The 44,165-nt window shown below is 66.7% G+C and carries 44 protein-coding genes; 25 read left to right on the top strand and 19 right to left on the bottom strand.

What is annotated here, in order from left to right; translation table 11 throughout:
- Nucleotides 1-166: 166 nt before the first annotated feature.
- The 7 genes from FZ938_RS31255 to FZ938_RS29805 form a co-directional block, all read right to left on the bottom strand.
- Nucleotides 167-349, bottom strand: coding sequence for a 3'-5' exonuclease family protein (locus FZ938_RS31255; protein ID WP_246457362.1), 183 nt, complete (start codon nucleotides 347-349; stop codon nucleotides 167-169).
- Between the two features lie 45 nt (nucleotides 350-394).
- Complete coding sequence (locus FZ938_RS31250) at nucleotides 395-817, bottom strand: 3'-5' exonuclease (protein WP_246457363.1); 423 nt, start codon at nucleotides 815-817, stop codon at nucleotides 395-397.
- Between the two features lie 50 nt (nucleotides 818-867).
- Nucleotides 868-1,392 (bottom strand): transposase, encoded by a 525-nt coding sequence (locus tag FZ938_RS29825; RefSeq protein ID WP_425492006.1) that lies wholly within the window; start codon nucleotides 1,390-1,392, stop codon nucleotides 868-870.
- Nucleotides 1,393-1,427: 35 nt separating this feature from the next.
- Complete coding sequence (locus FZ938_RS31610; RefSeq protein ID WP_174757133.1) at nucleotides 1,428-1,643, bottom strand: IS110 family transposase; 216 nt, start codon at nucleotides 1,641-1,643, stop codon at nucleotides 1,428-1,430.
- 113 nt (nucleotides 1,644-1,756) lie between these two features.
- Nucleotides 1,757-2,347, bottom strand: a complete 591-nt coding sequence (locus tag FZ938_RS29815) for a hypothetical protein (protein WP_149201790.1) — start codon at nucleotides 2,345-2,347, stop codon at nucleotides 1,757-1,759.
- Complete coding sequence (locus FZ938_RS29810) at nucleotides 2,340-2,969, bottom strand: ParA family protein (RefSeq protein ID WP_174757134.1); 630 nt, start codon at nucleotides 2,967-2,969, stop codon at nucleotides 2,340-2,342. Before FZ938_RS29810 ends, FZ938_RS29815 begins: the two co-directional genes overlap by 8 nt.
- Before the next feature lie 150 nt (nucleotides 2,970-3,119).
- A complete protein-coding gene (locus FZ938_RS29805) occupies nucleotides 3,120-4,001 on the bottom strand; it encodes an MBL fold metallo-hydrolase (RefSeq protein WP_211101200.1) in 882 nt (293 codons plus the stop codon).
- Nucleotides 4,002-4,530: 529 nt separating this feature from the next.
- On the opposite strand from FZ938_RS29805, the gene FZ938_RS31455 reads away from it, so the two are divergent.
- The 3 genes from FZ938_RS31455 to FZ938_RS29795 are packed head-to-tail and all read left to right on the top strand — an operon-like array spanning nucleotide 4,531 to nucleotide 5,374.
- The gene (locus tag FZ938_RS31455) at nucleotides 4,531-4,821 is read left to right on the top strand and encodes a M14 family metallopeptidase (RefSeq protein WP_211101199.1); all 291 of its coding nucleotides are present in this window, start codon (nucleotides 4,531-4,533) and stop codon (nucleotides 4,819-4,821) included.
- The gene (locus FZ938_RS31450; RefSeq protein ID WP_211101198.1) at nucleotides 4,821-5,090 is read left to right on the top strand and encodes a succinylglutamate desuccinylase/aspartoacylase family protein; all 270 of its coding nucleotides are present in this window, start codon (nucleotides 4,821-4,823) and stop codon (nucleotides 5,088-5,090) included. The genes FZ938_RS31455 and FZ938_RS31450 overlap by 1 nt, the downstream gene beginning before the upstream one ends.
- 41 nt (nucleotides 5,091-5,131) lie before the next feature.
- On the top strand, nucleotides 5,132-5,374 hold the full coding sequence (locus FZ938_RS29795) for a hypothetical protein (protein ID WP_149201788.1): 243 nt from the start codon (nucleotides 5,132-5,134) through the stop codon (nucleotides 5,372-5,374).
- Here the strand turns inward: FZ938_RS29795 and FZ938_RS29790 are convergent.
- On the bottom strand, nucleotides 5,338-6,204 hold the full coding sequence (locus FZ938_RS29790) for an SDR family oxidoreductase (RefSeq protein WP_149201787.1): 867 nt from the start codon (nucleotides 6,202-6,204) through the stop codon (nucleotides 5,338-5,340). The two genes, FZ938_RS29795 and FZ938_RS29790, sit on opposite strands and share 37 nt — an antisense overlap.
- Nucleotides 6,205-6,309: 105 nt before the next feature.
- On the opposite strand from FZ938_RS29790, the gene FZ938_RS29785 reads away from it, so the two are divergent.
- Nucleotides 6,310-7,203, top strand: a complete 894-nt coding sequence (locus FZ938_RS29785; RefSeq protein WP_149201786.1) for a LysR family transcriptional regulator — start codon at nucleotides 6,310-6,312, stop codon at nucleotides 7,201-7,203.
- Here the strand turns inward: FZ938_RS29785 and FZ938_RS29780 are convergent.
- A complete protein-coding gene (locus FZ938_RS29780; RefSeq protein ID WP_149201785.1) occupies nucleotides 7,188-8,120 on the bottom strand; it encodes a LysR family transcriptional regulator in 933 nt (310 codons plus the stop codon). The genes FZ938_RS29785 and FZ938_RS29780 overlap by 16 nt on opposite strands.
- Before the next feature lie 123 nt (nucleotides 8,121-8,243).
- Here FZ938_RS29780 and FZ938_RS29775 point away from each other — a divergent pair, with 123 nt between their 5' ends.
- Together FZ938_RS29775 and FZ938_RS29770 are read left to right on the top strand one after the other, a co-directional pair.
- Nucleotides 8,244-9,005, top strand: a complete 762-nt coding sequence (locus tag FZ938_RS29775; protein ID WP_174757136.1) for an SDR family NAD(P)-dependent oxidoreductase — start codon at nucleotides 8,244-8,246, stop codon at nucleotides 9,003-9,005.
- A gap of 32 nt (nucleotides 9,006-9,037) precedes the next feature.
- Complete coding sequence (locus FZ938_RS29770; protein ID WP_149201784.1) at nucleotides 9,038-9,427, top strand: SDR family NAD(P)-dependent oxidoreductase; 390 nt, start codon at nucleotides 9,038-9,040, stop codon at nucleotides 9,425-9,427.
- Here the strand turns inward: FZ938_RS29770 and FZ938_RS29765 are convergent.
- Entirely contained in the window at nucleotides 9,407-10,333 is a 927-nt protein-coding gene (locus tag FZ938_RS29765) for a LysR family transcriptional regulator (RefSeq protein ID WP_149201783.1), read from the bottom strand. The genes FZ938_RS29770 and FZ938_RS29765 overlap by 21 nt on opposite strands.
- Nucleotides 10,334-10,446: 113 nt before the next feature.
- Here FZ938_RS29765 and FZ938_RS29760 point away from each other — a divergent pair, with 113 nt between their 5' ends.
- Nucleotides 10,447-11,883 carry an MFS transporter gene (locus FZ938_RS29760; RefSeq protein ID WP_149201782.1) on the top strand — a complete coding sequence of 479 codons (1,437 nt, stop codon included), beginning with the start codon at nucleotides 10,447-10,449 and terminating at the stop codon, nucleotides 11,881-11,883.
- Here the strand turns inward: FZ938_RS29760 and FZ938_RS29755 are convergent.
- The gene (locus tag FZ938_RS29755; protein WP_149201781.1) at nucleotides 11,864-12,328 is read right to left on the bottom strand and encodes a nuclear transport factor 2 family protein; all 465 of its coding nucleotides are present in this window, start codon (nucleotides 12,326-12,328) and stop codon (nucleotides 11,864-11,866) included. The genes FZ938_RS29760 and FZ938_RS29755 overlap by 20 nt on opposite strands.
- Nucleotides 12,329-12,643: 315 nt before the next feature.
- Between FZ938_RS29755 and FZ938_RS29750 the strand changes: the two genes are divergently transcribed.
- Nucleotides 12,644-13,681: an aliphatic amidase gene (locus FZ938_RS29750; protein WP_149201780.1), complete on the top strand. Its 1,038-nt coding sequence runs from the start codon at nucleotides 12,644-12,646 to the stop codon at nucleotides 13,679-13,681.
- A 75-nt stretch (nucleotides 13,682-13,756) separates the two neighbouring features.
- Here FZ938_RS29750 and FZ938_RS29745 read toward each other — a convergent pair whose 3' ends face one another.
- On the bottom strand, nucleotides 13,757-14,695 hold the full coding sequence (locus FZ938_RS29745) for a response regulator (protein WP_149201779.1): 939 nt from the start codon (nucleotides 14,693-14,695) through the stop codon (nucleotides 13,757-13,759).
- Nucleotides 14,664-18,116 (bottom strand): hybrid sensor histidine kinase/response regulator, encoded by a 3,453-nt coding sequence (locus tag FZ938_RS29740; protein ID WP_246799133.1) that lies wholly within the window; start codon nucleotides 18,114-18,116, stop codon nucleotides 14,664-14,666. Before FZ938_RS29740 ends, FZ938_RS29745 begins: the two co-directional genes overlap by 32 nt.
- 409 nt (nucleotides 18,117-18,525) lie before the next feature.
- Here FZ938_RS29740 and urtA point away from each other — a divergent pair, with 409 nt between their 5' ends.
- From urtA to FZ938_RS29700, 8 genes are all read left to right on the top strand, one after another.
- Nucleotides 18,526-19,800, top strand: a complete 1,275-nt coding sequence (urtA, locus tag FZ938_RS29735; RefSeq protein WP_149201778.1) for an urea ABC transporter substrate-binding protein — start codon at nucleotides 18,526-18,528, stop codon at nucleotides 19,798-19,800.
- A 180-nt stretch (nucleotides 19,801-19,980) separates the two neighbouring features.
- Nucleotides 19,981-20,907 (top strand): urea ABC transporter permease subunit UrtB, encoded by a 927-nt coding sequence (gene urtB / locus FZ938_RS29730; RefSeq protein ID WP_149201777.1) that lies wholly within the window; start codon nucleotides 19,981-19,983, stop codon nucleotides 20,905-20,907.
- A gap of 13 nt (nucleotides 20,908-20,920) precedes the next feature.
- The gene (urtC, locus tag FZ938_RS29725) at nucleotides 20,921-22,087 is read left to right on the top strand and encodes an urea ABC transporter permease subunit UrtC (protein WP_149201776.1); all 1,167 of its coding nucleotides are present in this window, start codon (nucleotides 20,921-20,923) and stop codon (nucleotides 22,085-22,087) included.
- A 15-nt stretch (nucleotides 22,088-22,102) separates the two neighbouring features.
- On the top strand, nucleotides 22,103-22,849 hold the full coding sequence (gene urtD, locus FZ938_RS29720) for an urea ABC transporter ATP-binding protein UrtD (protein WP_149201775.1): 747 nt from the start codon (nucleotides 22,103-22,105) through the stop codon (nucleotides 22,847-22,849).
- A 32-nt stretch (nucleotides 22,850-22,881) separates the two neighbouring features.
- Entirely contained in the window at nucleotides 22,882-23,571 is a 690-nt protein-coding gene (gene urtE / locus FZ938_RS29715; protein ID WP_149201774.1) for an urea ABC transporter ATP-binding subunit UrtE, read from the top strand.
- Nucleotides 23,572-23,625: 54 nt separating this feature from the next.
- Complete coding sequence (gene fmdA / locus FZ938_RS29710) at nucleotides 23,626-24,858, top strand: formamidase (RefSeq protein ID WP_149201773.1); 1,233 nt, start codon at nucleotides 23,626-23,628, stop codon at nucleotides 24,856-24,858.
- Nucleotides 24,859-24,882: 24 nt separating this feature from the next.
- Nucleotides 24,883-25,233: an FmdB family zinc ribbon protein gene (locus FZ938_RS29705; RefSeq protein WP_149201772.1), complete on the top strand. Its 351-nt coding sequence runs from the start codon at nucleotides 24,883-24,885 to the stop codon at nucleotides 25,231-25,233.
- A gap of 224 nt (nucleotides 25,234-25,457) precedes the next feature.
- A complete protein-coding gene (locus FZ938_RS29700; protein WP_149201771.1) occupies nucleotides 25,458-26,402 on the top strand; it encodes a 3-hydroxyacyl-CoA dehydrogenase NAD-binding domain-containing protein in 945 nt (314 codons plus the stop codon).
- A gap of 72 nt (nucleotides 26,403-26,474) precedes the next feature.
- Here FZ938_RS29700 and uxuA read toward each other — a convergent pair whose 3' ends face one another.
- From uxuA to FZ938_RS29680, 4 genes are all read right to left on the bottom strand, one after another.
- Entirely contained in the window at nucleotides 26,475-27,665 is a 1,191-nt protein-coding gene (gene uxuA, locus FZ938_RS29695; protein ID WP_149201770.1) for a mannonate dehydratase, read from the bottom strand.
- A gap of 53 nt (nucleotides 27,666-27,718) precedes the next feature.
- Complete coding sequence (locus tag FZ938_RS29690) at nucleotides 27,719-29,242, bottom strand: mannitol dehydrogenase family protein (protein WP_149201769.1); 1,524 nt, start codon at nucleotides 29,240-29,242, stop codon at nucleotides 27,719-27,721.
- A 160-nt stretch (nucleotides 29,243-29,402) separates the two neighbouring features.
- Nucleotides 29,403-30,776 (bottom strand): MFS transporter, encoded by a 1,374-nt coding sequence (locus FZ938_RS29685; RefSeq protein WP_149201768.1) that lies wholly within the window; start codon nucleotides 30,774-30,776, stop codon nucleotides 29,403-29,405.
- Between the two features lie 317 nt (nucleotides 30,777-31,093).
- On the bottom strand, nucleotides 31,094-31,972 hold the full coding sequence (locus FZ938_RS29680) for a LysR substrate-binding domain-containing protein (RefSeq protein WP_149201767.1): 879 nt from the start codon (nucleotides 31,970-31,972) through the stop codon (nucleotides 31,094-31,096).
- Nucleotides 31,973-32,085: 113 nt separating this feature from the next.
- On the opposite strand from FZ938_RS29680, the gene FZ938_RS29675 reads away from it, so the two are divergent.
- A complete protein-coding gene (locus FZ938_RS29675; protein ID WP_149201766.1) occupies nucleotides 32,086-33,417 on the top strand; it encodes an MFS transporter in 1,332 nt (443 codons plus the stop codon).
- A 22-nt stretch (nucleotides 33,418-33,439) separates the two neighbouring features.
- On the opposite strand, the gene FZ938_RS29670 is transcribed toward FZ938_RS29675, so the two are convergent.
- Together FZ938_RS29670 and FZ938_RS29665 are read right to left on the bottom strand one after the other, a co-directional pair.
- Nucleotides 33,440-34,162 carry a 2OG-Fe dioxygenase family protein gene (locus FZ938_RS29670; protein ID WP_246457364.1) on the bottom strand — a complete coding sequence of 241 codons (723 nt, stop codon included), beginning with the start codon at nucleotides 34,160-34,162 and terminating at the stop codon, nucleotides 33,440-33,442.
- Nucleotides 34,163-34,202: 40 nt separating this feature from the next.
- Nucleotides 34,203-34,916, bottom strand: a complete 714-nt coding sequence (locus FZ938_RS29665; RefSeq protein ID WP_174757138.1) for an IclR family transcriptional regulator — start codon at nucleotides 34,914-34,916, stop codon at nucleotides 34,203-34,205.
- 225 nt (nucleotides 34,917-35,141) lie between these two features.
- Here FZ938_RS29665 and FZ938_RS29660 point away from each other — a divergent pair, with 225 nt between their 5' ends.
- The 8 genes from FZ938_RS29660 to FZ938_RS29625 are packed head-to-tail and all read left to right on the top strand — an operon-like array spanning nucleotide 35,142 to nucleotide 43,984.
- Nucleotides 35,142-36,620 carry an aldehyde dehydrogenase gene (locus FZ938_RS29660; RefSeq protein WP_149201763.1) on the top strand — a complete coding sequence of 493 codons (1,479 nt, stop codon included), beginning with the start codon at nucleotides 35,142-35,144 and terminating at the stop codon, nucleotides 36,618-36,620.
- A 38-nt stretch (nucleotides 36,621-36,658) separates the two neighbouring features.
- Nucleotides 36,659-37,498 (top strand): citryl-CoA lyase, encoded by an 840-nt coding sequence (locus FZ938_RS29655; protein ID WP_149201762.1) that lies wholly within the window; start codon nucleotides 36,659-36,661, stop codon nucleotides 37,496-37,498.
- Nucleotides 37,495-38,745, top strand: a complete 1,251-nt coding sequence (locus FZ938_RS29650; protein ID WP_149201761.1) for a CaiB/BaiF CoA transferase family protein — start codon at nucleotides 37,495-37,497, stop codon at nucleotides 38,743-38,745. Before FZ938_RS29655 ends, FZ938_RS29650 begins: the two co-directional genes overlap by 4 nt.
- Nucleotides 38,746-38,790: 45 nt before the next feature.
- Nucleotides 38,791-40,257 carry an FAD-dependent oxidoreductase gene (locus FZ938_RS29645; protein ID WP_149201760.1) on the top strand — a complete coding sequence of 489 codons (1,467 nt, stop codon included), beginning with the start codon at nucleotides 38,791-38,793 and terminating at the stop codon, nucleotides 40,255-40,257.
- 47 nt (nucleotides 40,258-40,304) lie between these two features.
- Complete coding sequence (locus FZ938_RS29640) at nucleotides 40,305-41,534, top strand: ABC transporter substrate-binding protein (RefSeq protein WP_149201759.1); 1,230 nt, start codon at nucleotides 40,305-40,307, stop codon at nucleotides 41,532-41,534.
- Nucleotides 41,535-41,580: 46 nt separating this feature from the next.
- On the top strand, nucleotides 41,581-42,348 hold the full coding sequence (locus tag FZ938_RS29635) for an ABC transporter ATP-binding protein (protein WP_149201758.1): 768 nt from the start codon (nucleotides 41,581-41,583) through the stop codon (nucleotides 42,346-42,348).
- Nucleotides 42,341-43,078, top strand: coding sequence for an ABC transporter ATP-binding protein (locus tag FZ938_RS29630; protein WP_149201757.1), 738 nt, complete (start codon nucleotides 42,341-42,343; stop codon nucleotides 43,076-43,078). Before FZ938_RS29635 ends, FZ938_RS29630 begins: the two co-directional genes overlap by 8 nt.
- 18 nt (nucleotides 43,079-43,096) lie before the next feature.
- Nucleotides 43,097-43,984 carry a branched-chain amino acid ABC transporter permease gene (locus tag FZ938_RS29625; protein ID WP_109155389.1) on the top strand — a complete coding sequence of 296 codons (888 nt, stop codon included), beginning with the start codon at nucleotides 43,097-43,099 and terminating at the stop codon, nucleotides 43,982-43,984.
- Nucleotides 43,985-44,165 lie beyond the last annotated feature (181 nt).

Genomic DNA, 44,165 nt, shown 5'->3' with positions numbered 1-44,165 from the left:
GAGTACTTGGCCCATAGTGCATCCCTCCAGTCCTGCACGTAGGATGCACCATCAAATGCCGGGACTAAACATCTAGGTTCCGTTCCAGGACGTTGGTTCTTTGATTGCGGGCAGGGCAGGCAAGCCCTCAAGGTTAACAGAGCTGCCGAATGCCCGGCGCCGTGCCTCACTCGTACACGGCACCACGCGGGCCGGTATCTCCCAACGCCATTTTGACGAAGGCGTCAGCCGTCAGATCGGCGTCGAGCAGCGCGCCATGGTGGGCGAAGCGATCGCTCCGGTCGAGCCACAGCCGATCACACAACGCACCGAGCGAACCGGAAGCGCCGGGGAAGGCCGCGTGCGACATCTCCTTGGTACAGATGAACCGGTCTGCTGAAAACGTCTCGGCCCCCTATGCAGCGCGTCCGCAGCGCGCGAATTCGTAGTTCAGGAAGTCCATCTCGTTCTCATAGGCATGCGCAACCAGAAGATCCTCGCCCAGAAAGGCGAGAAGCGCGTCGGCCACCTCAGGAAAGCGGGGCGCCGTCTTCAGGTCGGCGGGCCGGATGCCGTGCACCTTGATGGCATCGGGATGGAGAGGGGCGTCGGGGTTGACCCGGGTCTCCCAGCTGCGCGCTTTCGTCCAGGTGTCGCCCTCACGGACGATCTCAAGACACCCGATCTCGATGATGATGCCGGGCTGACGCAGGCCCTTGGGCGCCTTACAGATGTCTTGGAGGCTCGGCAGGCGCCGTCCGGTCGTCTCGATGTCGACCGCGACCAGCCGGTCACGTCCTTCCCATGGCTGCATGCTCATTGAGATCCGATCTTTCATCAATGGAGCCGCCTGTGGAAAGGATGTGAAACAAGCGACTGTGTTTTTGGTCAAGCGGTTTTCCATGGGGAGGCTGTCTTGATGATGGCGTTCAGAATGGTGAGGAGATGGCGCATGCAAGCGACGAGGGCGACCTTCTTGGGACGCCCCGCTGCCACGATCCTGGTGTAATGGGCCTTGATGACGGGGTTCCAGCGGACCGCCGAGAGCGCAGCCATGTAGAGGGCGTTGCGCACGGCAGTGCGGCCACCGGCGATGGCTCTATGCCCACGTATTTGGCCGGAATCGCGGTTGACGGGTGCGAGGCCGACCAAGGCGGCGATGCGCCGGCGGTCAAGGCGGCCGAGTTCAGGCAGATCGGCGATCAACGTGCGCGCGGTGATGCCGCCGATGCCGGGTACTGAGGTCAGCAGGTCGTCGGCAGCCCGCCAGACGGGGGAGCCGCGCACGCTGTCGTCGATGTCCTTGTCCAACCCGACCAGCTGAGCCTCCAGGGTTTTCCGGGTGGCTTCGATGGTGCGGCGGACCCGTGGGCTGCGGGCCTGACGCAGGCGGTTGGCTTCCATGCCGATCATCTCGACCACTTGCCGACGCCGCGCCACCAGCTCAGTCAGCTTTGGCTCTCGGCGTCGGCGATCGGGCGCGGTTCGGGGCGGATGCGTTCGGCGAACTGAGCGATGATCTGGGCATCGAGCGCGTCGGTTTTGGCAAGCCGCCCAGTGGCGCGGGCGAAATCGCGGGCCTGACGCGGATTAACGACGGTCGGCGGCGGCCCGCAGGTCGGACAAGGTTGGACGAGCCTTGCGATGATGCCTGTGGCGAACAACTGTAGTGCGCATGGGACCACGCTCAACGCGCGGCTGGCGTGCAGCTTCGCTAGACGCCGTCGGAGTTCACAGTTGCTTGATGCCGTTCTTCGGCAACCGGAACCGTACGGTGTCAGGTGAGGGCTGAAAGCTCCCGGTCGATGTCGGCAACCCGGGCAAGAAGTCGCTGCTTTTCCGCTTCCAGCATCGCCCGTCGGTCGTTATCGCGCTGAGCGGCGTTCGTCCGGATGCGCCGTTTGAAAGCGACGATCTCGGTGCGGCGCATGTCGGGGCGGATCACGCCCTCGGCGACGGCCTGGGCACGCTCCGTGTCCGACAGCGTTGCGGCATGATAAACCACCGAATAGCCGGCTGCTTCGACGCCCGGCGGCAACAGGCCGGAGGTCACCGCGCGGTAGGCGGTCATGATCTGGCTGCGGACTACCTTGCCGAAGCGCAGGCGCTCGATCACCTGGGCAAACTGCTCCGCCGAAAGCTTCTTCTGCGCCTCGTCCAGATAGCGCCCGATGGCAAGGAAGCTTTTCTGTGCCTCCTCCCACAAGCGGTCGATGGTCTCGACATATTCGTCCGGGGTCGTGGGTTCCGGAGGCAGGGCGTCACCATGGCCGGAAGCACGGTTCGACGGCAGGCGTTGCGCCAGCGGGGCGATGGACCGCTTGATCTCGTCCGCGTCGAACAGCTTGAGGGGGGGCCGCTTAGCCATGCTCCGCCTCCATCAGGGACGCCACGTCGGCGGCGATGGCGCCGAAGTCTTCGCGTGCCTCAGCTGCTGCGAGCGGCGCGCCATTCCAGGAGGCCTGCTGGTATGCGGTGCGGGCCGGCAGGTCGGCGCTCAGCACCGGTACGCCCATCACCTCGAGCTGGGCCCGGGTGTGTCCGGTCACCTGGGCACGCCGGTTGACTTGGGTCAGCACGGCGGCGTGGAGGATTTTGCGGCGGACCATCTTGCCGGCCGATTCGATCAGTTCCTGGGTGCGCACCGCCTCGACCACGTCCTTCCGGTCGGTCTTGCACGGAATCAGCACGAAGTCCGCGGCGCTGATGGCGTACAGCATGCCTCTCTGCAGGGCGCCGGCGACATCGATCAGCACATACTCGGAGCGTTCGACCGCGCCTGCCACACTGTCGATCACCGCTTCCTCCTCGACCGGCGTGCACGGGATGCCGTTTCGCGGATCGGACAGCCAATCGTGAAGGTTGCGGTTGGGATCGGTGTCGATGCATTCCACGCTTCGGCCCTGCCTACGGAGAAGGTCGGCAAGGCCAGCCGCCAGCGTGGTTTTCCCCGAACCACCTTTGGTGGTGGCTATTGCGATTACGGGCACGATGCCGCTCCGAGTTTGACCGGTCAAACAGAGAGCAAGGTGCGGGAAAGCGGTGCCGGGTGTCAACCGGGCCGGAGCACGATCACTGCCGGAGATCGGGCATGCCGCAGGACAGGTGGCATGGAGGCAGAAAGCCCCATTCCGCCCCCGTCATCGGAACCGCCACGCGAAACCATCTCCGTCGCTGGTCACCCGTCCGGCCGAGCTTTCGGGAAAGTGGGCGGTGAACAGGGTCGTGTCCGTGTCGGCCACGGCATTCAGCACCGCCAGCCGCGACCTCCGTGCCTCGTCCGGATTTTCGCAGAATACGGAGTTCCAGTCGGGATGGTGGACCTGGATCGGGTGGTGCATCAGGTCGCCGGTGAAGAGCGCTCCAGTGCCGCAGCAGTCGAGCGCAATGCACATGTGACCGGCGCTGTGCCCGGGGGTGGGCTGAAACCGGAAGCCACCCGCGACCTCGGCCCCTTCCGGCGCCACGAACTCGGCCTGTCCGGCGGCGAGCACCGGTTCGACGCTGTCGCGGAACAGGGCGGCGCGGTCGCTGTCGGGCGCTGCCGCCACCATGGCTTCCAGTTCCACCCGCGGCATCACGTAACGGGCGTTGGGGAAGGTCGGGATCCAGCCGCCATCGGTCAGCCGTGTGTTCCAGCCGACGTGATCGGTGTGCAGGTGGGTCAGCAGAACCATATCGATGTCCTCCGGCTCCGCCCCTGTCCCCCGCAACCGCTGCAGAAAGGGGTCGCTCCGGCGGTGGAACAGCGGCTTGCCCGGTCGCTCCTTGTCCGCGCCGGCTCCGGTGTCGACCAAGAAGCGCCGGCCGCCCGTTTCGACCAGCCAGGCATGGACGCTGATCACCACGCGGTCCTGGGCCTCGTTCAGGCTGCCGGGCACCATCCAACGGGCGTGCCGGCGGCCCACCGCTGGGTCCCAGTCGGGCAGCAGGCGCTCCGGCGCGAAGGCGTCACTGGCGAATTCCTCGATGCGGGTGATACGGACATCACCGAGAATGTGGGGCGTTGAAGGGCTCAGCATGACGGTTCCTGGATTCTTGCGCTGGCGGACCAGGGTGCGCCGGCTGGCGGAGCGCGTCCAATGCCGATGCGGGGGGCGGCCGATGCCCCAGAGGCATCATAGCGGGCGCTTCCCAAAACGGGCCGATGCGTGTCATGGCTGGAACCGGGCCGGAAATGGGGCCGGCCCTTCATCACCTTCCCGCGCCACACCTATCCGGCCTATTGCGACCGCCTCATCGGCGCCTGCCATTGGCCTTCGCCTGCCTGGATGCTGCGGACAACCCGGCGCTTGCCCGTTTCCTTTGCGTGATCGACACCGCGCGCTGACGCTACAACGCGGGTCCGCCACAAAGCGGGTCCGCCACCCAGGGGCAGCGGGTGGACCTTTGCCATCGGCGATGCCTGTTGGGCATCAGTATGGCCACAAATCGGTATTCTCCAGCATTTCAACAATCCGTCACACTTCCAGACATGCGCCGCCCCGGGTGACCTCCCGAACGACTGTCGCGGCGCTGCGAAATTCCCATTTCCCGACAGGCGAGATCCGCATGACCACCGCGACCTCCCGCATCACGACCGACGTCGACTTTGAACGCGACGGCTTCCAGACCGGCACGCTGCGTGTTCCCCATTCCCATGATCGCTCCGCCTACGGACACATCGCCATTCCGCTGGCCGTGCTGAAGAACGGAGACGGCCCGACGCTGCTGCTGACCGGCGGCAACCATGGCGACGAATATGAGGGGCCGGTGGCCCTGATGAAGCTAATCAACCGGATGCCGGCGCTGTCGATCGCCGGTCGGCTGATCGTGATTTCGGGTTTGAATTTCCCCGCCTAATGAACGGGATCCGCACGTTCCCCATCGACAAGGGCAACCTGAACCGGATGTTTCCGGGTGCGCGCGACGGCACGCCGACCCAGAGGATCGCGCATTACATCGAAACGGTGCTGATCGCCGGGCGCCTGTATGACCCGCACGCACCCTGGCGCGAGCCGGTGGAACTGCGTTTCCGCAGGGCGGGCGTCGTCGTTTGCGTCCGCAGCTTCGCCCATGTCCAGCCCGGCGACTGTCTTGTCCATCTCGCATCCGATACCGCCCGGACCTGATCCCGTCCGTCAGCGACCGTCATCCAGACCGGAGCCCCGCCATGTCGACCGTCCACCGCCCATCCCCGCTCAGGCGCGCGATCCTTGGCGCCTTCGCCGCACTTCCGTTGCTCACCACCGGCGCGTTTGCCGCCGGCGCGCTTCCGACCACCTTGCGCATGGTGCCGCAGGCGGACCTGAAGATAACGGGTGGCCTGCCATCTCGCATCGTGAACCGCGTCGGCATCGGCGGCGGTCGCGTGGATCCTCAGCCGGCGGCGATCGCGGCCGCGAAGCTGCGATAGCTGTGCAGCGGGCGTCCCAGCAGGCCGGTCAGACGCTCGACGTCGCCGGCATTGGGGATCATGCCGTCGCTGACATAGCGCTCGGCCATCAGGCGCATCTCGTAGGCGGTCCATTTCGGCATGAAGGACGCCATGGTCTGCTCGAACCCGCTGGGATCGTCGCCGCCATAGACGACGGTGCGGCCCAGCAGATCGGACCAGATCGCCGCCACCTGCGGACCTGTCAGCGTGTCGGGACCGACCAAGTTGATCGTCTCGACCGGCAGCTTGCCCGGCGCCCGGTCACGGCGGATCAGTTCGATGGCCGCGACTTCAGCGATGTCCCGCGCATCGACCATGGCAACGCCCTTGCTGCCGATCGGCATCGGGTAGACGCGGTGATTGAGGACGACGTCCTTGATCATCACCTCGTTGTCGATGAAGTAGGTTGGGCGCAGGATGGTGGCGCTGAAGCCCATCCGGTCGAGCATGCGCTCGGCGCCGAACTTCACCGCGAAATGCGGCACGTTCACCGCACGGTCGGCCTCGAACACCGACAGATAGACGACCCGCTCGACACCCGCCTCGCGGGCGATGTTCAGGGTGATGATCGCCTGGGTGAATTCATCGCCGGTGACGGCGTTCAACAGGAACAGGGTGCGGACGCCGCGGAAGGCGGCACGCAGCGCATCGATATCCAGCATGTCGCCCTGGGCGACCTCCACCCCGGTGGGGAAGGCGGCTTTCGACGGGTCGCGGGTCAGCACGCGCACATCGGCGCCGCGCTTCACCAAATGCTCGACGACATTGCGGCCGACGCGGCCGGTGGCTCCGGTAACGAGGATGGTCATGGGGATTACTCCGGTTTCGGTGTCAGAAGATGTCCTTGACAATAGCGATCCACGGCAGGCCCGATAGCCGCTGGATTTGAACGGACCGTCTCACTGGTGGAACGGATGGACCTGCTTGCCCTAGCCGATTTCAATCTGGTCGCCCGCCATGGTGGGTTCGGAAAGGCCGCGCGTGCGGCCGGGCGCCCGAAGGCGACCCTGTCGCGACGAGTGGCCGAGTTGGAGGCGAGCCTCGACTTGCGTCTGTTCGAGCGGGGCGCCCGTTCGCTCAAACTCACGGCGGAGGGGAGGGTGCTGTTCGAGCGGACGGGCGCCTTGCTGACCGAACTTGACGAGACGGCGAAGGCGATTGCCTCCGGTGGCCAGAGCCCCCGCGGCCGGTTGCGGATCAGCGCACCGCTGCTGTTCTCGCAGACCGCCATGGGAAAACTGGCGGCGGGATTCATGCGCAAATACCCTGAGGTCCGGCTTGAGATCACCACGGAAGACCGCGCCGTAGACATGATCGAAGAAGCCTATGATCTGGTCATCCGCGTCAATCCGCCTCCCGATGCGAGCCTTGTCGGCCGTATCTTCCTTCGTGATCGGCTGGTCGTGGCGGCCAGCCCTGACCTGCCGCCCCCGGCGGGCCGCGATGCCGTTCCCGCCGTCACCCGCGGATCGCTGGGCCAGCCGGAACTATGGGAGGTGACGACGCCGTCGGGACCGTCTAGCATCGCGATCGAACCGGTCCTCAGCCTTTCATCGTTCGTCATGATCCGCGATGCGGTTCGCATGGGTGTGGGGGCGGCCCGCCTGCCGCTGTCGCTTGCCAGCCCCGATCTGGCCGCCGGCAGGCTGGTGAGCTGGGGCGATGTGATCGGGCATGAGACGGCGCTGTGGGTGCTCTATCCGACACGGCGGCTGCTCAACGCCCGCGTTTCCGCCTTCCTCGACCATTTGAAAGCGGCCTTTCCGCAAGGGATCGCCGACGAACTCGCGGTCTATGTCGAGGGGTGAAGGGGATTCTGTCCGGGCTTCGGTCCTTCACGGTGGCGGCGGATATGGTCGATCAGGGCGCGGAGCTTGGGCGTCACCGTGCGCCGGCTCGGGAAATACAGGAAGAAGCCGGCGAAGGGCGGTAGCCAGTCGTCGAGGATCGAGACGAGTTCCCCGCGTTCGAGATAGGGCTGGAACGTCTCTTCCATGCCGAAGGTGATGCCGGCGCCGGCGAGCGACGTGCGGAGCATCAGCAGCATGTCGTTGGTGGTGATCTGCGGCTCGACCGAGACGTCGAAGGCGTGCCCGTCCTTCTCGAATTCCCAGCGGTAGGGTGCGGTGTCCGGCTGCGGCCGCCAGCCGATGCAGCGGTGGCGGACGAGATCGCGCGGGTGCTCCGGCGTGCCGTGGCGCGCCAGATAAAGCGGCGTTGCCACCGCGATCTGGCGCTGGTCGCCGGTCAGCGGCACCGCGATCATGTCGCGCTCGATCACCTCGCCCAGGCGCACGCCGGCGTCGAAGCCGGCGGCGACGATGTCGAACTCCAGGTCCGTCACCGTCACGTCGAGCGTGACGCCGGGATACGCTTCGCTGAAGGAGGCGATCAGCGGTCCGGACAGGAACCGCTCGGCGATCGAAGTGACGGCGATCCGCAGCAGACCGCGGGGCTCATCCGCCGAACCGGACGCCGCGTCGATGGCGCCCGCGATCTCGGCCAGGGGGGTGGAGACCCGTGCCAGGAACCGCTCGCCGGCTTCGGTCAGACGCACGCTGCGGGTGGTGCGCAGGAAAAGCGCCTGCCCGAGAGCGGCCTCCAGCCGCTGCACCCCCTGGCTGACCGCCGAGCGCGTCACGCCAAGGCGGTCCGCCGCCGCACGGAAATTGCCGGTCTCCGCCACCGCGGTGAACAGGGTCAACAGGTTCAGGTCGATCTGCATTGGTTAGCCGCTCTAACCACACCGTTCAATTCTTAGCAAGTTATCTCGACAGCGGTCCAATGCCACCTTCCGGGCATGGACGGCGGGCGCACAAATCGCTCCGCCGAATTTATGGAGACTGTAATGACCAACCTGTCAAACGCCGCAAGCGCTTATGATCTGACCGGCAAGGTGGCGCTGGTGACCGGCGCCCGCCGCGGCATCGGACGCGCCGTGCTCGACCTGCTGCGGGCCCGTGGTGCGCGGATCGTCGCGTCCGACCTGTCCGACGAGGTCCGGTCGCTGGAATCCGCCGACATCGCCACGCTGGTCGGCGACGTGTCCGACGAGGAGCTTGCGCGGCGCTCGGTCGATCTCGCCCGCGAGCGCTTCGGCCGGCTCGACATCGTCGTCTGCAATGCCGGGCGGACCCTGAACAAGCCGCTGAGCGAGACCTCGGTCGAGGAATACGACCGCATCTTCCAGATCAACGCCCGCGGCGCCTTCGTCACCATCCGCGCCGCGGTGGCGCTGATGGAGGAGGGCGGCGGCGGCGCCGTCGTCATCAACTCCTCGCTGTCGGCGATGACGGCCTTCCCGACGCAGGCCGCCTACGCCTCGTCCAAGGCGGCATCGGCGCAGCTGGCCCGTATCGTCGCCGTCGAATACGGCCGCCGGGGCATCCGCTGCAACGTGGTCCTGCCCGGCGTCATCGACACCGACATCATGGAGGGCGTGGTCGAGAACGGCCGAGAGATGCTGCGGAGCTTCGGCGACGCCCACCCGGTCGGGCGCATCGGCCGTCCGGAGGAAGTGGCCGAGGCCATCGCTTTCCTAGCCTCGCCGGCCTCCAGCTTCATCACCGGCGCACAGCTCTTCGTCGACGGCGGCTACACGGCGCAGTGACCGCCGCAATCAACGAACCACAGGAGACCGCCGTGACCATCGACCGGATCGTTCTCATCACCGGCGCGTCCAGCGGCATCGGCGAAGCCACCGCGCGCGTCCTTGCCGAGGCCGGCGCCACCCTGATGCTGGGCGCGCGGCGCACCGACGGCTTGCGGCAGGAAAGCGAAAGGATCCGCACGACCTGCATCTATCCCGGCGTGACCCGCTCCGAACTCGCCGACACCATCACCGACGAAACGGCCGCACGGGCGATGGTGGAGTACCGCCGCAACGCGATCGAGCCGGAAGCAATCGGACGGGCCGTCCTCTTCGCCATCGAACAGCCGCGGGAGGTCGGGGTCAACGAGAGAGATCACCGTCCGCCCGGTAGCCCGACGCTAGGGGCAGGGCAGGCCGATTCACCAGCAACTCATCCCTGACGGGGCTCCGTCGTCCGTCCCCCGGCAGGCTGCGAGCACCTGTCCGCGCAGCCAGCGGTGGGCGGGGTCGGCATCCTGGCGCGGGTGCCACATCTGGGTCACCGTGACGTCCTTCATGGGCACCGGAAGCGGGAAGGTACGAACCCCGGTTATGCCGGAGGCGACCTGCCGCTCCGACACCAGGGCGACGAGGTCCGACGCGCGGACGATCGCCAGGGCGGCCGGGAAGCTCGGCACCACGGCGACCACCTTACGGGAGAGGCCGAGGGCGGCGAGGGCATCATCGACCTGATCCCTCGCCCGGCCGCTGCGCGAGGTGACCACATGGCCGCAGGCGGCATACCGGTCGGCCGTCACCGCCTCCCGCAGCATCAGCGGATGGCCGTCCCGTACGGCGCCGACCAGCCGGTCGCCGATCAGCTTCTGCACCTTCAACTCGGGCGCGGTTTCCGCATGGACGCCGATCTCCAGATCGATGCGTCCATCGCGCAGCGCCTGCGCATCCCGATCCGTCCTCGGCGCGAACCGCAGCAGAACGCCCGGCGCTTCGGCGGTGACCCGGCTGACCAGCCGGGCGGCGAAGACCTCGATGAAGCTCTCGCTGGCGCGCAGGGCGAAGGTGCGTTCCAGCCCGGCAATGTCGATCGCCGCCGCCGGACGCAGCGCCGCGCGCACTTCGTCGGCGAGATCATGCACCCGCGCCCGCAGCTGGATGGCCCGCAGCGTGGGGACCAGCCCGCGTCCGGCCCGGACGAGCAGCGGATCCCCGGTGGCGTCCCGCAGGCGCGCCAATGTGCGGCTCATGGCGGAATCGCTGAGACCGAGCCGCCGGGCGGCATTGACCACGCTGCCTTCCGCAAGCAGCGCGTCGAGCGCGACGAGGAGGTTGAAATCGGGATCGGCCATGGGTCCAAACGTTAACACATGGCGTTCCATGCAGGAATACTCTGCATAAGCTGCGTCTACCGCCATGTTGCGGCGTCGCCATACTGGTCTCCAAGACTTACCGGAGACATGCGATGCCCCAATCCACTGCCGCCCGGCCGGCCGCTTCCCCACCGTCGGAGGGGCTGTCGGGCTTCCGTCGCGTCGCCGCCGTCGCGTCCATCCTGACGGCGATCGTGCTCGTCGTGCTCGATGGCGCCGTCGTCAACATCGCCTTGCCGACCATCGCCGACACGCTGGGCGTCGCGCCAGCCGGGTCCGTCTGGGTCGTCACCGGTTACCAACTTGCGCTCGTGGTCGCGCTGTTGCCGGCGGGTGCCCTCGGCGAGAGCCTCGGATATCGGAAGGTGTTCGCCGGCGGCGTGCTTCTGTTCACCGCCGCTTCGGCCGGCTGTGCCCTGGCGCCGACGCTTCCCTGGCTGGTCGTCGCAAGGCTGATGCAGGGCCTGGGCGGCGCCGCGGTGATGTCGCTCGCCGTCGCCCTGCTGCGTTTCGTTTATCCGCCGCGGCTGCTGGGCGCCGCCATCGGCTGGAACGCCCTGGTCATCGCCCTGTCGTCGGCGGCAGGGCCGACCGTCGGGGCGGCCATCCTCGCCATCGCTCCCTGGCCGTTCCTGTTCGCCGTCAACATCCCGATCGGCGTCATCGTGCTGATGACGGCGCGCGCGTTGCCCGCGGTCGAGGGGGTGAAGCGCCGGATCGATCCCGTCAGCGTCGTCCTCAACGCCGGCTTCTTCGTGGCACTGGTGATGGGAGCCGAGACCTTCGCGTCACGGGTCGGGGCCGGCAGCGCGTTGCTGCTGGTCGCGGCGCTCTGCCTTGCCGGCCTGATCCGGCGGGAACACGGGCAGGAGGCGCCTCTGATCCCCCTCGACCTGCTGCAGGTGCGCTCCTTCCGCCTGTCGGTGGTCGCCTCCGTCCTCTGCTTCACGGGCCAGATGGCGAGCACCGTGGCGCTGCCCTTCTACCTGCAGAACGGGTTGGGGCAGGACGCCTTCACAGCCGGGCTGTTCATGGTGCCGTGGCCGCTTGCGACCGCCGTCGCGGCGCCGGTCGCGGGGCGGCTTTCCGATCGCCTGGCGACCGGCTGGCTGTGCGCCGCCGGCGGCCTGCTGCTCGCCGCCGGACTCGCCCTGTCGGCATTCTGGCCGCTCCAGCGCGACCCGCTGCCCCTGCTGGCCTTCATGGTGATCAGCGGCTTCGGTTTCGGCCTGTTCCAGACGCCCAACAACCGCAACATGCTGCTCACGGTGCCCAAGGCGCGCAGCGGCGCGGCCGGAGGGATGCAGGGCACCGCAAGGCTGGTCGGGCAGACCGCCGGTGCGGTGACCATGACGCTGCTCTTTTCCCTGGTTTCCAGCCCGGTGGACGCGCCCCGGATCGGGCTTGCCGTGGCGGCCGTCCTCACCCTGGCCGGCGGCGTCGCAAGCCTGCTCCGCGTGCCGGCGGACGTTGGAACGGCCCAGCCGCCTCTATCGGCAAATGTCGGCGTCAGAAGCCGAAATGGCTGAGACCGGGATGATCGTCGGGCCGGCGACCGAGCGGCCAATGGAACTTGCGCTCCGTCTCCGCGATCGGGTGTTCGTTGATGCTGGCGTGCCGGGCGCGCATCAGCCCGTCCTCGGCGAATTCCCAGTTCTCGTTGCCGTAGGCGCGGAACCACTGGCCGCTGTCGTCGTGATACTCATAGGCGTAGCGCACCGCGATACGGTTCCCCGCGAAGGCCCAGAGTTCCTTGATCAGCCGGTAGCCCAGCTCCTTGTTCCACTTCCGGGTCAGGAAGGCCTGGATTTCGGCGCGGCCGGTCACGAACTCGGCGCGGTTCCGCCACCGGCTGTCCTCGGTGTAGGCGAGAGCGACCTTCGCCGGATCGCGGCTGTTCCAGCCGTCCTCGGCGAGCCGGACTTTCTCGATGGCGGATGCTTCGGTGAAGGGGGGAAGCGGCGGACGGGACATGGCAGGTTCCTTGACGGTGGATGAGGAGAGGGCAGGAAATGGGTTGAGCGATCCCGTGGATGGGATGGTTCGCCATCGCCAGATTGCTGCATCCGCATGGCGGCGGGAATGACCGGCCTTGGCATTTCATTATTGCGTTGGATGAAATGATCCGCCCTGCCGATCGGCCATACGGGGAATCGCGTATTCCGGTGGATCGGCCGCTCCCCGATGATCGGTGACGACGAAGACGCGTGCCAAAACAATGCGGAAGCCGGTCGTTCCTCCTGCTTTCCTCACGCGCCGCCCCATGTCCCGTCACGCAGGGAGACCGAGATGATTCACGGCGATATCACCAGCAGCAACGACACCGTCGGCGTCGCCGTCGTCAATTACAAGATGCCGCGCCTGCACACCAAGGCGGAGGTGCTGGAGAATGCGCAGAAGATCGCCGATATGCTGATCGGCATGAAGACGGGTCTGCCCGGCCTCGACCTTGTGATCTTCCCCGAATATTCGACCCATGGAATCATGTATGATTCCAAGGAGATGTACGAAACCGCCGCCACCGTCCCCGGCGACGAAACGGCGATCTTCGCCGCCGCCTGCCGCAAGGCGAAGGTGTGGGGGGTGTTCTCGCTGACCGGCGAACGGCATGAGGAGCATCCGCACAAGGCGCCGTACAACACGCTGATCCTGATGAACGATCAGGGCGAGATCGTACAGAAATACCGCAAAATCATGCCCTGGGTGCCGATCGAGGGCTGGTATCCCGGCGACTGCACCTATGTGTCGGAAGGGCCGAAGGGGCTGAAGATCAGCCTGATCATCTGCGACGACGGCAATTATCCCGAGATCTGGCGCGATTGCGCCATGAAAGGGGCGGAACTGGTCGTGCGCTGCCAGGGCTACATGTATCCGGCCAAGGATCAGCAGGTGCTGATGGCCAAGGCGATGGCCTGGGCCAACAATGTCTATGTCGCCGTGGCGAACGCCGCCGGGTTCGACGGCGTCTATTCCTATTTCGGCCATTCCGCCATCGTCGGCTTCGACGGCCGCACGCTGGGCGAATGCGGAGAGGAGGAGTACGGCATCCAGTACGCCCAGCTGTCCAAGACGCTGATCCGCGACTTCCGTAAGAACGGCCAGTCGGAGAACCACCTCTTCAAGCTCGTCCACCGCGGCTACACCGGCATGATCGCCAGCCTTGACGGGGTGAAGGGCGAAGCGGCCTGTCCCTACGACTTCTATCGCCAATGGGTCAATGATCCGGAGGGTACGCGGGCCATGGTGGAGGCCTTCACCCGGCCGACGGTCGGCACGCCGGAATGTCCGATCGATGGCATCCCGACGACCGAGCTTCCCCGGAATTGACCGTCTGCGGCGGGGGAGGGGCTGTTCCTCTCCCGCGTCCGTTCGGATCATGCCGCACGGTGATCCTGATCCTGTCTACCGGCCGTTCAGCGCGCGCACCGCCATCGCGGCCGCTGCCGCCCGGTTCTCGACGCCGAGCTTCGAATAGATCTGCTCCAGATGCTTGTCGACCGTGCGTGGGCTGAGGCCGAGGATTTCGGCGATGTCGCGGTTGGGCTTGCCGTTGGCGACCCACATCAGCACCTCGGCTTCCCGTGGTGTCAGGGACAGCTTGTCCTTCAATTGTCTGTCCTCGCCGGCACCCGATTCCTCCGCCAGTTGCAGCAGGATCTCGTCGGGGCCGGTCTGCCCGACCGGGCTGAGGCGCAGGCGGCGGCCGTCGGCAAGGGTGGCGATCACCACGCTGTCCGGCTTGCGTGTGGCGCCGCCGGCCTGACGCTCCACCAGCCAGCGCCGCGCCTCCTCCGGCAGGGACACCCCGCTTCCCGTGTCATCGCCGAAGGCCGCCTCCAGCATGCGGGTGGTCTGCGGCGTGCACCACAGAACCTCGCCCTTGTGGTTGGCGGCCAGCAGGGTGCGGCCGGTGACGTCCAGCGCCGCCCGCGTGCTCTGCGCCACGCGGGCGTTGGCGAGATGGGCGTACATGCGGGCGATCAGCGTTTCCGCGACGATGGGCTTGGTGACGTAATCCACCCCGCCGGCGGCGAAGCCCTTCAGGATATGTTCGGTTTCCGTCAGGCCGGTCATGAAGATGACCGGCACATGCGCGACCTGGCTGTTGCGCTTCAGCTGGCGGCAGGTCTCGAAGCCGTCCAGTCCCGGCATGATGGCGTCCATCAGGATGACGTCGGGCGTCACCTGCTCCAGCAGCGCCAGCGCCTTGCGGCCGTCCAGCGCCACCAGCACGGTCACCCCGGCCTCTTCCAGCGCGTCGGTCAGGAAGCTGAGGGCTTCGGGCGAATCGTCGACGACGAGGACGACGTCACGCGGTCGGGCTGCGGATTTCATCGTCATGGCCCGATTCGTCATAGCTGGCTTCATCATGGCTGTCATCGCGGTAAACCGCCTCCAGCGCGGCCATATACTGGTTCAGGTCGTAATTGCTGACGAGCGCGCGCATGCGGCCGACGAAACGATCCAGCTCCGGATGGGCGGCGGCGATCTCAGCCAGCTTGGCCTGCATGCCGCGGACATAGCCGATGCGGCCGAGATGGATCAGCTCGGCGATGTGGTGCCGCGGCGGCAGTTCCGACGCGGTGAAGACCGGCGGGCCGTCGTCGGTGCCGGCGGGCGTCTCGTATTCCCACTCGATGCCGCGCAGCCGGCCGATACAGGCCAGCAGCTTCGGGATCGACACAGGCTTGGCGACGAAGCCGTCATGCGGCTGGCCGGGAACGGGGGCGGAGCGGTCCTCCCGCGTGTCGGCCGACACCAGGATGATGGTGGTGTCGCCGTGGCCGGTGGCGCGCAGGTGCCTGGCCACCTCCAGCCCGTTCATGCCGGGCATGGAGATGTCGAGCAGCAGGATGTCGGGCCGGTGCAGTTCCGCCAGGGCGAGGCAGCTCTGGCCGTCGGTCGCCTTGAACACGGCGAAGCCAAGCTCGGCCAGCAGATCGCCCAGCAGGTTGCGGTGGGCGAGGTCGTCGTCGGTGACCAGCACGGTCATACGCGGCCCGCGATAGCCGCGGATCGGATGGTCGGGCTGGGCGGCGGCGGTGGACAGCATCGCTGCCGACATCATCAGCCGCACCCGGAACAGGCTGCCCTTGCCGGGCGTGCTGGTCACGGTGATCTCGCCGCCCATCACCTCGGTCAGCAGCTTGGTGATGGTCAGGCCAAGGCCCATGCCGGGCACCAACGGATTGGCGGCCGACCCGCGTTCGAAGGGTTCGAAGATGCGGTCGAGATCGCCGGCGGCGATGCCGGGGCCGGTGTCCTCCACCTCGAACTCGGCGATCTGGCTGCGGTGGCGCACGCGCAGGCAGACGGTGCCGCTGTCGGTGAATTTGATGGCGTTGGACAGCAGGTTGATCAGGATCTGGCGGATACGGCCTTCGTCGGTGAAGACGACCGGCGGCAGGTCCTCCGGCGCCTCGAAGCGGAAAGCGATGCCCTTGCCGGCCGCCTGCAGGCGGAACATGCCGACCAGCTGGTCGAGCAGCTCGCCGAACCGCACTTCGCCCCGGTTCAGCTGCAGCCGGCCGCTTTCGATCTTCGACACGTCGAGCAGCCCGTCGAGCAGGCCGGAAAGATGCTCCGCGCTGCGCCGGATGACGCGGACGGCGTCGATGCGGTGCGGCGGCATGGCGGGATCGCGCTCCAGCATCTGCGAATAGCCGAAGATGGCGCTCAAGGGCGTGCGGAACTCGTGGCCGATGCCGACCAGATAGCGGCTCTTGGCGAGGTTCGCCGCCTCCGACGCCTCCTTCGCCTTCTGAAGCTGGGCGTCGGTGCGTTCGTGCGCCTCGATCTCCTGCATCAGCAAATCGGTCTGCCTGCGCGTCTCCTCCTGCGCCACCTTGCGGCTTTCGCGGGCCAGCACGAACAGCCAGGTGGCGACGCCGGCGACGATCATCAGGATGAAGAAGACCTTCCACAGCGTGCTGCGGATCAGCGCCTGCGCCTCGGCATTGACCGAGGCGACCTCGACATAGACCAGCGACAGCACGGCGCCGACCGCCAGCCCCAGCATCAGCAGCACCGCCAGATAATGGCCGAACCGCGCCTTCAGTGCCGTCGCGGCCTTCGCCGGCAGGACGGCGTCGAGCGCGTGGCGCAGCTGCACGCCGAGCCGGGCGTCGCGCTTGCAGCCGTCGCCGCAGCGGGCGTCCAGCGAACAGCAGAGCGAGCAGATCGCCCCGGCATAGACCGGGCAGAAGGCCATGTCGTCCGGTTCGAAGGCATGCTGGCAGATGCGGCAGCGGATCGCTTCCTCGCCGTTCCAGCTGTCGAAGGGGCGGCGGGCGATGTAGTAGTGGCCGCGGGTCGCCCAGGCGATCGCGGGCGCCGCGGCGAAGGCGGTGGCGAAGGCGAGGAAGGGCGCGCAGACCTTCAGCGTCGGCCCCAGCGCCCCCAGGAAGGCCAGCATCGACAGCACCGTCGCCAGCAGCATGGCGCCGACGCCGACGGGGTTGATGTCATAGAGGTGGGCGCGCTTGAACTCGACATGGCGCGGGCTGAGGCCGAGAGGCTTGTTCACCACCAGATCGGCGACCAGCGCGCCGATCCACGAGGCGGCGACACTGGAATAGAGCCCCAGCACCGGCTCCAGCGTCTTGTAGATGCCCAGTTCCATCAGCATCAGGCCGATGACGACGTTGAACACCACCCACACCACCCGGCCGGGATGGCTGTGGGTCAGGCGCGAGAAGAAGTTCGACCAGGCGATGGAGCCGGCATAGGTGTTGGTGACGTTGATCTTCAGCTGCGACAGCACGACGAACAGGCCGGTCAGGCCCAACGCCAGCTGCGGCGACGGCGTCACATACTGGAAGGCGACCAGATACATCCGCGTCGGCTCCGCCGCCAGCTCCAGCGGAACGGCGTTCTGCAGCGCCAGCACCACCAGGAAGGAGCCCAGCAGAAGCTTGATCGTGCCGATGACGATCCAGCCCGGCCCGGCCGCCACCAGCGCCGCCCACCAGCCCAGCTTTTTGCGGCCCGTCGCGCCGGGGTCGTAGGGCAGGAAGCGGATGAAATCGACCTGCTCGCCGATCTGCGCCAGCAGCGAGAACACCACCGATGCCGCCGCACCGAACAGCATCAGGTCGAAGCCGCCGTCACCCGTCTCCGCTGCCCGGCCGGAGAAGCGGGTCCAGGCGGTGAAGGCGTCGCTGTCCTGGATGGCGATGAACAGGAAGGGCAGGGTGTGCAGGGCCAGCCACAAGGGCTGCGTCCACAGCTGGATGCGGCTGATGACGGTGAAGCCGTAGGCGACCAACGGGATCACCAGAAGCGAGCTGACGACATAGCCGGCGGCCAGCGGCAGGCCGAACACCATCTCCAGCGCCGTTGCCATGATCGCCGCTTCGATGGCGAAGAAGATGAAGGTGAAGGAGGCGTAGATCAACGAGGTGATGGTGGAGCCGATATAGCCGAAGCCGGCGCCGCGGGTCAGCAGATCCATGTCCACGCCGTATTTGCTGGCGTAGTAGCTGATGGGAAGCGCGCTGGCGAAGATCAGGATGGCGCCGGCCAGGATGGCGAACAGCGCGTTGGTGAAGCCGTAATTCAGCGTGATCGCCCCGCCTATGGCCTCCAGCGCCAGGAAGGAGATCGAACCGAGTGCCGTGTTGGCAACGCGCGTCGGCGACCAGCGCCGTGCCTTGCGCGCGGTGAAGCGCAGCGCGTAATCCTCCAGCGTCTGGTTGGCGACCCACCTGTTGTAGGTCCGCCGCACCGCGACCACCCTCTGGCGCCCCGCCATCGGCCCCATTCGCCCTCCTGAAAATCAGCTGGTGTTACGTACAGTCCGTAAATTCCGTTTCTGTGACGCTTCCATAGTAAAGCCCATTCCTTCGTCAGTCTGTCAGGAATAAATCCGTCGAACAACAAAGCCAAAGGACTGGTGTTGTCTGCGAGAGAACACGCGTGTTCAACTCGCTCTCGGGTAGTTGCGAGTGGTGAGCCGAATCCAGACTGCCGTAAGTTTATAGCGATTTGCGCTCCGGCACCCCTATACGCAAATCCACGTATTGCTGCGCCGCACCGTTCGGCCAACCATCGGGTCGTCCAGTCGCGGATCGCTCCGCCAACTCCCCCCAAAAATACCGCCTTTCAAAAAGGCCGCGTCCGGATCGCGGACGGCTTTTGCAAGGCGACAATGGCCAACATCAGGAGGTTTCATGTCCTCTGACAAGATGGATGCGGACAAGACCATCGGCGGCGTTCCGTCGCCGCTCCGCCGCAAGCTCCTCCTTGGCATGGCGGCTTTGCCGGCCGTGGCGCTGCTGCCGCGCGGCGCGCTGGCCCAGGCGCTGCCGACCGACGCCGTCAACACCACGAAGCTGGCGGTCACCGACGGCACGGTGAAGGTCGGCATCCTGCATTCCACCACCGGCACCATGGCGATCTCCGAAACCGGATCGGTGCAGGCCGAAAAGCTGGCCATCGCCCAGATCAACGAAATGGGCGGGGTGCTGGGCCGCAAGATCGAGGTTATCCAGGAGGACGGCGCCAGCGACTGGCCGACCTTCGCCGAGAAGGCGCGAAAGCTGCTGGTCGAGGACAAGGTGGCGGCGGTGTTCGGCTGCTGGACCTCGGCCTCGCGCAAGGCGGTTCTGCCGGTGTTCGAGCAGTATAACGGCATGCTCTATTATCCGACCTTCTATGAGGGGCTGGAGCAGTCGAAGAACGTCATCTACACCGGACAGGAAGCGACGCAGCAGATCCTGGCCGGTCTGGACTGGGTGTCGAATGAGAAGAAGGCCAAGACCTTCTTCCTGATCGGCTCCGATTACATCTGGCCGCGCACCTCCAACAAGATCGCCCGCAAGCACATCGAGATGCACGGGCAGAAGGTGGTCGGCGAGGAGTATTTCCCGCTGGGCCACACCCAGTTCAATTCGGTCATCAACAAGATCAAGTTGACCAAGCCGGACGTGATCTACGCCTCGGTCGTCGGCGGGTCGAACGTCGCCTTCTACAAGCAGCTGAAGGCCGCCGGCATCGACCTGAACAAGCAGACGCTGATGACCATCTCCGTCACCGAGGACGAGATGCTGGGCATCGGCGGCGAGAACATCGCCGGCGCCTATGCCTGCATGAAGTATTTCCAGTCGCTGAAGAACCCGAACAACGAGAAGTTCGTCGCCGCCTTCAAGAAGATGTGGGGCGGGGAAAGCGTCATCGGCGACGTGACCCAGGCCGCCTATCTCGGCCCCTGGCTGTGGAAGCTGACGGCGGAGAAGGCCAAGAGCTTCGACATCGACAAGATCGCCGCCGCCTCCCCCGGCATCGAGTTCACCGGCGCGCCGGAAGGCTATGTCCGTATCCACGAGAACCATCACCTGTGGAGCAAGACCCGCGTCGGCCGCGCCCGCACCGACGGGCAGTTCGACATGGTCTATGAGACGGCGGACCTGATCGAGCCGAACCCGTTCCCGAAGGGCTACCAGTAAGGGGTGGAGCTAACGCCGCGTCGGTAGGCATTGCCCCCTCCCTAACCCTCCCCCGCTCTCGCGGGAGAGGGGACTGCCGCCGCTCTCGCGCTTACTCCCTCTCCCGCGAGAGCGGGGGAGGGTCGGGGAGGGGGCATCCGCTTCCGCACTCCGCCGCATCACCGCACAGGAGTACCCATCATGTTCGAGGGCTACAGCCTGGCCGAGCTCGGGTCGATCTTTGCCATGCAGGGATTCGCCGGTCTCATCCTGTTTTCCGTTTTCGTGCTGATGGCGCTTGGCCTCGCCATCATCTTCGGGCAGATGGGCGTCATCAACATGGCGCACGGGGAATTCATGATCCTCGGCGCCTATGTGACCTATCTCTGCTCGAATTTCATTTCCAGTTACGCGCCGGCGCTTTTCCCGGCTTATTTCTTCATCGCCATGGCGCTGGCCTTCGTCGCCAGCGGGGCGCTGGGCATGCTGGTGGAATGGGGGATGATCCGCTTCCTCTACCGCCGTCCGCTCGACACGCTGCTGGCGACCTGGGGGTTGAGCCTGATCCTGCAGCAGGTCTTCCGCTCCGTCTTCGGCGCCCGCGAGGTCGGCGTGGTGCTGCCCGACTGGCTGATGGGGTCGGTCGCCGTCACCGACACCATCGAGGTGCCGATCAACGGCCTGTTCGTCATGGGCCTGACCATCGCCATCACCGTCGTGATCTACGCCGTGATGTTCCGCTCGCGCTGGGGCCAGGGCGTGCGGGCGGTGATGCAGAACCGGGTGATGGCCGGCGCCGTCGGCATCAACACCGAGAAGGTCGACCGCTACACCTTCGGGCTCGGATGCGGCATCGCCGGGGTGGCCGGCAGTGCCTTCACCATGGTGGGCTCCACCGGCCCGACATCGGGCCAGCTCTACATCGTCGACACTTTCCTGGTGGTGGTGTTCGGCGGCGCCCAGAGCCTGATCGGCACCATCGCGTCCGCCTTCACCATCAGCCAGGCGCAGTCGACGATGGAGTTCTTCCTCAGCGGCTCGACCGCCAAGGTCCTGACCCTGCTGACCGTCGTCGTGATCCTGATGCTGCGCCCGCAGGGCCTGTTCGTCCTCAAAGTCCGCCGCTGAGGAGACAATCACCATGACGCGCACCCCTCAAAGCAACCTTTTCGGGCGCAGTTTCTGGCGCATCGACGGCGACATCGCGGGCATCCTGCTGCTGGCCGCCTTGCTGGTGATCGTCCTGCCGCTCGGCCTCGACATCTTCCGGCTGAACATGGTCGGCAAGTACCTGACCTACGCCTTCGTGGCGCTCGGCCTCGTGCTGTGCTGGGGCAGCGCCGGCATCCTGTCGCTGGGGCAGGGCATCTTCTTCGGCATCGGCGGCTATTGCATGGCGATGTTCCTGAAGCTGGAGGCCTCCAGCCCGGAAGCGACCAAGATCCAGTCCACGCCGGGCATCCCCGATTTCATGGACTGGAACCAGCTGAAGGCGCTGCCCTGGTTCTGGGAGCCGTTCCACAGCCTGTCCTTCTCCATCGTCGCGGTGGTGGCGGTTCCGGCGCTGCTGGCCTTCATCGTCGGGCTGGCGATGTTCAAGCGGCGGGTCGGCGGCGTCTATTTCGCCATCATCACCCAGGCCTTCGCCGCCATCCTGACCATCCTGATCGTCGGCCAGCAGGGCTACACCGGCGGCATCAACGGCATCACCGACCTGCGAACGCTGAAGGGCTGGGACATCCGCACCGACGACGCGAAGCTGGTGCTCTACTTCGTCAACGCGGCGCTGCTGATCGGCTGCCTGTTGCTGTGCCTCTACGTCCGCCGCTCCAAGCTGGGCCGCATCCTGGTGGCGCTGCGCGACAAGGAGGACCGGGTCCGTTTCTCCGGATATGACGTCGCCAACTTCAAGATCTTCGTCTTCTGCTTCGCCGCGGCGCTGTCGGCGGTGGGCGGGGCGATGTTCACGCTGCAGGTCGGCTTCATGTCGCCGTCCTTCGTCGGCATCGTGCCGTCGATCGAGATGGTCATCTACTGCGCGGTCGGCGGGCGGCTGTCGCTGCTGGGCGCGGTGTACGGCACGCTGCTGGTCAACTGGGCCAAGACGATGCTGTCGGAAAGCTTTCCGGAGCTGTGGCTGTTCGCCATGGGCGCGCTGTTCATCGGCGTGGTGATGGTGTTCCCCAACGGGCTGGCCGGCCTCTACCAGCAATTCATCGCCCCGCATCTGCGCCGGCTGACCGCCCGCCGATCGGGCGGAGCCGCCGCCGGCGCGCCGATCATCCCGCCCCACACCGCCGCCGACTGAGGAGGGACGGATCCCATGGCAAACCCCACCGATTACCTGCTGGCGGTCGAAGGGCTGACCGTGTCCTTTGACGGGTTCAAGGCGGTCAACGACCTGTCCTTCTACGTCGACAGCAATGAGATCCACGTCATCATCGGCCCGAACGGTGCCGGCAAGACCACGGTGCTCGACCTTATCTGCGGGCGGACCAAGGCGTCCGGCGGCTCCATCAAGTTCCGCAACCGGGAACTGACGGCAATGAAGGAGCATCAGATCGTCAAGGCCGGCGTCGGGCGCAAGTTCCAGAACCCGTCGATCTACGACGACCTGACGGTGTTCGAGAATCTGGAGATCTCCTACCCGCGTGGCCGCACGGTGTTCGGCGCGCTCGCCTTCAAGCGCGATGCCGCGGTGCGCGAGCGGGTGGCGGAGATCGCCGAGATGATCTTCCTGGCCGACCATCTCGACCAGCGCGCCGAGTATCTCAGCCACGGCCAGAAGCAATGGCTGGAGATCGGCATGCTGCTGATCCAGGACCCCGAACTGCTGATGCTGGACGAGCCGGTGGCCGGCATGAGCGTCAACGAACGCAAGAAGACCGCCGAACTGCTGAACCGCATCATCCGGAACCGCTCGGTGCTGGTGATCGAGCACGACATGAAGTTCGTCGAGGACATCGCCCACCGCGTCACCGTGCTGCACCAGGGGAAGATCCTGTCGGAAGGCAGCATGGAGCGGGTGAAGACCGATCCCAAGGTCGTCGAAGTCTATCTGGGCCATTGATTTATTTGGGCCATTGAGCGGGGGATCAACAGATGCTGTCCGTCAATCAACTCCGTGTGTCCTACGGCGAGAGCGAGGTCCTGCACGGGCTGGACTTCACGGTGGCGCCCAACGAGATCGTCGCCATCATGGGCCGTAACGGCATGGGCAAGACGACGCTGATGAAGTCGCTGATGGGGATCGTGCCGGCGCGCTCCGGCGCCATCCGCATCGGCGACAGCGAGATCACCGGCCTGAAAAGCTACGAGCGGGTGGCGAAGGGCGTCGCCTATGTGCCGCAGGGCCGCATGATCTTCCCGACCATGACGGTGCAGGAGAACATAGAGACCGGCTTGAGCGTGCATGGCGGGCGCAGCGTTCCCGGCGATCTCTACGAGCTGTTCCCGGTGCTGCTGGAGATGAAGGGCCGGCGCGGCGGCAACCTGTCGGGCGGCCAGCAGCAGCAACTCGCCATCGCCCGCGCGCTGGCGACCAAGCCCAAGGTTCTGCTGCTGGACGAGCCGACCGAAGGCATCCAGCCGTCGATCATCCGTGAGATGGCCCGCACGCTCCGCCGCATCCGCGACGAGAAGGGGCTGAGCATCATCGTATCGGAACAGGTGCTGAGCTTCGCGCTCGACATCGCCGACCGGGTTCTGGTGATCGAGAACGGCGAGATCGTCCACGAGGACAGCCGCGGCGCCATCGACGAGGCCAAGGTCGCCCGGCTGCTGTCTGTGTGATGCGCCGCTACTCCCACTCCCTTGAAATCAGTCCACAAAAAGGAAGAGCAACCCATGGCTGACACCCTGATCAAGGTCGATCTGTCACAGACTCCCTATGAAAACGACATGATCCACAACCGCTGGCACCCGGACATCCCGATGGCGGTGACGGTGAAGCCGGGCGATGATTTCATCCTGGAATGCTACGACTGGACCGGCGGCCAGATCAAAAACGACGACGATGCCGCCGACGTGCGCGATGTCGATCTCAGCCAGGTGCATTTCCTCAGTGGCCCGGTCGGGGTCGAAGGGGCGGAGCCGGGCGACCTGCTGGTCGTCGACCTGCTCGACATCGGCGCTTTCCCGCAGCAGCAATGGGGCTTCAACGGATTCTTTTCCAAGCAGAATGGCGGCGGCTTCCTGACGGAGCATTTTCCGCTGGCCCAGAAATCCATCTGGGACTTCGAAGGCATGTTCACCAAGTCGCGCCATATCCCTGGCGTGCGTTTTGCCGGGCTGATCCACCCCGGCTTGATCGGCTGCCTGCCGTCGCACGACCTGCTGGCCAAGTGGAACAAGCGCGAGCAGGCGCTGATCGACACCAACCCGACCCGCGTGCCCGGCCTCGCCAACCCGCCCTACGCGCCGACCGCCCATATGGGCCGGCTGAAGGGCGACGCGCGCGACAAGGCGGCGGCGGAAGGCGCCCGCACCGTGCCGCCGCGTGAACATGGCGGCAACTGCGACATCAAGGATTTGTCGCGCGGCTCGCGCATCTATTTCCCGGTCTATGTGAAGGGCGCAGGCCTGTCGATGGGCGACCTGCATTTCAGCCAGGGCGACGGCGAGATCACCTTCTGCGGCGCCATCGAAATGGCGGGCTGGGCGCATCTGAAGGTGAACCTGATCAAGGACGGCATGGCGAAATACGGCATCAAGAACCCGATCTTCAAGCCCAGCCCCATCGTCCCGACCTACAACGACTATCTGATCTTCGAGGGCATCTCGGTCGACGAGGCGGGCGAGCAGCATTATCTGGATGTCCATGTCGCCTATCGCCAAGCCTGCCTGAACGCCATCGAATATCTGAAGAAGTTTGGCTATTCCGGCGCCCAGGCCTATTCGATCCTCGGCACGGCACCGGTGCAGGGCCACATCAGCGGCGTCGTCGACGTGCCCAACGCTTGCGCCACCCTGTTCCTGCCGACGCAGATCTTCGACTTCGACATCAGCCCGAACGCCGACGGGCCGACGAAGTTCATCAGCGGCGACATCGACATGCCCATCGCACCGGACCGCGTGTAACCGCCAGGGGAAGGAGGCCACGCCATGCCGATGTACGACTATGAATGCCCGACCTGCGGCGACTTCACCGAAATGCGGCCGATGGCGGAAAGCAGCCTGCCGCAACCCTGTCCCTGGTGCGAGACTCCGTCGCGGCGGGTGATCCGCATGGCGCCGGCCTTCTCCACCCTGTCGGCAGCAACCCGGACGGCGCATTCCACCAACGAACGCAGCGCCGACCGGCCGAAACTGCTGTCGGAGGTCGGACCGGTGCACAAGCACGGCCCCGGCTGCGGGTGTGGCGGCGGCGGCGGCAAGAAGGAGCGATCGGTGCTGCGGACCGCGGACGGTGCGAAGGGCTTCCCCACCGCAAGGCCGTGGATGATCAGCCACTGACGTATCCGGGCGGCGAGGCCGAAGCGCGCCGGTCGAAAAGACGGCCATGAAGAACGGGTTGGAACCGGGCGACGCTCCCACACGGCGTCGCCCGGTTCCAGCCCGTTCTTTCTCCTGCATGCTTTTGCTGTATGATGCATCTTAATGATGCAGGGGATGGGCGAAGTCCAACTCCGGCCGCACCGCGTTTCCATATCCGACATCACCGCGCAGGAGAGTTCCCAATGCCGTCATCCCCGCCGCCGATCTCGTCCGTTGCTGTTCTTGGCTGCGGGCTGATCGGGCAGAGTTGGTCGGCGCTGTTTCTGGCCCATGGGCTGGATGTGGTCGCCTGGGATCCCGACGGCGGCGTGCTGGCCGCCCTGCCGGAACGCGTGGAGCCGTTGCTCGGGCAATTGCGGGCGCTCGGGGCCACGGCGGACCGGCCGGGCCGCCTGTCCGTCGCGTCATCGGTCGCCGAGGCTGTCCGGGGCACCGCGTGGATTCAGGAGAACGCGCCCGAGAAGGCCGCCATCAAGCATGCGCTCTATGCGGAGGTGGAGGCTGCGGCTGCGCCCGACGCGGTGATCGCCAGCAGCACCTCTTCACTGACCTGGACCGATCTGGCGGCGGGCGTGGCGCGGCGTGACCGTTTCATCACGGCCCACCCCTTCAATCCGCCGCATCTGATGCCGCTGGTCGAACTGTTCGCCGGCGATGCGGAGACGCTGGGCCGGGCCGAGACCTTCTACCGCAGCGTCGGCCGCGTGACGGTGACGTTGAAGAAGGATGCGGTGGGTCACATCGCCAACCGTCTGGCCTCCGCCCTGTGGCGCGAGGCGGTGAACATCGTCGCGGAGGGCATCGCCGATGTCGCCGAGGTCGATGCCGCGCTCGTGCATGGTCCCGGCCTGCGCTGGTCGGTGATCGGCGCCCACATGGCCTATCACCTGGGCGGCGGGCCCGGCGGCATCGCCCATTACCTCGACCATCTGGGGCCGAGCCAGGAACGGCGCTGGGCGACTCTCGGCACCCCGAGCCTGACGCCCGAAGTCTGCCGGCTGCTGGTCGACGGCATCGCGCGGGAAGCCGCCGGCCGCTCCGTAGCCACGCTGGAGGCCGAGCGCGACCGCGGGCTGATGCTGGCTCTGGCCGCCCGGCGGAAGGCCGGGGAGGGAGAGGGCGCATGACTGCGGAGACGACCATCCGCGCCCGGATGGCGGGGCCCCTCGCCCCGCACTGGAGAGGGGCCCCGCCACCGGTCACGCCACCCGCTTTTCGCGGAAGGCTTCGATGGTGCGCATGACGCCGCGCAGTTCGGCCAGACCCTTCAAACGCCCGACGAAGGAATAGCCGGGGTTCATCGTCTGGCCGATATCATCGCCCAGCAGATGGCCGTGGTCGGGGCGCATCGGGATTTGGGCGTCGGCACGGCCGATCTCCTTGCGGCGGGCCTCCTCGTCGATCATCGCCGCAGCCACGCCGATCAGGTCCGTGTCGCCGCCGAGATGGTCGGCCTCGTAGAAGGAGCCGTCGGGCTCGTGCGTGGTGTTGCGCAGATGGACGAAATGGATGCGCGGGGCGAACTCCTTCGCCATCGCCACCAGATCGTTCTTCGGGTTGGACCCGAAGGAGCCCGTGCACAGGGTCAGGCCACAGGCCTCCTGCGGCACGGCGTCGAACAGCGCCCGGACATCCTCCGCGGTGGACATGACGCGCGGCAACCCGAAGATGGGGAAGGACGGGTCGTCGGGGTGGATGCACAGCCGCACCCCTTCCTCTTCCGCGACCGGCGTGATCTCGCGCAGGAACTCGATCAGGTTGGCGCGCAGATCCTCCACGCCGATCTCCTGATACAGCTCCAGCATGCCGCGGAAGCTGTCGCGGTCATAGGCGAAGTCGCGGGCCGGCAGCCAGTCGATCAGGTTGCGTTCCAGTTCGGCGACCTGCTCGATCGTCATCGCCTCGAACCGCGCCTTGGCGGCGGCGATGTGCGCGGGGTCGTAGCTGGCCTCCGCATTGCGGCGCTTGAGCACGAACAGGTCATAGGCGGCAAAATCGACGCTGTCGTAGCGCAGGGCATAGCCGCCGTTCGGCAGCCGGTGCATCAGGTTGGTCCGGCTCCAGTCGGTGATGACCATGAAGTTGTAGCAGATCACCGGGATGCCGGCGCGGGCCACATTGCGGATCGACTGCTTGTAATTGTCGATCTTGGTGCGGAAGTCGCCGGTGCGGGTCTTGATCTCCTCGCCGACGCCGATGCTTTCCACCACCGCCCAGGTCAGGCCGGCAGCTTCGATCATGGCACGGCGCTTCTGGATTTCTTCAGGCGTCCAGACGCTGCCCTGATTCATGTGGTGCAGCGCCGTGACGATGCCGGTCGCACCGGCCTGACGGGCCTTTTCCAGAGTGACGGGATCGTCCGGGCCGAACCAGCGCCAGGTTTCCTGCATGATGGGGTCCTTTCAAATTCGGGTGCGTTGGCGGGGTTGATGGCCGCCGAAAGTCATGAGGCGGCGAGGAAGGCGGCCAGCGTCTTGGCGACGCCGACGCTCATCAGGCTGTCGAGATGCCGGACGACCGCAGTGCGGAAGGCGGCTTCCGCCACCAGTTCCGGTGCGAAGATGTCCTCGATGGCGAACAGGGCGGCCGCCAGAGCGCTGGCATCGCTGCGGTGGGCGCGGGCAATGCCGGTCAGGGCCGCTGCAAGCGGGTCGGCGACGGTGTAGGCGGAGCCGGCTTCGTCCTGTTCCAGCAGGAAGCGCATCCAGGCGGCGACGGCCAGCGGGATCACTGCCGGAACCTTGCCGGCGGCGAACAGCTCGCGCGCCGGCTCCAGCAGGCGCGGCGGCAGCTTCTGCGAGCCGTCCGACGAGATCTGGATCGTGCGGTGGCGGATGCCGGGGTTGCGGAAGCGCGCTTCCAGCGCCGCGGTATAGGCGGGGATGTCGGTTCCCGGCACCGGCGGCAGCGTGGGGATGAGGTCGCATTCCCACAGACGGCGCATGACGGCCGGCAACTGCGGGTCGGCCATGGCGTCGGCGATGGTCTCGATCCCGGCGATCACCGACAGGTAGGCCAGCAGCGAATGGGCACCGTTCAGGCAGCGCAGTTTCATCAGCTCGAACGGATGGACGTCCTCGACCAGGATGGCGCCGGCCTTTTCCCAAGCCGGGCGGCCGAGCGGAAAGCGGTCCTCGATCACCCACTGCTTGAACGGCTCGCTCACCACCGGCCATGCATCGCCGCAGCCGGTGGCTTCCTCCACCGTGACGCGGTCGGCGTCCTGGGTGGCGGGGGTGATGCGGTCGACCATCGTGCAGGGGAAGCTGACCTGCCCGGCGATGTAGGCGGCAAGCTCCGGATCGCACAACTCGGCATAGCGCACGACGATGCCGCGTACCTTGATGCCGTTCTGGGCGAGGTTGTCGCAGACCAGCACGGTGAAGGGTGGCACCCCGGCGGCGCGGCGGCGGCGGATCGCTTCTGCCAGCAGGCCGGGGACGCTGCGCGGGTTGGCGGGGTCGGCAAGGTCGGCGCGGACCAGCGGATGCGCCTCGTCCAGCGAACCGGTGGCGGCGTCCTGGCAATAGCCCTTTTCCGTGACCGTCAGCGTGACGATCCGGATTTCCGGCTTCGCCATCAGGGCCAGCACGTCGTCCAGCTGGTCGTCGGTCGCCAGCGCGTCGAGGAAGGAGCCGACGATGCGCAGCCGGTCGCGGTTCTCCTCGCGCACCAGCAGGGTGTAGAGGCAATCCTGCGGCTTCAGCGCGTCGCGGATCGCGGGGGAAAGCGGATCGACGCCGACGATGCCCCAGTTCCGGTCGCCGGTCGCCAGCACGTCATCGGTGTAGGTGGCGAGATGGGCGCGGCAGAAGGCGCCGAGGCCGATATGAACGATGCCCGGCGTCACCGCGGCGCGGTCGTAGGCGGGACGCCCGATGGCCGGGGCCAGGCGGTCGAGGCTGTCTGTGGATAGGCGGGTTCGTGAAGGACGGGCCGCCAGCAGGGCGGTGTTCGCGTCGGGCATGATGGGCTCCGGTTCGCTGCGGTCGCTGCGGTCTCCCTGTCCGCTGCCTCAAGGGGGCAGTGCGGGTGGCCGGTGCACCGTCATTCGGTAAGACTGTTGGTCGCTGGTGAGGACTCCGGGGCGGGGCGCCCCGGAGTGGTGAGGCGGAGTTCAGGCGAGGTCAGACTTCGATCCCAGCCGGGGTCTTGCCCGATCCGGTCTTCGGCAGGATCAGATGCATGATCGCCAGACCGACGAGGTAGAGCACCGACGCGATGCCGAACAGCACCTGATAGTTGCCGTTGGTGGCGTCCAGCAGGCGGCCGACGCCCATCGACACGAACATGCCGACGAAATAGGCGCAGAAGCCGCCGATGCCGACCACCGATCCCACCGCGTTGCGCGGCATGGTGTCGGACACGATGGTGTAGACATTGGCCGAATAGCCCTGGTGGGCGGAGGCGGCGATGCCGATCAGCAGAACGGCCAGCCACATGTTGGACACGGTCGAGGCGAAGAACACCGGCAGCACGCACAGGCCGCAGACTAGAAAGGTCAGCTTGCGGGCGCGCAGGGGCTTCACGCCGCGCTTGATCAGGTGGGAGGAGAACCAGCCGCCGCCGATGCTGCCGAAATCGGCCATGGTGTAGATGATGATCAGCGGCAGCATCGCCCCGAACAGGTTGACGCCATACTGCTTATTCAGGAAGCCGGGAACCCAGTTCAGGTAGAACCACCAGACGGGAGCCGAGAAGCAGGTGCCGGCGATGTTCGCCCAGGTGCCGCGATAGGTCAGCAGCTTGATCCAGGGAATGTTCTCCTGCGGCTCGACGGGATCGCTGCGGATATAGGCCAGTTCTTCGGCCGTCAGCTTCGGATGCTCCTCCGGCTTGCGGTAGATCAGCAGCCAGGCGATGACCCAGAAGAAGCCGATGCCGCCGGTGACCAGGAAGGCCGCCTGCCAGCCATAGAGGGCGAGCAGGATCGGCACCAGGATCGGCGCCACGACCGCGCCGACGTTGGAGCCGGCGTTGAAGATGCCGGTGGCGAGCGCCCGTTCCTTGGCCGGGAACCACTCCGACACCGCCTTGATCGAGGCCGGGAAATTGCCGCCTTCGGTCAGACCGAGGCCGGCGCGCGCCACCTTGAAGCCAAGGACGCTGCCCATCAGGGCATGGATGCAGGCGAAGAAGCTCCAGCCGGCGACGGCCGCCGGCAGGCCGATGCGGATGCCGACCTTGTCCATCAGCCGGCCGCAGCCGACATAGCCGAAGGCGTAGGCCAGCGAGAAGGCGGCGACGATGTCGCCATAGTCGGACTCGGTCCAGCCCATGTCGCCCATCAGCGTGGACTTCAGCAGGCCCAGCACCTGCCGGTCCATATAGTTGATGGTGGTCGAGAAGAAGAGCAGGCCGCAGATGGTCCAGCGGTAGCGGCCGATGGTCTTGCTTACCGTGACCGCCGCTTTGCCCGCCGCGTTGCCGAAGCCGCCGGCCTTACGGGCCGGTTCCGCCGACTGGCCGGGTGGGGCGTCGGCAATAAACTGTTCGCTCATGATTGGCATCTCCAGCCAGGACGCACGCCGCCGCCGGTCACTGCGCAGGATCTGCGCACCGGATTCGGTCCATCGAATGCCTTGGCCCAATGTTCGGGCGCACCGATGGCCGGGCGCGGGAATTGGTTATCCAGGATTCCCGCGGCACCACCGGGCGGCGGGCGCACGTTTCAGCACTGTTTCCTGGAGCAGTCCGGCCATCGTCGGGAGCGGTGCCGCTTCGGGACCGTTCGTGGCGTTGCATACTACCATTCCAGTTGCTGGTATGGTAGTTGCGCAGCCGGTTGACGGTCAACCGTGGCGTCTGCGGCATTTCGTCAGGTAAGGTCCCGCACGCCATCCGTGACGATGTCGATCAGCCTTTCCGCCACAGGATCGAGCGTCGCATCCTTCCGGTAGATCGCGAGGCTTATCGAGGGAAGCGGAGGTAGGCCGTTGGTCCCTTCCTCCAACACGCGGACGCCGGACGACAGGCCGATCGACGTTCGGAGGGTGAGTCCCAGCCCTGCTTCGACGCCGGCCCATAATCCTGAAAGGCTGGGGCTTGTCAGCGTGATGCGCCATGCCCGGCCGGCACGGTCGAGCGCAGCAGTGCCGACGCTCCGGAACCAGCAGCCGTCATCAAAGGATACCAGCGGCAGCGCTCCGTCCTCGGATGTTGGTATCGCCATGCCGGTGCCGGGCGCGATCCAGCGGACGGGAAGAGTGGCGATATCCGTCTTGAACGGCGCCGCCGATCCGTTGTCCCAGGCGAGGGCGAAGTCCAGCTGTCCCCGCGCCACCCGGTCGAGCAGGTCGTTGTTGCGGCCTAGGCGCGCCTCGATACGGACCTTGGGATGCGCGCGGGCAAAGCGGCCGAGCGCCGCCGGCAACAGCTTTTCCGCAAAATCCTCCTGCATGCCGACCCGCAGCCACCCTTCCGACGTCATGCCGTGAAGAGCGGTGACCGCCTCGTCATTGAGGTCGAGCAGGCGCCGGGCGTAGGCGAGCATGGTTTCCCCCGCCTCGGTCAGCGCAAGGCCCCGACCCGCCTTGCGGAAAATCGCCATGCCGGCCTGTTCCTCGAGCTTCCTGATCTGTGCGCTCACCGCCGAAGTCGAGCGGCCCAGCCGGTCCGCGGCCTTGGCAAAACTGCCGAGGTCCATGCCGGTGACGAAGCTGCGCAGCACGTCGAGATCGAAGATCACTTTGCTCACGGCCAACAATCCTGATTTTCGGGATCGAATGTATAGATAATCCTGATTATCAGAATGATTGTGACGCGGTATCAGCAAGGAGGCAAGCACAAGCGACATCGAGGCTTCCGGACATGACGACGACCAGTGACGAACGGGCCCGACGGGCCTCATTGCGAGATATCTGCGACAATGGCGCCGGCAGGGATTCCACCGACAAGGCCACCGGCAAGGACCCCCATCGCTGGAAGGTGCTGGGGGTTGGCGTGGCCGCCAACGGCAGCTTTGCCGCGGCCTTGACGGGACTTCCGGCGACAGCCGTTTCCATGCGGGCCGATTACGGGCTGGCGGCGACCGATCTGGGGCTGGTGATCGGGGCCATGGGGCTGGGGGTCGCCGTCAGCGAATTGCTGTGGGGGATGCTGACCGACCGCTGGGGCGACCGCAAGGTGCTGCTGACGGGGCTCGGCCTGACCGGTTTGGTGCTGGCGCTCATGGCGCTGCTGCTATCGCCGGTGCCGGGCCGCATTCCGTCCACAACGTTCCTCGCAGGCGCCTTCCTGCTGGTCGGCATGATCGGCGGCAGCCTGAACGGGTCGAGCGGGCGGGCGGTCATGGCATGGTTCGGTGAAGGCGAGCGGGGCTTCGCCATGAGTGTCCGGCAGATGGCATTGCCGGCCGGCGGTGCCGCCGGCGCGCTGATTCTTCCGCCGCTCGCCGACGGCGTCGGATTCCAGGGAGTCTACGGCACGCTGGCGGCGCTCTGCCTCGCCACCACGGGGTTCGTGTGGCTGTGGGTGAGCGAACCTTCTGTGATGGCGGCGACGATGCCGGCAGGGACCGCTTCGCAGATGTCCGGAAAGGGACCGCTGCGCAACGGGCAGGTTTGGAAAACGGTCTTCGGCGTCGGCGCGCTGTGCATTCCGCAGGTGGCGGTCGTGACCTTCGCGGCGATCTTTCTGAACGATGTCGGTCATCTCGGCACCGCCGCGGTGAGCGCCAGCATCGTGGCGATTCAGCTTGGCGCAGCCGTCGTCCGTGTTTGGAGCGGCCATTTTACCGACCGTCGCCGCAACCGGCGGCCGTTCCTCAAGGCATGCGCCTTGCTGACGGCCATCGTCTACTGCGTGCTGGCCGGCTTCGTCGCGATCGACACCGCCCTGCCGGAGTCCGGCGGAGCGCTTGTGGCGGCGGTGGTCGTCGCCCTGGTCGCCGGCGGGATCGTCGCGTCCAGCTGGCACGGCATCGCCTTCACCGAACTTGCCAGCATTGCGGGCATCGCGCACACCGGCACGGCTCTCGGCCTCGGCAACACCTTTGCCTTCGGCGCCTACTTCCTCGCCCCGTTGGCGATCCCTCACGTCCTGGAACGGGCGAACTGGAGCGGGGTGTGGCTGGCGGCGGCCGTGGCTGCGCTGGCGGCCTTCGTCCTGTTCCCGAAGGCGACGCCGGCGGCAGTACGCTGAAAGGCCGGAGCGAACGGCGCAATCACGGGCGACGCATGGTCACCACGAGAACGTCACGGAAGGCGGGCCGGTCCGGGTCGGCTGGCTCCACCGGCGTCACGCCATGGAACACCCGCGCGTCGTTCAGCACCGCCGACTCCAGCGGATGGCGCAGGGTGAAGCTTCCCAGCGGTCGGCCATCGAGGTCGTGGATCGTCGTGGTGCCGCTTGCGATGTTCTCGCGCCGGATCAGCATCACCAGGACCCAGTCGACACCGTCCCGATGCATGCCTTCGGGGGTCGGTTGGGCGGCCTCGCCCGCGCGCGCCTCGATGCGGAACTGATGAACCTCCGTGTGCCAGACGTCGGGACGGACGTCCGGCGGCGTCAACGGATCGAACAGGGCGAAGCTGGTCGCCAGGATCGCACGCAGGGCGGGGTGCGCCGCGATCCCGTAGGTGACCGGCTCGAACCAGCGTTCGATCCCGCCGTTGAGCGGATTGTAATCGCGGCTCTGGTAATGGGGCTGGTGCGGCTTGCGCCGGATATCCCCGGCCGAAAGGGCAAAGGCGGCATGGCGCCGCCGCCGGTAACGACCACCGTCCGCCATGTAGAGGTCGAGGCCCAGGTCGTCCCAGCTGCTGCTGAAGCCGTCCCAATCCGCCATGCCGGCCTCGCCGAGCAGAACCTGCATGTCGGGTGCCGCGATGAAGGAGAAGCCGCACGACGCGATCCCGTCCCGCACCTGTTGCATCAGCATATCCATGTCACCTCCCTGTCGCCGGCCTTGCAGCCCTGGCGAAACCTCAATTCGCATAGTGTCCGCCCAGGGTCTCGGACAGCCGGCGGCCGGCGGCCAGCAACAGGGGCGCCATCACCGCCACGCGTTCCTCGGTGAAGCGGGTCAGCGGACCCGACAGGGTCAGGGCGCCGATCAGCCCCTCCCGCTGGGAAAAGACCGGCACGGCGGCGGCCCCGGTTTCCGACTCGCGCTCGCCGAAGGAGCGCAGCGGAAGGGCGGCGAAATCGGCCGCCGACACCGTTCCGGCGAAGCGGGTGAGCACATGGCCGGCCGCCCCCCGATCCAGGGGCAGGCGGTCGCCTTCGTGGACATGGTCACGGATCGCCTGGGTCGAATCCTCGCGGAACGCGCAGATGCGCCACGCCCCTTCGCGCCGGAAGAAGGACGCGCTTTCCCCGCTTTCCCGCATCAGTTGGCGCAGTACCGGCCGGACATGATCCTCCAGCCGCAGCGAGCGCTGGTAGAGCCCCCCCAGCCGCATCAGTTCCGGGCCGAGCCGATAGGACTTGTCCTGGTGGCGGACGAGATAGCCGGCCTTCTCCAGCGACACGGTCAGCCGCAGGATGGTGCTTTTATATAGGCCGGTCCGCGCAGCGATCTCCGTCAAACTCAAGGCGTGATCGCCCGCCTGGAAGCAGCCGACGATGCTCAGCGCCCGGTCGACGGACTCCACCCCGCCGGAGGACGTGGTCGTCGTGTTGGCCTTCGCGTCGGTCATATCGCGTCCTTCATTGGCAGACGGGCCGTCATTGGCAGATGGGCCATGGGCATCTCCGGCGCGCATTTTTCCCCGACACCACCATCGTACGTCAAGGACGGCCGGTACAAGGCCCTGGCTGAAAAAAGTGGGGAGGCGAATGGTTAGGACTTGACGCATTTGGCGCACCTATGTTCTCTTAGATGAAACACGGTTCTATCTAACAGAACTTTTGCGAGGCCGAGGGTGGAACGCTACAAGCTGTTCATCGACGGGGACTGGTGCGATCCGGTTTCCAACGAGTGGTTCGAAACGACGGAGCCCTTTTCGGGGCGGGCCTGGGCGGAGATCCCGCGCGGCATGCAGGCCGATGCCGACCGCGCGGTGGATGCGGCGCACCGCGCCTTCCTGTCGCCGGACTGGGCCGGGCTGACCGCGACCCAGCGCGGCGCCCTGCTGCGCCGGCTGGCCGAGCTGATCGAGGCCAATGTCGACCGGCTGGGCGCCATCGAGCAGCGCGACAACGGGAAACTGATGGCCGAGGTCAGCGGGCAGGTGCGGAACGTCGCCCAGTGGTTCCATTACTATGCCGGGCTCGCCGACAAGGTTCAGGGCGCGGTCGTGCCGATCAACAAGGCCGACGTCTTCAACTATGTGAAGTACGAGCCGCTCGGCGTCGTCGTCGCCATCACGCCGTGGAACTCCCCGCTGGCGCTGACCACCTGGAAGATGGCGCCGGCGCTGGCGGCCGGGAACACCATCGTCATCAAGCCGTCGGAATACACCTCCGCCTCCATCCTGGAATTGGCGAAGCTGGCGCATCAGGCGGGGTTCCCGCGCGGTGTCGTGAATGTCGTGACCGGCTTCGGTGCGGAGGTGGGCGAGCCGCTGGTGCGCCATCCGCTGACCGCCAAGATCGCCTTCACCGGCGGCGACATCGGCGGCCAGCGGGTCAACGAGGCTGCGGCGCCGGGCCTGAAGAAGGTGACACTGGAACTGGGCGGCAAGTCGCCGAACATCGTCTTCGACGATGCCGACCTCGACCAGGCGGTGAAGGGCGCCATCTCCGGCGTGTTCGGCGCCTCGGGCCAGACCTGCATGGCCGGCTCGCGCCTGCTGGTGCAGAAGACCATCCACGATGCCTTCGTCGAGAAGCTGGTCGCGGCCACCGCCGAGGCGCGCATCGGCGACCCGTCGAAGATGGACACGCAGATCGGCCCCATCGCGACCCGTCCGCAATGGGAGAAGATCCTGCGGATGATCGACATGGCGAAGCAGGAGGGCGCGGTCTGTGCGCTCGGCGGTCATGCCCTGTCGGGGCCGGACTACGGCCAGGGACAGTTCGTGGCGCCGACCATCTTCACGCAGGTGCGCAACGACATGCGCATCGCCCAGGAGGAGGTGTTCGGCCCGGTCCTCTGCGTCATACCGTTCGAGGACGAGGACGATGCGCTGCGCATCGCCAACGATGTCGAGTTCGGTCTGGCAGCCGGCGTCTGGACGCGCGACCTGCACCGCGCGATGTACTGCGTCGACCGGCTGCGCGCCGGGACGGTGTGGGTGAACAATTACCGCTCCACCAGTTTCACCACGCCCTTCGGCGGCTACAAGCGTTCCGGCCTCGGCCGCGAGGGCGGAGTGGAGGCGATCAAGGAATATCTCCAGATCAAAAGTGTCTGGATCACCACCAAACCCAACCGCGCCAACCCCTTCGTGCTCGGCTGAGGCCGGGCCTGCGAAGGGAGTCCTCCGGGAGCATTCCCATGTCCGAAGCGACCATCGACAGCGCCACCGGCTGGTGGCGGACGTCGATCATCGACATCCATCCGGGCTCGATCCGGGTGCGCGGCTACGCCATCGAGGAACTGATCGGCACGATCGGCTTCCCCGACATGGTCTGGCTGATGCTGCGCGGCGAGTTGCCGACACCGGCGCAGGGCCGGCTGCTGGGTGCAGCCCTGGTGGCGGCGGTGGACCACGGGCCGCAGGCGCCGTCCATCGCCACCGCCCGCATGGCCGCCACCTGCGGCGTCGGGCTGAACAACGCCATCGCGTCCGGCATCAACGCGCTGGGCGATGTCCATGGCGGTGCCGGCCAGCAATGCATGGAACTGTACGCCGCCGTCGCCGCCCGCCTGGCCGATCACGTGGCGGACGGCATGTCCGTGGCCGGGGCGGCGGAGAGCGAGATCGCCGCCCGGCTTGAGCGGCGCGAGCATATCCCCGGCTTCGGCCATCGCTTCCACCCCGTCGATCCCCGCGCCGGCCGGCTGCTGGCCCTGGTCGATGCGGCGAGAGGGGAGGGCGCCGTGACCGGAGAGGCCGCCGTCATCGGCCGCGCGGTGGAGGATGCGCTTGCAGCGCGCAAGGGCAGGCGGCTGCCGATGAACATCGACGGCGCCACCGCCGTGGTGTTCGCCGAACTCGGTTTCCCGTCCGGGCTCGGGCGCGGGCTGTTCGTGCTGTCGCGCTCGGTCGGCATCATGGCCCACGCCTGGGAGCAGTCGCAGCAGGGCGGCCGCATCAAGGGACCGATGCCGCCGTCCATTCCCTACCGCTACGACGGGGCCCCACCGCGTCCGGTTTCAGGAGACGGAGCATGAGCGACCAACCTCCCGTTCAATCCCCGGACAAAAAGCTCCCCCTGGCCGGCGTCAAGATCCTCGATTTTGGCCACACGGTGATGGGGCCGTCCTGCGCGATGATCCTCGCCGACCTCGGCGCCGACGTGGTGAAGATCGAGCCGGTGCCCAACGGCGAGCCGACCCGTCATCTCAAGGGTTTCGGCACCGGCTATTTCGGCTATTTCAACCGCAACAAGCGCTCGGTCGCCGTCGATCTGAAGACGGCGGAAGGCCGCGACATCGCGCGCCGTCTGGTCGCCGAGGCCGACGTGCTGGTGGAGAATTTCGCCCCCGGCACGATGCAACGGCTGGGGCTGGGTGCCGAGGCGCTGGCCCGCGTCAACCCGCGCCTGATCTATGCCAGCCTGAAGGGATTCCTCGACGGCCCCTATGCCGGCCGCCTTGCGCTGGACGAGGTGGTGCAGATGATGACCGGCCTCGCCTATATGACCGGACCGAGCGGCCGGCCGCTGCGGGCGGGCACCTCGGTCGTGGACATCACCGGCGGCATGTTCGCGGTCATCGCCATCCTGGTTGCACTGCGCGAGCGTGAGCGGACCGGCAAGGGCCAGACCATCGAAACAGCCCTGTTCGAGACCACGGTTTTCCTGATGGGGCAGCATCTCTGCTATGCCGCCCAGTCGGACGGGCCGATCCCGCCGATGCCGGAGCGCGTGTCGGCCTGGGCGGTCTACGAGACCTTCCGCACCGCCGACGGGCGGCCGATCTTCGTCGGCATCACCACCGACAGCCATTGGGAGCGCTTCTGCGCCGTCATCGACCGGCCGGACCTGCGCGACGATCCGGACTTCCGCACCAACAACGACCGCATCGCCGCCCGGCCGCGTCTGCTGCCGCTGCTGACCGGTCTGTTCGGCAGCCTGTCGATGGACGAGGCGGTGTCGGTGTGCGAGCGCGCCCGCATTCCCTTCGCACCGATCGCCCGGCCCGAGGATCTGTTCGATGACCCGCATCTGCGCGCGACCGGTGGGCTGATGCCTACCACCCTGCCCAACGGGGTGCGGACCGCCCTGCCGCGGCTGCCGATCCATGTGGCGGACGCCGATCTGGCGATCCGCCGCGATCCGCCGCGGGTCGGGCAGGATACGCACGCGGTGCTGGCCGAACTCGGTTACGGTCCGGCGGCGATCGAGCAGCTGACGGAGGCTGGAATCGTGGTGGCCGACAGCGAACCCGGCAGCGACCGGGAACGCCTCGCAGGATGATGCGGGACAGGTCGGAAGATCAATGAAATGACGGAGGAAACACGGATGTCTGATTACGCCATCAGCGATCTGGTCATCGTCGGCTGCGGCATCGCCGGGCTTTCGGCGGCGGTGACGGCGCTGCAGGCCGGCCTGTCGGTCACCCTGCTGGAGCGGGCACCCGAGGAGGATTTCGGCGGCAACTCACGCTGGACCGAAGCCTATATGCGGATGAAGAACGATTCCGAGATCGCCGACGATTTCGAGGAGCATTTCGCCGCCAACGCTGGGCTGAACATCGACCCCAACGTGCTGGCCGCCGCCTCCGAACCCTACGAGCATTGGCCGGACTATGTGAAGGCCCACCCCTTCCCCGATCCGGAGGTGATCTCCCGCTTCGCCGAGCGGGTGCCGCCGACCATCGCCTGGTTGAAGGGCTTTGGCCTGCGTTTCGAACCGCAGCCCATCTATCTGCTGACCCAGAACACCCAGCGCATTGCCGCGCAGGGCGGCGGCCTCGCGCTGATCGAGCGCCTGATGGCGGAGGCGAGGGCACTGGGCGCCCGCGTGCTCTACCGCACCACCGCGCTGGAACTGCTGCGCGACGACCACGGCCGCATCGGCGGCGTCTATGCCACCGGGACCGACGGCCTGCGCGTCGCCATCCGCGGCCGTTCGACAATCCTGGCGTCGGGCGGCTATCAGGGCAATCCGGAGATGATGACCCGCTACATGGGCCAGCGCGCCAAGCATGTGCGGCCGGTGGCGCGCGGCGGCTACTACAACCGCGGCGAGGGCATCCGGATGGCGCTCGATGCCGGGGCGGCGGCGGCCGGCGATTTCGGCTCCTACCATGCCGAGCCGGTCGATCCGCGGTCGCGCCAGCCGGAAGCGGTGATCTTCATCTGGCCCTATGGCGTGCTGGTCAACAAGCGCGGCGAGCGCTTCCTCGACGAGGCGCCGGGCACCGCCGATGCGACCTATGATGCCATCACCCGTGTCGTCGCCGACCAGCCGGAGGGGATCGCCTATGTCCTGTTCGACGATCAGGTGGAGGACATCCCGCGCTGGCGCGCCAGCATCCGCAGCGACGTGCCGGCCATCGAGGCACCGACGCTCGAAGCGCTGATCGACAAGCTGGGTCTGCCGTTGGACGCCACGCTGGCGACGGTCACCGCCTACAACGCCGCCTGTCCGGCCGATGCCTCCCGCTTCGACCCGACGCGGGTGGACGGTCTGGCGACCACCGGGCTGAGCCCGGCCAAGACCAATTGGGCGCGCCCGCTGGTCAAGGGGCCGTTCCGCGCCTTCCCCATCGTCTCGGCCAACTGCTTCACCTTCGGCGGATTGAAAGTGGACGTCGATGCCCGTGTGCTGGACGGCAATGGCCAACCGATGCCGGGACTCTATGCGGCGGGCGAGACGGTCGGCCTTTACCACCAGGTCTACACCGGCTCGACCTCGGTCCTGCGCGGCGCCGTGTTCGGCCGGCTGGCCGCCCAGCATGCCGCCGCGTCGAGGGACGCCGGCTGAGCATCCACAACGCTGACCATCCATAAAAATACCCTAGGGAGGAACTGATGAACCATTACGCCGTAACGGCGGCCGTCGCCGCCTGCCTGTTCGCCCAGACCTTGTCCCAGCCGGTACTCGCGCAAAGTGCCGCCTACAGCGACGGAAAGATCAAGATCGGCGTCCTGACCGATCTGTCGGGCCAGTTGTCCGACAGCACCGGGCAAGGATCGATCGCCGCGGCGCAGATGGCGGTGGAGGATTTCGGCGGCTCCGTCAACGGCACGCCCGTCGAATTGATCTTCGCCGACCACCAGAACAAGGCCGACGTCGGTGCCTCGACGGCACGGCGCTGGTACGATGTCGATCAGGTCGACGCCATCATCGACGTGCCGAACTCCGCCGTGGCGCTGGCGGTGCAGCAGATCACCAAGGAGAAGAACCGCGTCGCCATCTTCTCCTCGCCGGCCAGTTCGGACCTGACCGGCAAGGCTTGCACGCCGAATGGCATCCACTGGACCTACGACACCTATGCGCTGGCCCATGTGACCGGCGAGGCGGTGGTGGCCTCGGGGCTCGACAGCTGGTACTTCCTGACCTCCGACTATGCCTTCGGCCATGCGCTGGAGCGTGATACCGGCGCCGTCGTCGAAAGCCAGAAGGGCAAGGTGGTGGGAAGCGTGAAGATGCCGGCCAACAATGCCGACTTCTCCTCCTTCCTGCTCCAGGCCCAGGCGTCGCCGGCCAAGGTCGTGGCGCTCGCCACCGCCGGGGCCGATACCCAGAACGCCATCAAGCAGGCGGCGGAATTCGGGCTCGGCCAGTCGGGCAAGAACATCGTGGCGCTGCTGCTCGCCATCAGCGAGGTCCACGCGCTGGGCCTGCCGGCGACCCAGGGCATCATGCTGACGACCCCCTTCTACTGGGACATGAGCGACGAGACGCGCGCCTTCTCCAAGCGCTTCTTCGAGAAGCGCAAGGCGATGCCGACCTTCTATCAGGCCGGCGTTTACGGTGCGGTCAGCCATTATCTGAAGGCGATCAAGGCCGCCGGGACCGATGCCGCCCCCACCGTCATGAAGACGATGAAGGAAACGCCGGTGAACGACTTCATGACGAAGAACGGCACGGTGCGCGAGGACGGCCGGGTGCTGCGCGACATGTATCTGTTCCAGGTCAAGACCCCGGCCGAGTCCAAGGCGCCCTGGGACTATTACAAGCTGGTCCGGAGCATTCCCGCCGAGCGCGCCTTCCGGCCGCTGTCGGAAAGCGAGTGCCCTCTGGTCAAGAAGATGTGATGGGCGGCGTGCCGCCGACCGGCCTCAAGACCGGGAGAGGACAGGAATGACCACCCGACCCACCGACGACATCATCCTGGAAGCGCGCAACCTGACGAAGGAGTTCAAGGGGTTCGTTGCGGTTCGGGATGTGAACCTGCAAGTGAAGCGGGGCACCATCCACGCGCTGATCGGCCCGAACGGCGCCGGCAAGAGCACGGTGTTCAACCTGCTGACCAAGTTCCTGACGCCGACGCGCGGCCAGATCCTCTACAAGGGCCGCGACATCACCCGCACCAAGCCAGCCGACATTGCGCTGATGGGGCTGGTGCGCTCCTTCCAGATCTCGGCCGTCTTCCCGCACCTCAGCGTGCTGGAGAATGTCCGCGTCGCGCTGCAGCGGCCGCTCGGCACCAGCTTCCATTTCTGGAAGTCCGAATCGTCGCTCTACGACCTGCATGACCGGGCGCTGGAACTGATCGAGGCGGTGAACCTCACCCCCTGGGCCGGCCACACCGCCGCCGAGCTGCCCTATGGCCGCAAGCGCGCGCTGGAGATCGCCACCACGCTGGCGCTCGACCCGGAGGTGATGCTGCTGGACGAACCGCTGGCCGGCATGGGCCATGAGGACATCGAGGGCACGGCGGCGCTGATCAAGCGCGTCGCCGCCGACCGCACCGTGCTGATGGTGGAGCACAATTTGTCGGTCGTCGCCCACCTGTCGGACACCATCACCGTTCTGCGCCGCGGCGAGATCCTGGCGGAGGGGCCGTACGAGGTCGTCTCCAAGAACCCGCAGGTGATGGAAGCATATATGGGGACCGGACATGCCTGACGGCGCGATGACCAAAACGGCCCAGACGGGGACGGCGATGCTGGAGATCGCCGACCTGCACGGCTATTACGGCGAGAGCCATGTGCTGCACGGCGTCAGCCTGGAGGTGCGCCAGGGCGAGGTGGTGACGCTGCTGGGCCGCAACGGCGCCGGCAAGACCTCCACCATGCGCGCCATCATGGGGATCATGGGCAAGCGCACCGGCTCGATCCGCTTCCAGGGCACCGAGCTGATCGGCATGGCCCAGCACAAGATCCCCCGGCTCGGCATCGGCTATGTGCCGGAAGAGCGCGGCATCTTCTCTTCGCTCAGCGTGGACGAGAACCTGACGCTGCCGCCGGTGGTGAAGGAAGGCGGGATGACGGTCCCGCAGATCCACGACCTGTTCCCCAACCTGAAGGGCCGCGGCTCGACCCAGGGCACGCGGCTGTCGGGCGGCGAGCAGCAGATGCTGGCGATCGCCCGCATCCTGCGCACCGGCGCCACCCTGATCCTGCTGGACGAGCCGACCGAGGGGCTGGCCCCGGTCATCATCGAGCAGATCGGCGTCGCCGTGCGGGCGCTCAAGGCACGCGGCTTCACCATCATGCTGGTGGAGCAGAACTTCCGCTTCGCCGCCATCATCGCCGACCGCCATTACGTGATGGAGGAGGGCCATGTGGTGGACATGATCCCCAACGACCAGCTCGACGCCAACATGGACAAGCTCCACACCTATCTCGGCGTGTGAGCGGGAGAGAGACGCCCGATGTCCCAACTGCTCGGCATTCCGCCGCAGGCCCTGTTCGGCCAGCTTCTGCTCGGCCTGATCAACGGCTCCTTCTATGCGCTGCTCAGCCTGGGGCTGGCGGTGATCTTCGGCATGCTCAACGTCGTCAACATGGCGCATGGTGCGCTCTACATGGTCGGCGCCTTCGTGGCGTGGCTGCTGCTGAGCTATGCCGGCGTCGGTTACTGGGGGGCGCTGGTGCTGGCGCCGCTGGTGGTCGGCGCCGTCGGGCTGGTTCTGGAGCGCACCATGCTGCGCCGTCTCTACAAGGTCGACCATCTCTACGGACTGCTGCTGACCTTCGGGCTGGCGCTGATCTTCGAGGGCGCCTTCCGCCACCAATACGGCGTGTCGGGCCAGCCCTATCCGATCCCCGACCTGCTGAAGGGCGGCACCAACCTGGGCTTCATGTATCTGCCGACTTACCGCGGCTGGGTGGTCGCGGCGTCGCTGCTGGTGTGCCTGGGCACCTGGTTCGCCATCGAGCGGACGAAGCTGGGCGCCTATCTGCGCGCGGCGACGGAGAACCCGACGCTGGTCCAGGCCTTCGGCATCAACGTGCCGGTGATGGTGTCGCTGACCTACGGCTTCGGCGTGGCGCTGGCCGGTTTGGCCGGGGTGCTGGCGGCACCGATCTATCAGGTGTCGCCGCTGATGGGGTCGAACCTGATCATCGTGGTATTCGCGGTGGTGGTGATCGGCGGCATGGGGTCGATCCTGGGCGCCATCGTCACCGGCTTGGGACTGGGGCTGCTGGAGGGACTGACCAAGGTGGTCTACCCGGAAGCCTCCAACATCGTCGTGTTCGTGATCATGGCCGTGGTGCTGATGATGAAGCCGGCCGGCCTGTTCGGACGGGAGAGATAAGCCATGACCATGCAAACCCGCGACACACTGCACGAAGGTATCGTCATGTCCGGCGGCTCGCCGAAGATCCTGCTGGCCGGGGCCGGGCTGCTGCTGGCGGTCCTGGCACCCTTCGTGCTGTATCCCGTCTTCCTGATGAAGGTTCTGTGCTTCGCGCTGTTCGCCTGCGCCTTCAACCTGC

The organism is Azospirillum oryzae, assembly GCF_008364795.1.
GTDB lineage: Bacteria > Pseudomonadota > Alphaproteobacteria > Azospirillales > Azospirillaceae > Azospirillum > Azospirillum oryzae.
The sequence above is the reverse complement of the archived record's forward strand: the minus strand, read 5'-3'. Positions and strand labels throughout refer to the sequence as shown.

Coding starts and splice junctions, on each gene's coding strand:
- FZ938_RS31255 (WP_246457362.1), bottom strand. CDS start 349: ATGTCGCACGCGGCCTTCCCCGGCGCTTCCGGTTCGCTCGGTGCGTTG.
- FZ938_RS31250 (WP_246457363.1), bottom strand. CDS start 817: ATGAAAGATCGGATCTCAATGAGCATGCAGCCATGGGAAGGACGTGAC.
- FZ938_RS29825 (WP_425492006.1), bottom strand. CDS start 1,392: ATGATCGGCATGGAAGCCAACCGCCTGCGTCAGGCCCGCAGCCCACGG.
- FZ938_RS29815 (WP_149201790.1), bottom strand. CDS start 2,347: ATGGCTAAGCGGCCCCCCCTCAAGCTGTTCGACGCGGACGAGATCAAG.
- FZ938_RS29805 (WP_211101200.1), bottom strand. CDS start 4,001: ATGCTGAGCCCTTCAACGCCCCACATTCTCGGTGATGTCCGTATCACC.
- FZ938_RS31455 (WP_211101199.1), top strand. CDS start 4,531: ATGACCACCGCGACCTCCCGCATCACGACCGACGTCGACTTTGAACGC.
- FZ938_RS31450 (WP_211101198.1), top strand. CDS start 4,821: ATGAACGGGATCCGCACGTTCCCCATCGACAAGGGCAACCTGAACCGG.
- FZ938_RS29795 (WP_149201788.1), top strand. CDS start 5,132: ATGTCGACCGTCCACCGCCCATCCCCGCTCAGGCGCGCGATCCTTGGC.
- FZ938_RS29790 (WP_149201787.1), bottom strand. CDS start 6,204: ATGACCATCCTCGTTACCGGAGCCACCGGCCGCGTCGGCCGCAATGTC.
- FZ938_RS29785 (WP_149201786.1), top strand. CDS start 6,310: ATGGACCTGCTTGCCCTAGCCGATTTCAATCTGGTCGCCCGCCATGGT.
- FZ938_RS29780 (WP_149201785.1), bottom strand. CDS start 8,120: ATGCAGATCGACCTGAACCTGTTGACCCTGTTCACCGCGGTGGCGGAG.
- FZ938_RS29775 (WP_174757136.1), top strand. CDS start 8,244: ATGACCAACCTGTCAAACGCCGCAAGCGCTTATGATCTGACCGGCAAG.
- FZ938_RS29765 (WP_149201783.1), bottom strand. CDS start 10,333: ATGGCCGATCCCGATTTCAACCTCCTCGTCGCGCTCGACGCGCTGCTT.
- FZ938_RS29760 (WP_149201782.1), top strand. CDS start 10,447: ATGCCCCAATCCACTGCCGCCCGGCCGGCCGCTTCCCCACCGTCGGAG.
- FZ938_RS29755 (WP_149201781.1), bottom strand. CDS start 12,328: ATGTCCCGTCCGCCGCTTCCCCCCTTCACCGAAGCATCCGCCATCGAG.
- FZ938_RS29750 (WP_149201780.1), top strand. CDS start 12,644: ATGATTCACGGCGATATCACCAGCAGCAACGACACCGTCGGCGTCGCC.
- FZ938_RS29745 (WP_149201779.1), bottom strand. CDS start 14,695: ATGACGATGAAATCCGCAGCCCGACCGCGTGACGTCGTCCTCGTCGTC.
- FZ938_RS29740 (WP_246799133.1), bottom strand. CDS start 18,116: ATGGGGCCGATGGCGGGGCGCCAGAGGGTGGTCGCGGTGCGGCGGACC.
- urtA (WP_149201778.1), top strand. CDS start 18,526: ATGTCCTCTGACAAGATGGATGCGGACAAGACCATCGGCGGCGTTCCG.
- urtB (WP_149201777.1), top strand. CDS start 19,981: ATGTTCGAGGGCTACAGCCTGGCCGAGCTCGGGTCGATCTTTGCCATG.
- urtC (WP_149201776.1), top strand. CDS start 20,921: ATGACGCGCACCCCTCAAAGCAACCTTTTCGGGCGCAGTTTCTGGCGC.
- urtD (WP_149201775.1), top strand. CDS start 22,103: ATGGCAAACCCCACCGATTACCTGCTGGCGGTCGAAGGGCTGACCGTG.
- urtE (WP_149201774.1), top strand. CDS start 22,882: ATGCTGTCCGTCAATCAACTCCGTGTGTCCTACGGCGAGAGCGAGGTC.
- fmdA (WP_149201773.1), top strand. CDS start 23,626: ATGGCTGACACCCTGATCAAGGTCGATCTGTCACAGACTCCCTATGAA.
- FZ938_RS29705 (WP_149201772.1), top strand. CDS start 24,883: ATGCCGATGTACGACTATGAATGCCCGACCTGCGGCGACTTCACCGAA.
- FZ938_RS29700 (WP_149201771.1), top strand. CDS start 25,458: ATGCCGTCATCCCCGCCGCCGATCTCGTCCGTTGCTGTTCTTGGCTGC.
- uxuA (WP_149201770.1), bottom strand. CDS start 27,665: ATGCAGGAAACCTGGCGCTGGTTCGGCCCGGACGATCCCGTCACTCTG.
- FZ938_RS29690 (WP_149201769.1), bottom strand. CDS start 29,242: ATGCCCGACGCGAACACCGCCCTGCTGGCGGCCCGTCCTTCACGAACC.
- FZ938_RS29685 (WP_149201768.1), bottom strand. CDS start 30,776: ATGAGCGAACAGTTTATTGCCGACGCCCCACCCGGCCAGTCGGCGGAA.
- FZ938_RS29675 (WP_149201766.1), top strand. CDS start 32,086: ATGACGACGACCAGTGACGAACGGGCCCGACGGGCCTCATTGCGAGAT.
- FZ938_RS29670 (WP_246457364.1), bottom strand. CDS start 34,162: ATGGATATGCTGATGCAACAGGTGCGGGACGGGATCGCGTCGTGCGGC.
- FZ938_RS29665 (WP_174757138.1), bottom strand. CDS start 34,916: ATGACCGACGCGAAGGCCAACACGACGACCACGTCCTCCGGCGGGGTG.
- FZ938_RS29655 (WP_149201762.1), top strand. CDS start 36,659: ATGTCCGAAGCGACCATCGACAGCGCCACCGGCTGGTGGCGGACGTCG.
- FZ938_RS29650 (WP_149201761.1), top strand. CDS start 37,495: ATGAGCGACCAACCTCCCGTTCAATCCCCGGACAAAAAGCTCCCCCTG.
- FZ938_RS29645 (WP_149201760.1), top strand. CDS start 38,791: ATGTCTGATTACGCCATCAGCGATCTGGTCATCGTCGGCTGCGGCATC.
- FZ938_RS29640 (WP_149201759.1), top strand. CDS start 40,305: ATGAACCATTACGCCGTAACGGCGGCCGTCGCCGCCTGCCTGTTCGCC.
- FZ938_RS29635 (WP_149201758.1), top strand. CDS start 41,581: ATGACCACCCGACCCACCGACGACATCATCCTGGAAGCGCGCAACCTG.
- FZ938_RS29630 (WP_149201757.1), top strand. CDS start 42,341: ATGCCTGACGGCGCGATGACCAAAACGGCCCAGACGGGGACGGCGATG.
- FZ938_RS29625 (WP_109155389.1), top strand. CDS start 43,097: ATGTCCCAACTGCTCGGCATTCCGCCGCAGGCCCTGTTCGGCCAGCTT.